This is a genomic window from Neobacillus paridis (assembly GCF_016765675.1).
Lineage (GTDB): Bacteria > Bacillota > Bacilli > Bacillales > Cytobacillaceae > Neobacillus > Neobacillus paridis.
Window position 1 is genome coordinate 1 of sequence record NZ_JAESWB010000229.1, and the last position, 57,671, is coordinate 57,671.

Annotated in this window: 48 protein-coding genes, 1 rRNA gene, 1 pseudogene and 1 riboswitch (1 of these 51 running past the window's edge); of the genes and pseudogenes, 34 read left to right on the plus strand and 16 right to left on the minus strand. The window is 43.2% G+C overall.

Annotated features, from left to right (window positions below; translation table 11 throughout):
* The 14 genes from JK635_RS15190 to JK635_RS15255 all read right to left on the minus strand — a co-directional run.
* A 16S ribosomal RNA gene (locus tag JK635_RS15190) occupies positions 1-203 on the minus strand; the annotation flags it as partial.
* A gap of 526 nt (positions 204-729) precedes the next feature.
* Complete coding sequence (gene lysS / locus JK635_RS15195; protein ID WP_202654810.1) at positions 730-2,214, minus strand: lysine--tRNA ligase; 1,485 nt, start codon at positions 2,212-2,214, stop codon at positions 730-732.
* A gap of 206 nt (positions 2,215-2,420) precedes the next feature.
* Positions 2,421-3,419, minus strand: coding sequence for a tRNA dihydrouridine synthase DusB (gene dusB, locus JK635_RS15200; protein WP_202654811.1), 999 nt, complete (start codon positions 3,417-3,419; stop codon positions 2,421-2,423).
* Between the two features lie 48 nt (positions 3,420-3,467).
* Complete coding sequence (locus JK635_RS15205) at positions 3,468-3,674, minus strand: helix-turn-helix domain-containing protein (protein ID WP_202654812.1); 207 nt, start codon at positions 3,672-3,674, stop codon at positions 3,468-3,470.
* Positions 3,626-4,153, minus strand: coding sequence for a 2-amino-4-hydroxy-6-hydroxymethyldihydropteridine diphosphokinase (gene folK / locus JK635_RS15210; protein ID WP_202654813.1), 528 nt, complete (start codon positions 4,151-4,153; stop codon positions 3,626-3,628). The genes JK635_RS15205 and folK overlap by 49 nt, the downstream gene beginning before the upstream one ends.
* 2 nt (positions 4,154-4,155) lie before the next feature.
* Positions 4,156-4,515: a dihydroneopterin aldolase gene (gene folB, locus JK635_RS15215; protein ID WP_202654814.1), complete on the minus strand. Its 360-nt coding sequence runs from the start codon at positions 4,513-4,515 to the stop codon at positions 4,156-4,158.
* A complete protein-coding gene (folP, locus tag JK635_RS15220) occupies positions 4,508-5,356 on the minus strand; it encodes a dihydropteroate synthase (RefSeq protein ID WP_202654815.1) in 849 nt (282 codons plus the stop codon). Before folP ends, folB begins: the two co-directional genes overlap by 8 nt.
* 113 nt (positions 5,357-5,469) lie before the next feature.
* Positions 5,470-6,396 carry a cysteine synthase A gene (cysK, locus tag JK635_RS15225; protein WP_202654816.1) on the minus strand — a complete coding sequence of 309 codons (927 nt, stop codon included), beginning with the start codon at positions 6,394-6,396 and terminating at the stop codon, positions 5,470-5,472.
* A 153-nt stretch (positions 6,397-6,549) separates the two neighbouring features.
* On the minus strand, positions 6,550-7,428 hold the full coding sequence (hslO, locus tag JK635_RS15230; RefSeq protein ID WP_202654817.1) for an Hsp33 family molecular chaperone HslO: 879 nt from the start codon (positions 7,426-7,428) through the stop codon (positions 6,550-6,552).
* 64 nt (positions 7,429-7,492) lie between these two features.
* Positions 7,493-8,272 (minus strand): type III pantothenate kinase, encoded by a 780-nt coding sequence (locus JK635_RS15235; protein WP_202654818.1) that lies wholly within the window; start codon positions 8,270-8,272, stop codon positions 7,493-7,495.
* Between the two features lie 111 nt (positions 8,273-8,383).
* Entirely contained in the window at positions 8,384-10,342 is a 1,959-nt protein-coding gene (gene ftsH / locus JK635_RS15240) for an ATP-dependent zinc metalloprotease FtsH (RefSeq protein WP_202654819.1), read from the minus strand.
* Positions 10,343-10,439: 97 nt separating this feature from the next.
* The gene (hpt, locus tag JK635_RS15245) at positions 10,440-10,985 is read right to left on the minus strand and encodes a hypoxanthine phosphoribosyltransferase (RefSeq protein ID WP_202654820.1); all 546 of its coding nucleotides are present in this window, start codon (positions 10,983-10,985) and stop codon (positions 10,440-10,442) included.
* Positions 10,982-12,397 carry a tRNA lysidine(34) synthetase TilS gene (gene tilS / locus JK635_RS15250; RefSeq protein WP_202654821.1) on the minus strand — a complete coding sequence of 472 codons (1,416 nt, stop codon included), beginning with the start codon at positions 12,395-12,397 and terminating at the stop codon, positions 10,982-10,984. The genes hpt and tilS overlap by 4 nt, the downstream gene beginning before the upstream one ends.
* Before the next feature lie 179 nt (positions 12,398-12,576).
* Entirely contained in the window at positions 12,577-13,920 is a 1,344-nt protein-coding gene (locus JK635_RS15255; protein ID WP_202654822.1) for an ISLre2 family transposase, read from the minus strand.
* Between the two features lie 162 nt (positions 13,921-14,082).
* On the opposite strand from JK635_RS15255, the gene JK635_RS15260 reads away from it, so the two are divergent.
* The 11 genes and pseudogenes from JK635_RS15260 to JK635_RS15310 all read left to right on the plus strand — a co-directional run bounded on the left by JK635_RS15260 (position 14,083) and on the right by JK635_RS15310 (position 26,807).
* A complete protein-coding gene (locus JK635_RS15260; protein WP_235888139.1) occupies positions 14,083-14,289 on the plus strand; it encodes a DUF4368 domain-containing protein in 207 nt (68 codons plus the stop codon).
* Between the two features lie 33 nt (positions 14,290-14,322).
* Positions 14,323-15,912 (plus strand): sensor domain-containing diguanylate cyclase, encoded by a 1,590-nt coding sequence (locus tag JK635_RS15265; RefSeq protein ID WP_202654823.1) that lies wholly within the window; start codon positions 14,323-14,325, stop codon positions 15,910-15,912.
* Between the two features lie 147 nt (positions 15,913-16,059).
* The gene (locus JK635_RS15270) at positions 16,060-18,411 is read left to right on the plus strand and encodes a polyprenyl synthetase family protein (RefSeq protein WP_202654824.1); all 2,352 of its coding nucleotides are present in this window, start codon (positions 16,060-16,062) and stop codon (positions 18,409-18,411) included.
* A gap of 193 nt (positions 18,412-18,604) precedes the next feature.
* On the plus strand, positions 18,605-19,159 hold the full coding sequence (locus JK635_RS15275; RefSeq protein ID WP_202654825.1) for an NADPH-dependent FMN reductase: 555 nt from the start codon (positions 18,605-18,607) through the stop codon (positions 19,157-19,159).
* Positions 19,160-19,346: 187 nt separating this feature from the next.
* Positions 19,347-20,066, plus strand: coding sequence for an ABC transporter ATP-binding protein (locus tag JK635_RS15280; RefSeq protein ID WP_202654826.1), 720 nt, complete (start codon positions 19,347-19,349; stop codon positions 20,064-20,066).
* Positions 20,063-20,812, plus strand: coding sequence for an ABC transporter permease (locus JK635_RS15285; RefSeq protein WP_202654827.1), 750 nt, complete (start codon positions 20,063-20,065; stop codon positions 20,810-20,812). The genes JK635_RS15280 and JK635_RS15285 overlap by 4 nt, the downstream gene beginning before the upstream one ends.
* Positions 20,813-21,034: 222 nt before the next feature.
* Positions 21,035-21,193, plus strand: a pseudogene (locus JK635_RS15290) (amidohydrolase); the annotation flags it as partial.
* A 498-nt stretch (positions 21,194-21,691) separates the two neighbouring features.
* On the plus strand, positions 21,692-23,206 hold the full coding sequence (locus JK635_RS15295; RefSeq protein WP_202654828.1) for an NADH dehydrogenase subunit 5: 1,515 nt from the start codon (positions 21,692-21,694) through the stop codon (positions 23,204-23,206).
* The gene (locus JK635_RS15300; protein WP_202654829.1) at positions 23,203-25,824 is read left to right on the plus strand and encodes a DUF2309 domain-containing protein; all 2,622 of its coding nucleotides are present in this window, start codon (positions 23,203-23,205) and stop codon (positions 25,822-25,824) included. The genes JK635_RS15295 and JK635_RS15300 overlap by 4 nt, the downstream gene beginning before the upstream one ends.
* 34 nt (positions 25,825-25,858) lie before the next feature.
* Entirely contained in the window at positions 25,859-26,224 is a 366-nt protein-coding gene (locus JK635_RS15305) for a Na-translocating system protein MpsC family protein (RefSeq protein WP_202654830.1), read from the plus strand.
* Between the two features lie 106 nt (positions 26,225-26,330).
* Positions 26,331-26,807 carry a carbonic anhydrase gene (locus JK635_RS15310; RefSeq protein ID WP_202654831.1) on the plus strand — a complete coding sequence of 159 codons (477 nt, stop codon included), beginning with the start codon at positions 26,331-26,333 and terminating at the stop codon, positions 26,805-26,807.
* Between the two features lie 126 nt (positions 26,808-26,933).
* On the opposite strand, the gene JK635_RS15315 is transcribed toward JK635_RS15310, so the two are convergent.
* Positions 26,934-28,175 (minus strand): helix-turn-helix domain-containing protein, encoded by a 1,242-nt coding sequence (locus JK635_RS15315; RefSeq protein WP_202654832.1) that lies wholly within the window; start codon positions 28,173-28,175, stop codon positions 26,934-26,936.
* A 125-nt stretch (positions 28,176-28,300) separates the two neighbouring features.
* On the opposite strand from JK635_RS15315, the gene JK635_RS15320 reads away from it, so the two are divergent.
* Both JK635_RS15320 and JK635_RS15325 read left to right on the plus strand, forming a co-directional pair.
* Positions 28,301-29,602, plus strand: a complete 1,302-nt coding sequence (locus JK635_RS15320) for an MFS transporter (protein ID WP_202654833.1) — start codon at positions 28,301-28,303, stop codon at positions 29,600-29,602.
* A gap of 65 nt (positions 29,603-29,667) precedes the next feature.
* Positions 29,668-31,218 (plus strand): NAD(P)H-hydrate dehydratase, encoded by a 1,551-nt coding sequence (locus tag JK635_RS15325; RefSeq protein WP_202654834.1) that lies wholly within the window; start codon positions 29,668-29,670, stop codon positions 31,216-31,218.
* Between the two features lie 150 nt (positions 31,219-31,368).
* Here the strand turns inward: JK635_RS15325 and JK635_RS15330 are convergent, their stop codons facing one another.
* A complete protein-coding gene (locus JK635_RS15330) occupies positions 31,369-32,592 on the minus strand; it encodes a CynX/NimT family MFS transporter (protein ID WP_202654835.1) in 1,224 nt (407 codons plus the stop codon).
* 293 nt (positions 32,593-32,885) lie between these two features.
* On the opposite strand from JK635_RS15330, the gene JK635_RS15335 reads away from it, so the two are divergent.
* The 21 genes from JK635_RS15335 to JK635_RS15435 form a co-directional block, all read left to right on the plus strand.
* Positions 32,886-33,671 carry an arginase family protein gene (locus JK635_RS15335; protein ID WP_202654836.1) on the plus strand — a complete coding sequence of 262 codons (786 nt, stop codon included), beginning with the start codon at positions 32,886-32,888 and terminating at the stop codon, positions 33,669-33,671.
* A gap of 54 nt (positions 33,672-33,725) precedes the next feature.
* Entirely contained in the window at positions 33,726-34,643 is a 918-nt protein-coding gene (locus JK635_RS15340) for a Gfo/Idh/MocA family protein (protein WP_235888140.1), read from the plus strand.
* 170 nt (positions 34,644-34,813) lie between these two features.
* Positions 34,814-35,137: a nitrous oxide-stimulated promoter family protein gene (locus JK635_RS15345; protein WP_202654837.1), complete on the plus strand. Its 324-nt coding sequence runs from the start codon at positions 34,814-34,816 to the stop codon at positions 35,135-35,137.
* Positions 35,138-35,289: 152 nt separating this feature from the next.
* Positions 35,290-36,057, plus strand: coding sequence for a MerR family transcriptional regulator (locus tag JK635_RS15350; RefSeq protein ID WP_202654838.1), 768 nt, complete (start codon positions 35,290-35,292; stop codon positions 36,055-36,057).
* A 160-nt stretch (positions 36,058-36,217) separates the two neighbouring features.
* On the plus strand, positions 36,218-37,231 hold the full coding sequence (locus tag JK635_RS15355; protein WP_202654839.1) for an ABC transporter ATP-binding protein: 1,014 nt from the start codon (positions 36,218-36,220) through the stop codon (positions 37,229-37,231).
* A complete protein-coding gene (locus JK635_RS15360) occupies positions 37,212-38,180 on the plus strand; it encodes an ABC transporter ATP-binding protein (protein WP_202654840.1) in 969 nt (322 codons plus the stop codon). Before JK635_RS15355 ends, JK635_RS15360 begins: the two co-directional genes overlap by 20 nt.
* Positions 38,181-38,231: 51 nt before the next feature.
* On the plus strand, positions 38,232-39,848 hold the full coding sequence (locus tag JK635_RS15365; RefSeq protein WP_202654841.1) for an ABC transporter substrate-binding protein: 1,617 nt from the start codon (positions 38,232-38,234) through the stop codon (positions 39,846-39,848).
* A 171-nt stretch (positions 39,849-40,019) separates the two neighbouring features.
* Positions 40,020-41,027, plus strand: coding sequence for an ABC transporter permease (locus tag JK635_RS15370; protein ID WP_202654842.1), 1,008 nt, complete (start codon positions 40,020-40,022; stop codon positions 41,025-41,027).
* 15 nt (positions 41,028-41,042) lie between these two features.
* Positions 41,043-41,942, plus strand: a complete 900-nt coding sequence (gene nikC, locus JK635_RS15375) for a nickel transporter permease (RefSeq protein ID WP_202654843.1) — start codon at positions 41,043-41,045, stop codon at positions 41,940-41,942.
* A 123-nt stretch (positions 41,943-42,065) separates the two neighbouring features.
* Entirely contained in the window at positions 42,066-42,575 is a 510-nt protein-coding gene (locus JK635_RS15380) for a shikimate kinase (RefSeq protein ID WP_202654844.1), read from the plus strand.
* 4 nt (positions 42,576-42,579) lie between these two features.
* Entirely contained in the window at positions 42,580-43,338 is a 759-nt protein-coding gene (aroD, locus tag JK635_RS15385) for a type I 3-dehydroquinate dehydratase (protein WP_202654845.1), read from the plus strand.
* Between the two features lie 368 nt (positions 43,339-43,706).
* Positions 43,707-44,744 (plus strand): N-acetyl-gamma-glutamyl-phosphate reductase, encoded by a 1,038-nt coding sequence (gene argC / locus JK635_RS15390; protein ID WP_202654846.1) that lies wholly within the window; start codon positions 43,707-43,709, stop codon positions 44,742-44,744.
* Positions 44,745-44,777: 33 nt separating this feature from the next.
* Positions 44,778-46,007, plus strand: a complete 1,230-nt coding sequence (gene argJ, locus JK635_RS15395; protein ID WP_202654847.1) for a bifunctional ornithine acetyltransferase/N-acetylglutamate synthase — start codon at positions 44,778-44,780, stop codon at positions 46,005-46,007.
* A gap of 15 nt (positions 46,008-46,022) precedes the next feature.
* A complete protein-coding gene (gene argB, locus JK635_RS15400) occupies positions 46,023-46,838 on the plus strand; it encodes an acetylglutamate kinase (RefSeq protein ID WP_202654848.1) in 816 nt (271 codons plus the stop codon).
* Positions 46,820-48,019: an acetylornithine transaminase gene (argD, locus tag JK635_RS15405; RefSeq protein WP_202654849.1), complete on the plus strand. Its 1,200-nt coding sequence runs from the start codon at positions 46,820-46,822 to the stop codon at positions 48,017-48,019. The genes argB and argD overlap by 19 nt, the downstream gene beginning before the upstream one ends.
* 6 nt (positions 48,020-48,025) lie before the next feature.
* Complete coding sequence (locus JK635_RS15410) at positions 48,026-49,102, plus strand: carbamoyl phosphate synthase small subunit (protein WP_202654850.1); 1,077 nt, start codon at positions 48,026-48,028, stop codon at positions 49,100-49,102.
* On the plus strand, positions 49,089-52,322 hold the full coding sequence (gene carB, locus JK635_RS15415) for a carbamoyl-phosphate synthase (glutamine-hydrolyzing) large subunit (RefSeq protein ID WP_202654851.1): 3,234 nt from the start codon (positions 49,089-49,091) through the stop codon (positions 52,320-52,322). The genes JK635_RS15410 and carB overlap by 14 nt, the downstream gene beginning before the upstream one ends.
* Positions 52,306-53,259 carry an ornithine carbamoyltransferase gene (gene argF, locus JK635_RS15420; RefSeq protein WP_202654852.1) on the plus strand — a complete coding sequence of 318 codons (954 nt, stop codon included), beginning with the start codon at positions 52,306-52,308 and terminating at the stop codon, positions 53,257-53,259. The genes carB and argF overlap by 17 nt, the downstream gene beginning before the upstream one ends.
* An 80-nt stretch (positions 53,260-53,339) precedes the next feature.
* Positions 53,340-54,551: an argininosuccinate synthase gene (locus JK635_RS15425; RefSeq protein WP_202654853.1), complete on the plus strand. Its 1,212-nt coding sequence runs from the start codon at positions 53,340-53,342 to the stop codon at positions 54,549-54,551.
* A gap of 198 nt (positions 54,552-54,749) precedes the next feature.
* Entirely contained in the window at positions 54,750-56,126 is a 1,377-nt protein-coding gene (gene argH, locus JK635_RS15430; protein ID WP_202654854.1) for an argininosuccinate lyase, read from the plus strand.
* A 199-nt stretch (positions 56,127-56,325) separates the two neighbouring features.
* A riboswitch (SAM riboswitch) is annotated at positions 56,326-56,436 on the plus strand.
* Positions 56,437-56,494: 58 nt separating this feature from the next.
* Positions 56,495-57,671 carry the 5' portion of a homoserine dehydrogenase gene (locus JK635_RS15435; protein WP_235888141.1) on the plus strand. The gene runs 59 nt beyond the window's last position, so the window shows 1,177 of its 1,236 coding nt (coding positions 1-1,177); it begins with the start codon at positions 56,495-56,497; its stop codon lies beyond the right edge, outside the window.

Below are 57,671 nucleotides of genomic sequence, written 5' to 3' on the forward strand. Positions count from 1 at the left end.
CTTATCTACATGTGTAAATAAGAGTCATCCGGTATTAGCTCCGGTTTCCCGAAGTTATCCCAGTCTTACAGGCAGGTTGCCCACGTGTTACTCACCCGTCCGCCGCTAACCTTTAGGAGCAAGCTCCTAAAGGTTCGCTCGACTTGCATGTATTAGGCACGCCGCCAGCGTTCGTCCTGAGCCAGGATCAAACTCTCCAATAAAGTTCGAGTTGATTAGCTCATAAAATTTAACGTTGGCTTCATTTCGTTAGAAATGAATGATTATTGTTGTCCAGCTACAGCGCCCTAGCACCTAGTGTCCTTCGCGCTCCGCCCTACGATAAGTCAACATCGAATTGCCTTCGGCTTCTTCGTGTTTCCTTTATCTCAGTTGGAGCACTCTAGGCCATACGGTGCTGACCAGGGTGCTTTCGCTTTTCTATGTTGACGTTTTTGTTTGTTTAGTTTTCAAAGAACAAAGCTATTATGTTGAATCAGTCTCATATTATCGCTCAAAGGCGACTTTTTTATATTACCAGGTTATCAACTAAAAGTCAATAATTTTTTCTTCTTTTTTAAAGAAGATCTATTGCCTGGCAACAACAAAAATTACTATACCATCATAAATAGTTTTCTGCAATAGTTTTTTATGGTAATAGTTATAGTTATAGTTGTAGTTGTAATTTTCACTATTCTGGATAAAGATGAAAAAAGTGCCACAGGTGCGGCACTTTTTAATCCTAATATATTAACGTTGACGCATTAATGGGAATAATAATACATCACGGATCGAAGGGGAATTCGTCAATAACATAACTAAACGGTCGATTCCAATTCCTAGTCCTCCGGTTGGCGGCATCCCATACTCTAAAGCTTCAATATAGTCTTCGTCCATCATATGAGCCTCATCATTGCCTTGTTCACGTTCTTTTAACTGTGCTTCAAAACGTTCTCGCTGGTCAATTGGGTCATTAAGTTCAGTGAAGGCATTGGCATGCTCGCGTGCGACAATAAACAGCTCAAAACGATCTGTGAAGCGTGGGTCTTTTTCATTTTTCTTAGCCAAAGGTGAAACTTCTACCGGGTGACCATAAATAAACGTTGGTTGAATTAACTTCTCCTCAACCTTTTGTTCGAAGAATTCATTTACAATATGACCAAACTGCATATTATCGTTAATTTCTACTCCATGCTCTTTTGCAAGGGCACGGGCTTCTTCGACACTCATTTCTTTCCAGAAGTCAACTCCGGTATATTCCTTAATGGCATCAACCATATGCAGCCTTTTCCATTCCGGTTTAAGATTTACTTCATATTCGCCATATTGAATCGTTGTCGTTCCTAATACATCTTGCGCGACATAAGCAATTACATTTTCCGTTAGAGTCATAATATCATGGAAATCGGCATAGGCTTCGTAAAGTTCAATCATTGTAAATTCCGGATTGTGACGGGTAGATACTCCTTCGTTCCGAAAAACACGGCCAATTTCATAGACTTTTTCAAGGCCGCCGACAATCAATCGTTTTAGATGCAGCTCGATAGCGATCCGCATATATAATTGCATATCAAGAGCGTTATGGTGAGTAATAAATGGTCGTGCCGCAGCACCGCCGGCGATTGCATGCATCATCGGCGTTTCAACTTCTAAATAGCCATTATCATCTAGATAACGACGCATCGAGCGAATAATTTTACTGCGGGTAATAAAGGTTTCCTTACTCTCTTGATTCATAATCAAATCTAAATAACGCTGACGATAACGTTGTTCCACATCTTTTAGGCCGTGAAACTTATCAGGCAGCGGACGAAGTGCTTTTGATAAGAAAGTAAAGTCTAAAACCTTTATGGAGAGTTCGCCTGTTTTTGTTTTGAACACATGGCCAGCAACTCCAACAATATCTCCTAAATCTGCGGAGGTGAAAATTTTATACGACTCTTCTCCAACAGCATCTTGTCTTACATAGATTTGAATTTGGCCGGATAAATCCTGAATATGCGCAAAACCAGCCTTTCCTTTTCCGCGTTTTGTCATAATCCGACCGGCTAAACGGACAGAAATATTTTTTTCTTCAAGTTCCTCATTGGTTAAGGATTCGTAGGCATCAATAATATCCTTCGCAAGATGTGTCCGCTCAAAGCGTTTTCCAAACGGATCAATCCCATTTGCCCGCATTTCAGCCATTTTTTCACGTCTGACAATGAGTTGATCATTCAATTCTTCGTGACTCACAATTATCCACTCCATTACTATCATAATTATGTAAAACGCTAGTAACAACACGTACTATCATTTTTATACATACTTCTAATATATTACACAAATTTTGCTTTTTAGACATCCCAAAGACCCTTTAAAAAAAACTGCCAGTGACAAAACTGGCAGTTTCCTATAGGAACAAAGCTATTATAGAAAAAGAGTCTGTCAATGTCAACTTATCAGACAATTGCCTGATTCTCTTCCCTGGCCTCTGCTTCCAGTATTAACTCGTTTAATAACGAACTTAATTGATCTCTTGTATGGCATTCATTAATCGCATTGCGAACCTTCGCATTGCCGCGGATTCCTTTTAAATACCAGGCGGCGTGTTTGCGCATCTCCCGAACGGCAATATCCTCGTTTTTCAAAGCGATTAAGCGATCCAGATGCAAGAGGCAAACATCGATTTTCTCACGGACAGATGGCTCACCACTCAGTTTTCCTGTTTCCAAGTACTGTACCGTACGGTAAATCATCCATGGATTTCCAAGAGCGGCTCGGCCGATCATGACACCATCAGCACCAGTTTCATCAAGCATCCTTTTGGCATCCTGCGGGGTTTTCACATCTCCATTGCCAATTACCGGGATGTTAACGGCTTGTTTTACTTCGCGAATAATATCCCAATTCGCCTTGCCTTCATACATTTGTACCCGTGTTCTGCCATGAATCGCAACCGCTTGTCCACCTGCCCGTTCAACAGCCTGCGCGTTTTGAACCGCATAAACATGCTCCTCATCCCAGCCCATCCGCATTTTAACCGTTACAGGCTTTTCTACAGCATCAACAACCGCAGCTACCATTTCATAGATTTTGTTTGGGTCTAAAAGCCATTTGGCCCCGGCATCACATTTTGTGATCTTCGGGACAGGACAGCCCATGTTAATGTCGATAATGTCGGCGTTTGTATTCTGGTCGACAAATTTAGCCGCTTCAACCAGGGTTTCTTTTTCGCCGCCAAAAATCTGCAGGCTTAACGGCTTTTCCCGCTCATCAATATATAGCATATTCATGGTTTTTTCATTTTTAAACACAATCCCTTTGTCACTCACCATTTCGGCACAAACGAGGCCTGCGCCAAACTCTTTAACGGTTAAACGGAATGCAGAGTTACAGACCCCAGCCATTGGTGCGAGGACAACAGGGTTGTTCATTTCAATCTTACCTATTTTTAGCACATCACCAGCTCCTTAATCTTCCTTGTCACCCAGGCACCTATAGCTTTGCTATTCTTTCGGTGCCAAATCCTCGATCGATATTTTTAAACTATGTGCAATCCTTACTAGCAGCTCCTCGGTGGGCAGACGATTTCCTCGTTCAATTTCACCTAAGATGGATACTGAGACCCCCAGTTCCTTCGAAAAGCCCTCCTGAGTATATCCCTTTAGCTTCCGATATGCCCGAATCCGTCTTCCCCATTTTTCCGCTTCCATAATCGGACTCCTTCTCTATCAGGTAATTCATCCAACAGTATTGAAATAGGCTGTTCCATACCAACCATCTTATATTCCGGCTTCATTTCCAAAAGCGGCACTAATACAAATGCCCGTTCCTTCATCCTGGGATGGGGAACAATTAGTTTCACATGATTAATATTTTCTTGATTAAATGCCAGAATGTCAAGGTCAATTGTCCGTGGTCCCCACCTTATTTCCCTCTTTCTTCCAAGTTCTAATTCAATCGTTAAACATCGGTCTAATAATTCCAGCGCATCTAAATCTGTCTCTATCTCGATCACCATGTTTAAAAATGGATCCTGGTTCTCATATCCGACAGGGTCTGTCTCGTAAATGGAGGAGTAATTTACCAACTCGATATCCGGGGAGCTTGTCAATTTTTTGATTGCCGTAAGCAACTGTTCAAGACGATTACCAACATTAGAACCGAGAGCAATAATGGATACGTTTTTCATGCCTATCTACCCCTTGTAATTTCCACAGCAACAGAATCATAATGACCAGGTATCGGCGGATCAGGTTTCGTCACCTTCACCGTTACCTCTTGAACAAGCGTAAATTGATTTAACACTCCAGCAGCAATTTTTTCCGCTACAGATTCAACTAATTTATAAGGTTTTCCTTCAACAATTTCTTTACACAATTGATATAACTCCCCGTAATGAACCGAGTGTTCCAATTTATCCGTTTCACCTGCCTGCTTCAGATCGAGAAATACGATTAAATCAACGGAAAAGCGCTGTCCAAGTACTTTTTCCTCAGGAAAAACCCCATGGTAACCGTAAAACTCCATTCCGTTCACATAAATTTTATCCAAAGTTTTCACCCTTCCCCATCATCGCATCCATCATTTTTGCCATTCGGCTCATTTCCTTCACATCGTGGACCCGAATCATTTGGCAACCTTTTTGGATTCCATAGCAAATGGTTGCCCCGGTTCCTTCCATTCTTTCATTAACGGGAAGATCCAACGCCTCACCAATCATTCTTTTTCGTGAAGTAGCCAATAATACAGGGTATCCGAGCATGACCAGCTTATCTAAATTCTGCATCATCAAAATGTTTTCGTGATAATCTTTAGCAAAGCCTATTCCCGGGTCAAGAATAATTTTTTCATCCTTCACACCGGCTTTCTTGGCAATCGTAATGCTCTCAAATATATCGTTAATGACGTCCCGGACAAAATTCTGATAATTTCGCTCACGACGATTATGCATCAAGATAATCGGTACATCATATTTTGCCGCAACAGCTGCCATTTGCTCGTCCGCCTTGGCTCCCCAAACATCATTGATCATATGGGCGCCTGCTTCTATGGCTTGCTTGGCTACCGCCGCTTTATAAGTATCAATCGACAGAGGAACATCCACATGCTTGGCTACCGCTTCAATCACCGGAATGACCCGTTTTAACTCCTCTTCTGCTGAGACAGCGGCAAATCCCGGACGTGTTGATTCTCCGCCAATATCAATAATATCCGCCCCATTTGCGACCATTTCCTTTGCATGTTCTACCGCTAGTTCTACCTCATTAAATTTACCGCCATCCGAAAAGGAATCAGGTGTTACGTTCAAAATCCCCATGACATAAGTCTTTTTTGAAAAATCTAACGTATATGAGCCACAATAAATGACTTCCTCTGCTTCCTTCAATTTCATAATTCATCCCCCTGTTGTTAAAACTTTTCACTGTTTTTATCATACATGAAATTCATATGAGAATCATTTTTTCATAAAAAAAAGGCCGGTAGCCACCGACCCTTTATTATTTCCTATTCTGCATCATACTGATACAACGCTGTACTTAAATAACGTTCGCCATTATCTGGAATAATGGCCAGTACCTTTTTGCCTTTGCCAAGTTCCTTTGCCACTTTTAATGCAGCATGCACAGCGGCACCGGAAGAAATACCGCCTAAAATTCCTTCTTCTCTGGCTGCGCGGCGGGATGCAGCGAATGCTTCATCAGTACTTACTTGAATGATTTCATCATAAATTTGCGTATTTAAGGTGTCAGGCACAAATCCGGCTCCGAGCCCTTGAAGCTTGTGAGGACCTGGTTTTCCGCCCGATAGAACAGGTGAATCCTGTGGTTCAACCGCAACTATTTTGATATTTGGAAACTTTTCACGGAGGACGCTTCCTGCACCAGAGATGGTTCCGCCTGTACCGATTCCGGCAACAAAGGCATCAAGCTGGTCCATTTGTTCAGCAATCTCTTTTCCTGTTGTTCTTTTGTGAACCTCTGGATTTGCTTCGTTCTTAAACTGTTGCGGCATAAAATAGCCATTCTCGGCGGCCAATGCTTCTGCTTTGGCAATTGCCCCTTTCATTCCTTCTGGTCCAGGTGTTAACACAAGCTCGGCACCGTAAGCGCGAAGCAGATTCCGCCTTTCCAAACTCATCGTCTCCGGCATCACAAACACGGCTTTGTAGCCTTTTGCTGCAGCAACCATGGCCAAACCGATTCCCGTATTACCACTAGTTGGTTCAATAATGGTATCTCCCGGTTTAATCTGTCCCTTTTCCTCGGCTGCTTCAATCATCGCTAACCCGATCCGGTCCTTCACACTGCTTCCTGGGTTAAAATATTCCAGCTTTAAGTAAACCTCAGCGCTGTTTTCATCTGTTATTCTGTTTAGCTTTACAATTGGTGTTTGGCCAATTAAATCAGTCACCGAATTGGCAATACGTCCCATAATAAAGGCACCTCTATTCCGAGTATTTTTATTGGTTTTATATACTTATAATTTAGCAATTTTACCTTGTCTTGTCAATTATTTTTAACGGAAATTTCAGATATAAAAGAAGCACAGAAGTACATTCTCCTATGCTAAGATGTTTTGATCTATTTAATTGGCTTCCTGCGCCAATTGTTCTAACTCCTCTTTGGAATAATGATATTTTTCATTACAGAAGTGGCAATGGGCTTCTGCCCCTCCATCTTCCTCAATCATTGCCATTATTTCCTGCCTTCCTAACCCGACAATGGCATCTGCAAAACGTTGCTTGGAGCAAGTACATTGGAACCGTACCGGCATCGTTTCAATAATTTTGACGTGCTCCTTACCGAAAAGTTCCGCCAAGATTTCCTCAGGAGTTAACCCTTGTTCAATCAATGTTGAAATTGGCGCGATCGTTTGAAGCCGCTGCTCCAATTTAGCAATGACCGAATCCTCGGTTCCGGGCATGATTTGCAAAATAAAGCCGCCGGCAGCCAGAATTGTATCATCCGGATTTACTAACACCCCAACACCGACAGAGGATGGTGTCTGTTCTGAAGTAGCAAAGTAATAAGTGAAATCCTCCCCTAATTCACCGGAAACGAGCGGAACCTGGCCGGAAAAAAAATCCCGCAGACCGATATCCTTGACAACGGACAGCATTCCATTCGTGCCAACCGCACGGCGGACATCAAGCTTCCCGTGCTCATTTGATTCAAAATCCACCTGAGGGTTGGTTACATAACCACGGACCTCACCTTTGGCATTACTATCAACAAGAATTGGACCAAGCGGCCCGCCACCGTCAATTTTTATCGTTAGTTTTTCATCACCTTTTAACATCGCCCCCATCATGACCCCTGCGGTCATCGCACGGCCAAGCGCGGCGGAAGCAGTCCGCCAGGTTTGATGACGACGCTGCGCTTCACTTATTATTTCCGTTGTCCGCACCGCATATGCACGAATCATTCCATCATAAGCTAACGCCTTAACTAAATAATCCTTCAAAAAATCACCCTCCGAATTTCTTCGTGAATCATGGTTAAAATTGCCCGTGCTTCCACTAATCCTATCATTCTTTAGAATTCCCCAAATTTCGTTTATAGATGAGCTGCAAGCCCTTTAACGTTAAAAATGGGTCGACCACATCAATCACATTTGTTTCATTAGCAATTAACGGGGCCAAACCGCCTGTTGCAATCACTTTCGGTTTGGTTTTACTTTGCTCCGACATCCGTTTAACAATTCCTTCAACTTGCCCGACATAACCATAGACAATCCCTGCTTGCATGGCAGCGACTGTGTTTTTCCCAATTACCCCCTCGGGACGGGCGATTTCAATCCGCGGCAATTTGGCCGCTTTTGAGTATAATGCTTCAGTGGAAATACCAATTCCGGGGGCAATTGCTCCGCCTAAATATTGCCGATCCTCATTAACATAGCAATATGTTGTTGCCGTGCCAAAATCAACAATAATAAGCGGGCTGCCATATTCATGGATCGCTGCCACTGCATTGACAATGCGGTCAGCACCAACTTCCCTAGGGTTTTCATATTTGATGTTTAAGCCTGTTTTAATGCCAGGGCCAACAATCAGCGGTTTTAGCTGAAAATATTTTTGGCACATCCGTTCCAAGGCCAGCATGATCGGCGGTACAACGGAAGAAATAATAATCCCATCAATGTCGGAAAAACGAAGCCCGGCATGTTCAAACAACGCTTTAATACTCATGCCAAATTCATCTTCCGTACGATTTCGGCTTGTTTCAATCCGCCAATGAAATTTTAACTGATCACCTTTATAAACACCGAGCACCGTATTGGTATTCCCCACGTCAAAAACAAATATCAAGTTTATCACTCACTTTTAAATAGAATTTTCTTATTTACATGCAAACATAATACCATAATTTAAATTGGTTGAAAAAAAAAGAGGGCTTCATGCGAAGCTCTCTTTGCGATATTATTTATAGTCAATTTCATCAGGAGGGGTATCGAGGAATGATTTCTCCTCGTCAGGCTCCTCGTCCTTCTTTTTGTTAATATTAACTTTCAGGTCATCCTGCTTTTTGGTGCCAACTTTAACGGTTGCCAATTCTTCAGGATTTTCCGGTAAGTGGCCATGATCTACTAAATATTTAATTTGTTCTGCATTTAGTGTTTCTACCTCAAGCAAGGTGTTGGCAATCAAATCAAGCTTATCGCGGTTCTCGATAAGAATCTTTTTACATCTTTCGTAAGATTCCTTAATAAATCGTTGAATCTCAAGGTCGATTTCATAAGCAATCGCATCCGAATAATTTTGTTCATTGCCGATATCGCGCCCGAGAAATACTTGACCACCTGATTGTTGACCAAACTGTAATGGACCAAGCTTATCACTCATCCCAAATTCCGTCACCATTCGGCGGGCAATACCGGTCGCCCGCTGGAAGTCATTATGGGCTCCCGTACTTACTTCGCCAAAAACAATTTCCTCTGAGACACGGCCGCCTAATAAGCCGACAATTTTATCTAACAGTTCTGGTTTAGTCATGAAGTAACGGTCTTCTTTTGGAAGCATGACCGCATAACCGCCAGCCTGTCCCCGTGGAACAATGGTAACCTTATGAACCATTTCGGCCTCATCCAATACTAAACCGATAACCGTATGACCTGCTTCGTGGAAAGCGACAATCCGGCGTTCTTTTTCGGAGATCACCCGGCTCTTTTTCGCCGGACCGGCAATGACCCGGTCAGTTGCCTCATCAATATCAACCATATCTATTTTCTTTTTATTTTGCCGCGCCGCTACAAGGGCTGCTTCATTTAATAGGTTCTCTAAATCGGCACCGGAGAACCCTGGTGTCCGCATCGCAATATTTCTTAAGTTCACCGATTCGTCTAAAGGCTTATTGCGGGCATGAACGCGCAGTACTGCTTCACGACCATTAACATCAGGACGGTCAACCGTAATTTGCCGGTCAAAACGGCCTGGACGCAGTAAGGCTGGGTCCAAAATATCAGGACGGTTGGTAGCAGCAATGATAATAATTCCTTCATTTGCCCCAAATCCATCCATTTCGACAAGCAATTGGTTTAACGTCTGCTCGCGCTCATCATGGCCACCGCCGAGACCGGCTCCACGCTGACGGCCAACAGCATCAATCTCATCGATAAAAATAATACAAGGAGCATTTTTCTTTGCATTCTCGAACAAGTCACGTACACGGGACGCCCCGACCCCAACGAACATTTCAACAAAATCAGAACCGCTGATGGAGAAGAATGGAACCCCTGCTTCACCCGCAACTGCACGGGCAAGCAATGTTTTACCGGTCCCTGGAGGTCCAACAAGAAGAACCCCTTTAGGAATCCGTGCCCCCAGTTCAGAGAATTTCCGCGGGTCTTTTAAGAACTCCACTACTTCGATAAGCTCAGCTTTTTCTTCATCAGCACCAGCAACATCTCTAAAACGGACCTTTTTCTTGTCATCATTATAAAGCTTTGCCTTGGATTTACCGAAGTTCATCACACGGCTGCCTCCGCCTTGAGCCTGGTTTAATAAGAAGAAGAATAAAATAAAGATAATCACAAACGGAATAATCGAAGTAAAGAAGGTAACCCAGCCGCTTGTTTCCTTCGCCGGCATTACTTCAACCTTGGAACCAGCCTTATCAATCCGGTCAAGGATTTTCTCACTGTTTGGGATATAAGTGATGAATTTTTTATTACCTGCTTCCAATTCACCACGCACTTCAAATACACCGCGCTCAGGCTGTATTGAAAAAGATTTGACACCATTATTTTCTAATTGTTGAACAAATTTGTCATATGAAATATGATCGGTTGGCTCATTGCTTCCATTGAAGAAACTAACGACGCCGATAATAACTAAAAATATCAATAAATAAAAGATGGTGTTACGGAAAATCCGATTCATCTCTTACCTCCTCCCGCGTTAAAACAGACTATATAAAATAGTATCATAGAAAATCTTACAAATTCAAGAAAATACACTTGCTTCCAATGGCTATCATTTAATCGTTATTGCTATATACTTCAGGTTTTAGCACTCCAATATATGGAAGGTTTCGATACTTCTCCATGTAATCCAATCCATAGCCGACGACAAATTCATCCGGAACGATAAACCCGACATAATCGGCTTTGATGTTACTCTTTCTCCCCGCCGGTTTATCAAGCAAGGTCACAATTTTAATCGATTTTGCCTTGCGGTACTTAAATAAATCGACTAAATAACTCAAAGTAAGACCGCTGTCAATAATATCCTCGATAATTAAAATATCTCTGCCTTCAACAGATGTATCCAAATCTTTGAGGATTTTTACTTCTCCGGAAGAAACAACAGCATTGCCATAGCTGGAAACATCCATAAAGTCCATTTCCAAATAACAATCCATTCGCTTTAATAAATCAGCCATAAACGGCATAGCACCCTTTAAAACGCCGATGGCAAGCGGAAAGCGATCATGATATTCCTCTGTTAATTGGGCTGCCAACTCCTTTATTTTTTCTTGAATCTCGTCCTCTGTTACTAGTACCTTTTCAATATCGTGTTTCATATGTGCCCCCTAGAAGATGTTAATTTATCATAAGTGAATTGTATATAGTGTTTTGTTGTCGGGTTCATTCCTTCAAATGCTGACTTTTTTAAACCTGGAAGCCAAATAATACAATCGTCTCCATCCGTAATGATCGGCCATGTATTTCGATCTTGTAACGGGATCTTTTGATCAATAAAAATGTCCTTTATTTTTTTTGATCCTTGCATTCCTTTAATAGTCATTCGGTCACCCATTTTCCTGGTGCGAATAATAATCGGCCATTTGATGCTCTCTGCCGGAAACACAGCTGTATTGGCGCCCTTCTGCAGCGTCTCCTTATCAGCATATTGGAGCTGAATTTGTCGGCCATTTGGCAGGTGAATCCGCCCCGGCTCCTTCAAGATAAAATAATACGATTCCAATTCAGACTTATGTTTTCGAAATGAAAGTAATAAATCACCATAAGAACGATAAACCTTTAAACCATTGGGAAAGTCAAGTTTCCCTGAAGGTTTGCCATGATTGATTAAGTTTAAAACCTGATCTATATGTAACGCAGAAAGATCAGCAGGTTTTTCTTTATAAAGATAGTTTAATATTAGTTGAATCCCTCTCCTTTGTAAAGGTAAAGGCACTCTGGAGAATAGCCCGATATCAATGGTAACTTCTGACGCTTCTCTTTTTTTCACTACTTTATTCAATTCTTGGACAGTTAATTCCTGCAGAAACATTTCATCCGCTTGTAATTCCTCACTAAAGCGCTGAAATTGCTCATGAACCTGAGGATTTTCGGTTTTTAAAAACGGCAGAACCTTTAAGCGATAGCGGTTACGGCTGTATACTTCGGTTTGATTGCTAGGATCAATCCTTGGGGTAAGATTGTGCTCCTGGCAATATTTCTCAATGTCCGTTTTCGTTAGGCATAAAAACGGGCGGAAGATCGTTCCGCTATGAAACGGGCGGGAGAACAGAATGCCTGCCCTTGCCATTCCCGTACTTCCTCTTGTCAGCCGCATGAGGATCGTTTCGGTTTGGTCATCACCATGATGGGCCAGAGCTAAGTAAGGAGCATTATACTTCTCCATAACCTTATAATAAAACTCATAACGGACCTCCCGACCTGCCGATTCAGCACTTTTTCCTGTTAATTTCATCATCTCCGGAACGTTTACTTGGACCATCTCAAAAGGAATCCGGTTTTGTTGGCAATACTCTTTGACAAACAACGCATCTTCATAAGATTCCGGCCCTCTGAACATATGATCAATATGAGCAGCGACAATAAACAGGCCTTGTTTCTCTCGATTCTGGAGCAAAAAGTGAAGAAGTGCCAATGAATCGGGTCCTCCTGAAACACCAACAACGATTCTTTTGTTCTCAAGCTTAAATGCATGATGCTGAAGAAAGGCTGTAACCTTTGTTTGCAACATAAAATACACTCTTCCTTAGATATAAGTTACCTTTTAGTTTACAACTTTATTTAAGCTTGTTTCAAACTATAGGTTCTCTCTGTTTGAGTCAAGTATTTGTGGGCAGTTTTTTTATCCCCACAGGAGTGAAAGCGGATTCACTTATTTAGAGTGCTCTCTTGATAGAAAATTTGTCTTTTTTAAAAACCGGCCAACTCTTTTAATGCTTTGTACACTGGAATATTCGCCTTGCCTTTTAGGTAAAGGATATTATCCCTTGTAGCTTCACCAATCGTGCTTTTCACCTTTTCCACATAATGTCTCGGGGGGTTCTTTTCTTCCTTGGTTTCTGTCCATCTTTCCACTCGCCCGAATAGTGTTCTCAAAGCTAAATTATCGAGGAATGCCACCAATCCGGTGATCATGGCACTTACGCCTTTTTCCACCCAACTACGCCCATTTTTGAGCCTTTTTGCGAAGACTCTCATTGTTCCCTCTGCACTTCCCATTGGTCTCATTCCAGATGTCTCAACCCCCTGCTCTTTAAGCCATTCTCGATAATCCCTGAGGGCTTCAGGGTACTTTTCGAGCTGACGAAGCAACTGGTCCAGCCGTTCTTCTTGTTCCCTCGTTTCAAGAGTTCCGACGGCATTATTTAATTCTGTAAGTAGTTTCTGACTGTCATAGGACGCGAGAGCCTTTTGCATTTGGCGATAGCGAGGGTGTTTACGGAACAGGCTGCGAATATCTCGTGCCACGTGAAATCGGTCAATCGAAAAGAAAGCCCTGTCCTTAAAATGCTCACGGCAGGCTGTGATCCAACTAGCACCATCACCGTTTATCACCAGTTTGTGGACAGTGGGGTCATACTCGAAATTCTCGATGAGAAAGTCCTCAAACGCCTCCCAAAAGGGCTGTTTCCCACGGTGAATAAAATGCCGTTTATCTTTTAAACTTACCCGTTTTCCGTTAATTTCCCAGCCTTGATGAACCGCTGCTATTTTTTCTTCCTTTCCTCTTTTTCCTTTTCCCTGACGTTTCACATATATACCGTCCACCTCTACAAATAACACTGAGCGGTGTATAGGCTGACGCTCTTTTGGAATACTGGCAACCTGTAACAGATGTTGACGTATAGCTTCGTGACTGATCACACGGTAACCTAAAAGTGTTTCAAGCGATTCTGCGGCCTTTCGGTAAGAAGGCCCTGTAATGGCAAGCTCTAGAGCGGCTTCCTCAATAAGGGGACTGAAGGCACCTGCCCCTTCAAATTCCAAATAACGATCAAGGAGATAGACATATTCATTTTTCTCTCTATCACGGTAATAGTTCCGTTCAATCGTGATTTCCCCAAAAAGGCTGTCTAACGTGGTGGTACGCTTATCGAGTAGACGATAACGCTTTTTATTACGCTCTTCGGCAATCTGTTGGTCCATGTCCTCTAAAAGAGTCTTCATAACCCCTGAGAAGGTTTCCTGTAATTGCCTCCAAACTAATTGTTCAATCTGTTTTAAATTGGGATATATTGTGCTATTCTTTTGCATGAGGGCTTCCTCCTTTGGATTGGGTTTGGTCGACTATGATTCTACCAAGGAGTAGCCCTCTTTTTCATGTATTTAGCTTAGAACACTACCGCGCTTTCGCTTGGTGGCCCCTTTATTTGGTGAGCGATCTGACAATCCCTCACCAAATGAAGGGGTTAAATTTTGCCCACATTAATTTTACTCATACATACCGACCGCTTTTTGGCACTGGTTAAAAAGTACACAGAAATTACAGAATTGGATGCAGAGATTATCCGAGAGTTCATTGACAAAATTATAGTATTCAAGGCTGAAAAGGTAGATGGCCGCAGAACCCAGCGGATTCAAATTTTCTATAACTGCATTGGCGCTATCGACTTACCAAAATAAACGAAAAAACGGCATAGCCGAAAATCTACGACTATGCCGAATTTTTCAGGAATTAATAATCCCTATCTGACCGCTCCAAATGTTGTCAATTTATTTTTTCTCATCCTCCCTCCGATCATTAGTGTCTTGTATCGCAATTGGAAGTATATCTTCATTACGACGATGATTAGTGCTGCCGCCTTTAGTTACTTTCTTCTTTTGCATGGAGCAAGCTACTTTACCGACTGGGAGGCGACTGATGTTATTTATTTTCTGTTGTTTTTCCTTTTATATGCCGTCTTGAATATTTATGAATCCAAATATTCCGAGAAGGCGGAAGCTCTAATTCAAAAACAGGAACAAATCTTGAAGGAAAGTGAAACAAAATATCGTTTAATTGCTGATAATATGTATGATTTCGTGACTGTTTTAGCTCCGGATGGCAAAATTCTCTATGCCTCTCCTTCGCATGAAAATGTCATGAAAATGAATCCTTCCGAACTGGAAGGGACCTATTCCCATGCTTATATTCACCCGGATGATCTTGACTCATTCCTAAGCAAATTTCATTCGATGATCGAAACAGGAACAAACCTGAAGGCAGATATCCGCTGGAAAGTGGGCGCTGAATGGATCTTTCTTGCCATGAGGGGCAAGCCGGTTGTCGAAAAAAATGGGAAGATTCAAAAGGTCGTAATGGTTTCTCGTAATATTACCGAGCGTATCAAAATGGAACAAAAGATCAAACAAACGTCTGCAAGACTTGAAGCATTAATTTCCCATCTTCCCTATGGGATTTTAGCATTAGATAAAAACAATCAAGTGCTTTTAGTCAATCAAAAGTTAAGGGAGATCTTCACAAATTCGTCTTTTTCCCAAGAAATTATTGGAATAAAACCTATTGAAGGATCGGCGCAGGGAAAAAATATTTTCCTCGAAGGAGATCTTTATGAAAAAAGAAACCGGGAAATTCTCGAACATTGTGAAACAGTTTTGGATGAGGAGTGGAAATTGAAGGACGGACGAATCATTAGCCGTGATGCCATTCCTATCTTTGTTAACGATCAGCTTGACGGTTTCCTCTGGCAGTTTAAGGATATAACCAAACAAAAGAAACTCGAAAAACACCTACAAGAGGCATCACTAATGGATGGGTTAACGAAGATCCACAATCGCCGCTACTTCGATGAAACGCTTATACGGGAATGGCGCCGCTGTGCCAGAACATCGCAGCCTCTTACGTTAATCATGCTCGATATTGATGATTTTAAAAAATATAATGATACATATGGTCATTTACAAGGAGATGCAAGTATCATTCTTGTAGCTCAAACAGTTCAAGAAACACTTAAGCGGCCGGCTGATGTTGCCTGCCGTTACGGCGGCGAGGAATTTGCGGTCATTTTACCGGAGACCCATCAAGAAGGCGGGATGAAGATAGCGGAAAAAATTCGTTCGGCCATTGAAAGGCTGGAGATTCCACATGCAACTTCTTCTGTTAGTACGGTTTTGACTTGCAGTCTTGGCGTGGCAACCATTATTCCAATCCCTTCGATTGATTTCAAAGAACTTATCGGGATGGCCGATAAGGCGCTTTATGTATCCAAAACAAAAGGGAAAAATTGCGTCAACGCCTTCAAGTAATTTAGTTTTTGCTATTTAAGAATAAACATCAATAATTGAGGGAACTTTTCTACCCGGGCTTCCGTATATCTGGTTATAAAGCTGATTCTCTAGACTTATATTTTAATATGTTTTGAAAATTTGATGGAAAAGTAGAGGTAATGGTCAATGAAGGAGGGGCTTATCATTCATACAAATGCCTGCTACCAACGGGCAGAGCAGCAGGCGGCAAAATATTTTCAGTCATTAAAAACGCTGGTCTCACAAAAGACCTATATCTCTACCTTAACAAAAGACTTCCATGTGTGGAAACAAAGTCATATCCGCCATTCTTTGTTTTCACTGGGAAAGCAAAAAGCGGATTCCCGCGGTTACGACTATTATCTTCGCTGGCTCGATTATCGAGGTAAACTGGATTCATATCTCGACCGAAGCATCTCCTATATTTATATGCGGGATTTGGGAAAAGCACTGGATTCACCCGATACCCAGGCCGAGATCCGGCAGGCAGTGAACCGGTTAAAAATATATTTGAGGGGACATGACGACAAAGCGAAAGATTTCAGCATGGTTGGGCTATACCGCTGGGCCCAGAAGGAAGGGATTGAATCCACTTTTATCTGGCTGGCGGAAAAATTAAAGAGGGTATCTGCCCATATTCCGCAAGGCTTGGATGCCGTTCAGGCCCAGCGAAAATTGATCAAAATTATTGCCGGGGTAAGCATGCATGCACTTGATGAGATGGGGGATCGTCTGTCGTCTGAACAACGGGCGAAGAAACTGGACGAAGCAATCAGATTAGGCTATGCCTATGGACTGACCTACCCGTTTATTGACGATCTTTTGGACTCGTCAGTTTTATCGGCATCTGAAAAAAAGCAATATTCCAATTTGATCCGTACCACCCTTGTTACCGGTGTCGTACCAAAATGGGGCCATTGGTCTGGAAAAAACACCACACTGATGCGCTATATTCATTCCGAGCTTCGCGAAGCATTTGACTATCTGAAAGCCCATCATCGGGGAGTGGCGGGAAACCAATTTTTCGAGCAGGCTTATGTGTTTTTTCAATCGCAGGAAACAGATCGGGTAAAGGAACTTGATCATGCTAATTACTCCAATGAAGATATCTATATCCCGGTTATCTTAAAATCTGCCTCTTCAAGATTAATTGTCCGCTCTATTGTTGGCGCTTCAGAAGATGAGGGATTTGACAAGCGAACATTTTTTTACGGTATCTACAACCAGCTGGCCGATGATTTTGCCGATCTATTTGATGACCTGAAGTCCGGGGCGGTGACTCCATACACCTACTATTGGAAGTATCATCGGACACGTCCTGATTTGTTAAACCCGTTCGAATTATATTGGGCGGTCATTGCGCATCTAATTCACCATGTCTACCATTCTGACCCCAAAGCCTGTGAAGTGATCCTAGATCGGGCGATTAACGGTTTAAAGCGCTATAAAGTGCGAATGGGAACGAAGCAGTACAATGAGGTGATGGCGTTATTTGACTTTGGCGAGCCGAAGTTCACACAGCTCATCCAGCAGCTCGTACACAAGGCGGATGATGTTGATTTCTTCGACAAACTGCTTCGCGATCATATCATTTCGATTTTAAAAAATCAGCAGCAAGAACGGGAAGATTTTTTTCATACGGTCGATATGGTCCGTACGCAAATCAATAACAGTCTGGCAATTGCCGAGGGCGATTCCTTGCCGCAGGACATCATAACCACGGCAGCCAATTACAGTCTGGAAGGCAACGGAAAGCGATTACGGCCAATCATCACGTGGTTTATGGCGGTTAAAGAATATCGCTTAAATAATGCAGCGATTGTTCCGTTATTGCGATCATTAGAATATATGCACACGGCCTCGCTGATTTTTGATGATCTGCCATCACAGGATAATGCGCAGACCCGCAGGGGACGGGCAACCCTGCATAAGAAATATAACACGGCGGTAGCCGAATTGACCGGCCTTTTTCTCACGCAAAAGGCTGTAACGGAACAGGCATCTCTTGATGCGTTCGATTCAAAAAACGTGCTGCGGCTGATTCAATATTCTTCGCAGACGACAGCAGAATTGTGCAAAGGACAGGCAATGGATTTACAGACAAAAGGGAAACCGTTAACCCGGGAACAACTGACTTTAATGAGCTTTTATAAAACAGGCTTAGCCTTTGAAGCGTCGTTGCTGATGCCAGCGATTCTTGCGGGGGCTGATGAGGCTGAAATTATCGTTTTGAAAAAATTTGCCCGCCATGCCGGCATTGCCTTTCAGATTAAGGATGACCTGCTGGATGTCGAGGGGGACGTGAAGTTACTCGGAAAACCGGTTGGTCAGGATGCCGAAAATAACCATTCGACCTTTGTGTCTGTTCTCGGCCTGGACGGTGCGAAACAAGAAATGTGGGAGCATTATTGCCTTGCGATTGAAGCGCTAAAGGAAATACCGCGGAATCTTACATTCTTGAAGCATTTATTGAATTATATTGTGAACCGAGAGCAATAGGGCATCAAATATTGTCGAAAGGAAATTTTCATGTATAGAAAAAATGGGTATAGATAATATTTTTGGTGAGATACTTTTATTAGTCTTTTTGATGAAGTGTCACGGTGAAGAGCACTTCATTGGACTTTGGAAATTACTTTGAATATAATTATCTTGATTTAAAGATAATTAGCGAATGAAAGGATGAGTGTTTATGACGAAAGTAGCGATTTTGGTTGGCAGTTTACGGAAAGAATCTTTTTCAAAAAAGATTGCTGTTAATGTTGCCGGAATGTTCCCAGAAGGATATGAAACAGAATTTGTCGATATCGGTGACTTACCTTTATATAATCAAGATTATGACGATGAAGGCAATGTACCGGAAGCGTATACCACCTTTCGCAACACGATGAAGGAAATGGACGCGGTTTTATTTGTTACTCCGGAATATAACCGTACTATACCAGCAACAATCAAAAATGCCCTGGATGTTGGTTCACGTCCATATGGTGCAAGTGTTTGGGACGGCAAACCCGCGGCAATTATCAGTCAATCTCCAGGCAATATAGGCGGCTTTGGGGCAAACCACCATTTACGTCAGCCGCTAGTATTCTTAAATATGCCGATTCTTCAGCAGCCTGAAGCCTACATATCAAATTCTGCGGAATTATTGGATGAAAATGGAAAAATCAACAATGAAGGAACTGTTCAATTCTTACAATCATTTGTCAATGCATTTGTTGATTTGATTAAAAAAGTTAAAGCATAGGGTTTAACTAAAGCGGTTGGAGTAATAGCAGAAGTTATTCTGTTATTTACTCCAACCTATTTTTTTAAAAAATTTAACAATTGAACGTACCTTGTGTAATGCGCTATAATTTGACCATCCATAACAGACTGCACCCATCCCGGCCAGTAACATGGCCGATTCGTGCTTTTCATAAGGATGTGGCAAAATGAAATCAGCAATACAATTCAATGATGTTTATTATCGGATTGACAATCTTCCCATTTTAAAACAGATTACCGGTTCATTTTACGAGGGGGAAATCACGACTTTAGTTGGTCCATCCGGCGCTGGAAAAACGACCTTGCTTAAATTATGCAATCGGCTGTTGTCGCCACAGTCTGGGGATATTTATATAAACGGGAAGGATATTCGTGATTGGGATCCGATCGAATTGCGAAGAAATGTGGGAATGGCGCTTCAAAGTGCCCCGATGATTGATGGCAGTGTGGAACAAAATTTAGCATTGCCATTGGAACTGCAAGGAAAACATTTATCAGAACACCAAGCGAAAGACTTATTAAAGGATGTTGGCCTATCGGCAGAGCTTTTACAGCGAAACAGTAAGGAATTATCAGGCGGGCAGCGCCAAAAGGTGTCAATTGCCCGTACGCTGGTGAACCGACCGCAAATTTTATTGCTGGACGAAATTACCTCGTCGTTGGATCAAGTTTCGCAAAAAGAGATTGAAGAGTTAATCATAAAAATCAACCGGAAATTCGGTGTGACGATTGTCTGGATTACCCATAACTTGCAGCAGGCGGTCGATGTAGGAACCTATACATGGGTGATGATGGCAGGGGAAATCATCGAAGCGGGCAAGAGCGATTTGTTAAGATCGCCAAGCAATGACCGGGTGAAACAGTTTGTAAAGGGGGAATGGGGATGAGTCTGACCGCATTATCCATTTCCCTCATTTTTGTGCTGATTCCGTTTATCTTATCAAAAACCTTCAACCTTGGGCTGGAAAAAGATACGATTATTGCTGTCGTCCGTTCGATTATTCAGCTGTTTGTTGTCGGCTATGTCCTTAAATTTGTTTTTGAATCGGAAAGTATTGTTTATATCTTGTTGATGGTGGGCGTGATGATTGCTGCTGCCACTCAGAATGCCCGGAAAAAAGGTGCGGCGATTAAAGGAATTACCTGGAAAATTGCTGTGACATTAATTTTTATTGAAGTGCTTACACAAGCTATTTTACTGGGATTTCAGATTACCCCGCACACCGCTCAATACATCATTCCAATCAGCGGAATGGTTGTTGGAAATGGGATGGTCCTGGCCATACTGTTTCTCAATCGGTTTATCGCTGAAACAGCGGCCCATCAAGATCAAACAGAGCTTATTCTATCGCTTGGGGGAACACCAAAACAGGCCATTCACCGGCAGTTGATTGCCGCCATCAAAGCAAGTATGATTCCAACCATCGAAAGCCAAAAAACGATTGGACTCGTCCAGCTCCCGGGAATGATGAGCGGGCAAATTATCGCCGGAGCCAGTCCGATCCAAGCGGTTCAATTTCAACTGCTTGTGCTCTTTTTGCTATTAACTGCTGCGGCGGTCACAAGTATTATGCTGGGGTTCCTGTCCTATCCAACATTATTTAATAAACAAATGCAGCTAATGAGAAGGTAAAATTCAGTTTTGACTTAGAGCGATTGCTCTAAGTTTTGTGCTTTAGAGGGCAGATAGCGGCATCCAATTTGCCCTCAAAAATAATTTTTCAGCTTTACAGGATAGATAGTAGTGTGCAGTAAGCCCTTCTGCTTTCCAGCTGGTCAATTTGCCCTTAAAAATATCAAATATTGGTGGAATATTAAAAATAATCATATAATTACTGATAAGAGGTGGGGAGTATTGGAAAAACTATATCGTTTATTGGATGAAGGCTTCGAGGAAATGGTTGAAATCAGGCGACACCTTCATCAGTATCCGGAATTATCTTTTGAGGAAGTGGAAACACCGAAACTGATTGCCGACTATCATGAAAAATTAGGACATGAAGTGCGGACGGGAAAGCTCCTACCCGCATCACCATCCAAAATTTGATATCGACGAAAGGGCAATGTTAACTGCGGCACAAGTACTCGGCACCGCCACACTGGAATACATGAAAAGAAACGAGAAAACAGGATTTGTATTTCTACCTTGACAAGAACCTTCATAATCAGTAACATAAAACATTATAAATAACATTGAATTAGAAAAAATATAGCTTTGCTTTAGCATACAGTTAATAAATTGAAAAATTGATTGGATGAAAAAGTAAACCCTATATTTACTTAAAAGGTAGACTTATTAAAAGACCAATACTGGCCAGTTAATAGTAAACCGACATTTTTCAGAGATTAATGGTTTTAATGGAACCATGATTCTCTGTAAATGTCGGTTTTTTTATTTTTTCTAGACTTGGATGGAAAAGAAAGGAAAGTGCAAAATGGTGCAAATAAATATGGTTTCTATTTTCGAAGCTTCGGCGAATCCTGTGGCTTTGCTTTATCGGGGGGAGGCTGAATGTTAGCTTTACTAGCGATCGCATTTTTACTCATTCTGGCGGTTTCCTTGCTGAGTGCACTATTTCTGCTGCACCCTAAAGTTCCGTTATCTTTTGTTCAAATTCATGTCGGTATGGTGACGCTATTACCGATCATCGCGCTGGTGGCCCTTGTGATGAACGATAGGGTAGTTAACCTTGGACCTTTCCGTTTTGATTCCTTGTCATGGCTGGTGGCCATGTTTGTCTTAACAATTGGCTTAATCGTTCAGCGTTTCTCCATTCGTTACATATTTGGGGATCGATCCTATCGAAAATACTTTGCCTTATTAACCTTTACTGTCACTTTTGATGTACTTGCATGGCTGAGTGATGATCTTCGCCTTCTTTTACTTTGCTGGGGAGCAACACTCCTGGGGCTGACACTTTTAATCTATTTGAAACAAGAATGGCAGATTGCCAGAAACGCAGCTTTATTAGCCGGGCGGATGCTGGCTATTAGCTGGCTTGGCTTATTTGTCGCCATTTTATGGATAGCTCAAGAAACAGGTCACTGGCAGCTGTCGCTGATTGTTAATCAAGCTAGCCTTGCTCAAATCAGTTCGTGGGAAACAACTTGTATTGACCTGCTGCTAATTGTCTCTGTCGTTATTCCTGCGGCACAATGGCCGTTTCAGCGCTGGCTGTTAGACTCGGTCGTTGCCCCGACTCCGATTTCCGCGGTGATGCACGCCGGTATCGTAAATGCCGGCGGGATGATTATGGCCCGTTTCGCACCGCTTTTTAGCGGAAATATTACTCAGATCATTTTACTCTTGATAGCAACTATTTCGGTGCTGATCGGCACGGGAATCATGCTCGTCCAGGTTGATTATAAGCGGCAGCTTGTTGGCTCGACGATTGCTCAGATGGGCTTTATGCTGATCCAATGTGCCTTAGGTGCTTATATAGCGGCGATGATTCATGCCGTGTTGCATGGCATATTCAAATCCACGCTTTTTTTACAAGCCGGTTCGGCAATTCATCACAACCATCAGACAGAACCCGGACGTCAGGCTATTTTGCCGACAATCTTAGGAGGAATAATCGCTCTTTTAACAGTTATTGGTTTTTGGCAAAAAGCACCTGGAGATGGGTATCAATGGATCAGTGCACTCATTTTAGGATCATCTGTGTTATTGGCTTGGAAGCAGCTGATTGCCTTTAGTAAAGGGTTGATTGGCCGCGTAGCGGGATTATTCCTGTTTACGGGAGCCGCTGTAATGTACAGCTTTGCCCATCGCGCTTTTGCTCGAATATTAGGTGATACTGTTAAGTCTGGAATCCAGCCACCGACACCAGCAGTTATTTTGGTTGTTTTTGTTTTATTAGCCGGAAGTGCGATCGCTATGTTGGCAGCCCGGCATCGATCTTCCACCGCTTTAGTCGTCATTTACTTGTGGCTGGTACGATTGGGGGAGCCGAAGGAAAAGTTGGTTGAAAGCCATCCGAAGTATCTAACACAATCATTTTCACAAGGAGGTCATTTATCATGAATCCCGTGGCAACCTTAAGTGAAGCTTTCCATTTGAAGCAGGAATCGAATTATTTTGATTTGGATTTGAGTGATGCAGTGGCATCCGCGAGCAAGGTCATTGCACCGCTAGGTCCCCTAAATGCGTTTGCGGCCCGCCACCCTTGGCAAGGATTGGAGTACCAATCTTTTGACAAAACGGCCCGTTGGTTTAAAGAAACTTGTGATGTTGCGATCTACCCAAATAAGCATCTGCTTCTCTCTGCATCGGAACAGGGCGAGATTGATGAAAATTTGCTAGAAGATGTGCTCAAAAAATGGCTTGATGCACAGTCACTGGAACTATCACGCGATACAGCGGAGCGCTTTTGCCGGAAAGCATTAAGGCTGGATATACCGCCAGTTTCCCAACAAACGGACCTTCCTGAGTTATCAATTATGGCGAAAAAACTGAACCGGTTTACGTATCAATTTAGCGAAGCACAGGCAGTAAAAACGTATAGTCAGCGTCTGGAACAGCTCGGAAAAATAAATCTGGCACAGGAACTTAATCGCCATATGATCAAGTGGTGTAAACTGTATTTAGATGAATCACAGGCTGTGTGGTCACTGCCAAACCGTAAAAATGGATTTTATCAAGTTTGGAGGAACCTTATCGGGCACGACCCGGCCCTCAAGGCGGCAATTCGGAAACAACTGAAAAATTTACCAGATCAGTCCGAACCGGCTTTAAAGATAGCGTTATTGAATCTGGGGATTCCTTTTTCCGAGGTACAGAGCTACCTGGAAGCACATTTACTGGCGTTGCCGGGTTGGGCGGGAATGATGCTTTGGCGGTCGCAGCAAAGTCCGAAAGAGTCATCGCTGTTAACGGAATATTTGGCTGTTAGAATCTCACTGGAGCAAGCGGTGGTTAAACCTTATTTGCCACTAAAAATGAAAGAAGAACATGTACCTTTAGAACCGTTGCTTGCCGCGTGGTACCATTGGGGCGACATGCCGATCGACCAGTGGTCACAGCTGTCAGCGCCGGAAATAAAAGCGCGATTGACGCTTGCCTATCGGTTTGATGAAATTCTTCGCAATCAACTCTGGCTCGAAGCATGGGAAAAAACATACGAAGCACATTTAATGAAGCGGGTCACAGCCAGCCGGCAAACGACTGTAACCAAAGAAAAGCCTGCCCTTGCACAATTTGTATTTTGTATTGATGTTCGATCCGAGCCTTTTCGCCGTAAACTGGAAAAGGCAGGTCCATTTGAGACGTTTGGTACGGCCGGCTTTTTTGGATTACCGATAGAAACTTGCGAGCTGGGCAGTCAGCATTCCCATCCCTCCTTGCCGGTCATGTTCAAACCGCAATATAAAGTAAGGGAATCAGCATCAGAATCGGAATTCTCTCGGTATCAACAACGCAACAGTGCAGTTCATTCACTGGGCCGTACCTTTAAGACGTTAAAGCATAACCTGTTAACCAGTTTGGTGCTGCCGGAACTAAGCGGGCCCTGGCTAAGTCTGCAAACACTTGGCCGTACATTCGTGCCACGGCAGGCCGGTCAAAGTTTTCGCAGAATTCGCCAAGCCTGGCTCCGAAAACCAGCGACTAAGCTGACACTTGACAATACCCCCAACATGGAAACGGAACTTCCGGTTGGTTTTTCTCTGGACGAGAAAATTCGTTATGCACGGCAGGCGCTTAAGATGATGGGGCTTACGGAAAATTTTGTTCCCTTAGTGGTCATTTGCGGTCATGGCAGTCATAGTACGAACAATCCATATGCTGCTTCGCTCGACTGTGGTGCCTGCGGCGGGGCCTCGAGCGGCTTCAATGCTCGGGTATTGGCGGCTTTATGCAATCTTCCGGAAGTAAGGGAAGCCCTTGCAGCAGAAGGGATCAACATTCCATGTGAGACAATTTTTACAGCGGCAGAGCATATTACCACAGTTGATGAATTAAGATGGCTTTATGTTCCAGCCCTCTCATCCGCGGCGCAAATGGCTTTTGCGCGTATCCAGGCGGCACTACCAAAGGTGAGTGATGCCTCTTGTGCCGAGCGGATCGTGAAACTGCCAGGTTTGCGGGTGAATGGTAAAAATCCTAAACTTGAAGCAGAGCGCTTGGCTGAGGATTGGAGTGAAATCCGTCCGGAATGGGGACTTGCGCGCAATGCCGCTTTTGTTATTGGTTCGCGGGAGCTTACGAAGGAGTGCGATCTCGAGGGGAGAGTTTTTCTGCATAATTACCATTGGCAAAAAGATCGATCTGGAACGCTTTTAGCCAATATTATTTCCGGGCCGGCGACAGTTGCCCAATGGATTAATTTGCAATATTATGCCTCTACTGTGGCACCTCATTATTATGGGAGCGGGAATAAAGCGACACAAACAGTGACCGCGGGTATCGGAGTGATGCAAGGGAATGCCAGTGATTTATTAGCAGGCCTTCCATGGCAATCGGTGATGCTATCGGATGAACAGTTCTATCATGCACCGCTCAGGCTGTTAATAGTAATAGAAGCACCAAGTGAATATATTGAACGGTTGTTACATCAGGACCATGAATTTCGCCAAAAGCTTCGAAATAGCTGGATTCGGCTTGCATCCATTGATCCGAAAGGAAGCTGGAAGAGCTGGTCTTAATTGAAAGAGAATGATAGGAGGGAAGCAATTTTTTATGGTAAAAACCAAAGGAACGATAGAAGCAGAAATCAGTAAGGCATTAACACATTGGGAGAAAAGTTATCTTGGACGAGGTTCCGTTTCAGTTAAATCAGATATTTTACGAGATATGATTATCGTTGTTTTAAAAGGCATCTTAACTCCAGCTGAATACTCACTATGCCAGGATAAAGAGGGATTATTATCAGTTAAGGAAAATCGTAATAGTTTAGTCGAATCAGGTATTGACGACTTAAAAGAGATCATTTCAAACATTACCGGACACGAAGTAGTAAGTTTCCATACTGACATTAGCACCCGGACCGGGGAAAGGGTCATCATTTTTAAGCTTTCGGTTGATCTGCAAAGCGAATTGTCATAACTGAGATGGGCCAGGACGATAGCCCGAAGCACGGGGCGGTCAGGTCAACACCCGCAGAACCACAGCAGCCGAACCCGACACCCGATTCTTTAGTGAGGTGAATTTGATGCGTACAACTGAAGAGAAAAAAATACTTTTTGTCCTTGGCAATGAACAAAAGCCGGACCGATTTCTTGAAAAATTATCTGGTATTCAGCGGGAAAATATCATTATTATTCAAAGTTATGGTTCAACTATTGCACCATTCGGCGATATCATGCGTGACATGATTTTAGTAGTCCACTTGGAGAATGTCGACGAAATTTTTGTCGCTGCGGCAACGAACGGCCAACATAAAACAAGCGAGATCGAAAAGATCATTTTTGAAAATAAAGAATTACAGCAAAAAATTCAAACCCTAGATTACCTGTTTAAAAATTGCATGCCAGAATTCCCTAATGTGACTCTTCGTGAATGGTTTTCAGTCAGTCATACTCATCCTGATGTGGTTCAGCATAGTATTAACTTCATCCGCCAGCACCCCCTCATCCCGGCTCATATTAAGGTTTCGGAATTGAGTTTAAACGAAGATCGGCTCTGTTAAATGAACATCCCCCCTGCCTTGGATCCTCCGGGAGTTCAAGGCGGGGGGTTATTTACCGAACGATTCTTTTAAAATCCACCCTTCCTCATTCACAAATAAGTCGATTGCCGACTTTTCTGATATTGGTTAGGGCTTGTCAATGTCCTTACTAATTATGCTTTCGTACGTTTCAATGGCAAAATCTTTGTACGGTGTAGGCGGCATTGATTTGAAATTCTCCACCGCTATCATGGCCGCTTGAATGGCTTCCTTTTGCTGCTTCAGTTCGCTGTAGCATAGCGCCCTATACGAATCTTTAATATAAAACAATGATAAATCGTACGGATGGTGGGCATAGGCGGGGATTTCCACCTTTTCCAGACAGGCAAGCGCTTCCTGCCACTGTTTTAAACCATATAAAGACTTTCCTTTTTCAAGTAGAAACCAGAACTGATAATCCCTATCGGTTGCGGGATTTGCTAAATACTTGTTGCAAATTTCCAGGGCTTGATCATATTTTTGCTCTTCCGCATTAAGCGATAAGGCGTGAAAGAGATCATAAAAAGTAAGCGATTGTAGGTCCTCGGCGAAATCGCCGTATTGTTTTACTTTTTCGGTATAATGCAGCTGCTGTTGTTTATTTTTCTTCATCAATCCATGTGCGGCCGCAAGCCGGTATAAATCATCAATCCGGTAAAAAATGCGGTGCTCCTTGGAAAATTGAATTGCCCGTTGCATCACATCAGCCGCTGCCTCCGAGTCGCCCACGGCAAAATGGAGAATCGCTTCATTATAATCCAGGTCAACTCTGGTCATCGGGTCAATGAAATGATGTTTTGCTTCGATTTGTCTTCGTTCCTGTAAGAAAATTTTTAAAGACTCCGCATAGTCATGTTCAACAAATTTTATCATTGCCCAAAAGATGCCAATGCTTGCCCGTTTGGCAGTTAAGTTCATTTCATCATACATCTTTGCTGCTTTCTTCGAAAGCTCCTGCCAGCCGTCAAGTCCTTCCTGTTGCAGGCTGCGGCTGTAAATTTCCAGTAACCGTGCCGACTCATAGCCCTGGGAGAGGTGTTCAAGGTAAGGCCCAATCAGGTCAATCAGCTGTTTAAATTTGTCCGTTTCCTCACCTATTTCGATCCCTTTATTATAAAGCTTTTCAGCCTCGTCCAGTATTTCCCGCAATTTAAGGGAACTTACCTCTTCCAAAAGTTCACTTACTTCCACACCTAATCTTCCAGCGATATAGGTCAAGCTCTCCATGGAAGGATTCGCCTTATTATTTTCAATCAGGCTGAGCATTCCTTTTGTCAGTTCATCTCCGGCTAGAGCTTCTAGCGTCATTTTTTTCTTTTTGCGAATTTCCCGAATACGTTCTCCTAACATGTAAACTGATTCACTCCTAGGCAATTTTATTCATTAGTTTAATTATATTAAACTTTAGCTTGAAATGGAAGAGGGTACCATGTTATAATTTGTTTAATAAAATTAAACTTTTGGAGTGGTTATTGATGAATGAAGCATTAAAATTAAAAAGAGCGACATACCATCTTTGGACATTTACCGTCAGCAAGCTGATTTCTGCTTTCGGGGCACAGGTGTATGCCTTTGCCATTAGTTTTTATATTTTACAAGCGACGGGTTCGGCGACAAGTTTTGCCGCCAATCTAATTTGCAATATTTTACCGCGGACGCTTGCGGCACCGTTTGCCGGTTACATTGTTGATAATTATTCGCGGAAAAAGGTGGTAGTTTTTTCGCAAATCGCCACTACTTTGGCAATTGGGGGACTGCTCCTCGTCAGCTTCACATCAGGATTATCGCTCACCGCCATTTATACAACCTCTTGTGTCTTATCGCTTACATCAGTCTTTTCCGGAGTCGCATTTACATCTTCCATTACTGGACTTGTAGATAAACAGCGGATTCAAAAAGCGATGTCGTTAAATCAAATGTCAATTTCGTTTGCTTCGATTGGCAGCCCCGCTGTCGGCGGCTTGTTGTATGGTGCTGTTTCCATGTCCACTTTCCTGATTATCTATATGGCTGCATCGAGTATGGCCGTTATACTGGAATCAACGATGAATTTCAAGCTATACACCAGTCATGATTTAGTAGAAGAGGACGAAAAGGAACCACTTTGGCAAAGCATGAAGTCCGGGTTTATCTATATAAAAACCCAATCACTGCTGATGACCGTCATTTGGATTGCGCTTTTGGTTAATTTTCTGTTCGGGGCATACGAGGTCGGCTACTCGTTTATTTTAATCGAAAAACTGAAAATGGCCTCCCAGCAGTTTGGTTTAACCGAAGGGGCTTTCGCTGCGGGGATGCTGCTGTTATCGATTTATTACTCGGTTCGGAAAGAGGTCAAATATCCATTATTGGTTTCCAAATGGGGGATCATTGGCATGGGCGTGGTTATGACTGCACTTGTTCTGCCATTAATGCTGAAGTTCCCAAATCATTCGATATTTGTTTATTATATTGTGCTGCAGCTGGGATTAGGAGCCGCGTCGATCATTACGAACACGCCGATCATGGTGATTTTGCAAAAACAAATTGATGACCGTTTTAAAGGCCGGGTATTTTCCATCCTCGAGACAATGGCAATGGCTTTGATGCCGCTTGGCATGGTGCTGTACGGCTTCTTGTATGACGTATTTCCCGCCCAATGGATTATGATTGTCTCAGCCGCTCTGTTTGTTGGCGTCATCCTTGTTCTGGCCAGACCTTCTGTGATACGCAAAGTGCATCCGGAAATTGGAGCTGGTAAGGCCGTCAGAATCAAAAAAGTTCCATCAAATGTTTGATTTTTAGCGCTTGTTATCTCTTATAATAGAAGAAGTAGTGGTTAATAAAAAGGAGCGGATTGGCAATGTTTGCAGCAGGTCAGAGGGAAATGCAGCAAATGGATCAGTTTACAATTGATAAAATCGGCTTACCGGGAATCGTTTTAATGGAAAACGCCGGAGCCAGGGTGGTTGAGGAAATATTAGCTTCTACTCCTTGTGAGCACCCCAAAGTATTAGTCCTTGCCGGCGGAGGGAATAATGGCGGCGACGGTTTTGTTATCGCCCGCAGGTTGTATGATTCAGGCCTTGAGCCGCTGCTTTGCTTACTTGTGAATCCAGAGCGGCTCAAGGGAGATGCGCGGCTTCAATTCGAAGTGTATCAGAATCGCGGTTTGCCGATTTTTTTCCTTCAAGAGAATACGAAGGCTGCCTTTCAAAAAGAATTGGCTCGTGCCGATATAATTGTTGACGCAATCTTAGGAACAGGTGTAAGCGGACCGGTTAGGCCGCCGTTTGATCTGGTCATTTCGCTGGTAAATGAACATAAAGGAAAGAAATTGGTGATTGCTGTTGATATCCCTTCAGGTGTTTCGAGTGATACCGGGAAAGTCGTCGGAAAGGCCATTGAAGCAGACAAAACGGTGACATTTGTTTTTCCGAAAAAAGGATTTTTCCTGCAGGATGGGCCACGTTATGTTGGAGAATGGAAGGTCGTTGACATTTCCGTTCCGCCTTCGCTGGTAACCGATTTAGGGTTAGACTTGCCAACTGTCATCACGGAAAAGCTGGGGCAAGAAGCAGTTCCGGTGCGCCCACAGCAGGGTCACAAGGGGACATTCGGCCATGTCCTAGTTGTTGGCGGTTCACGGCATTTTGTTGGGGCGCCAATTTTTGCAGCAAAATCGGCGTTAAACTCGGGAGCCGGATTGGTCACACTGGCGGTTCCAGAAACTATCTATCCAATGGCCGCGGCTCAGAATCCAGAGTCCTTGTTTTTACCATTACCCGAGGTTGATGGTCATTTCGCCGAAGCAGGTTTGAATGAATTATTGCCTAGACTGCATCAGTTTGACAGCATTGCAGTTGGACCCGGTATGGGCCGGTTTCCTCATGGGGAAGATTGGCTAAAAACTTTTATGAGCTCGCTGACGACTCAATCAGTTGTTATTGATGCCGACGCCTTGTATTTATTGTGCGATGAACTGGAATTGGTTCGCCGCTATAAGGGAAACATCATTTTTACCCCGCATCCAGGGGAAATGGCGCGGCTGTTAAATTGCACTGTAAGGGAAGTCGAGGCAGATCGTCTCGGGATTGCGAAAAGTTTTGCAATCGAGAATTCGCTGTTTTTGTTGTTAAAGGGTCATCGTTCGGTTATTGCGACTCCTAATGGCGCGGTTTATATTAATCCATTTGGACATGATGCCCTCGGTAAAGGTGGCAGCGGCGACGTGCTGACAGGCTTGATTGCCTCGTTCCTTGCACAGGGGGCTGTCCCGGTAAATGCTCTTATTGCTGCGAGCTATCTCCATGCTAGAGCCGGTGAGGAAAAGGCAAAAGCCTTATCCCATTATGGCGTAACACCGTTTGATATTATGGATGGCGTAAGAGAGCAGTTGAATTTAATTGGCTAAGGAGGTTATCCTTGATTTTGGGGATGCCCCCTTTTTTTATGAGAACAACAAGCGGTGCCGGTGAGGTCCAATCGTTCTCATAAACGCTTCATGAGAACAAAAAGGTCTGATGGTATCATGTGTCAGTTCTCATGAACATCTCATCCAACATCAATTATTATTAACCACTGACTCCTCCACTACGAACCGGTCTTTTCCAGCACCAACTCCGGCAATTGCCATCAATCCGACCACTACACATAGTATAACTAACGGGATTGTCCATGAATGGGTACGATCAAACAAAAAGCCGATTAAGCTTGGTCCAATAGCTGCCAGCAAATAACCTATAGACTGGGCCATTCCTGACAAATTCGCTGCCTGCCGCGCCCCTCTAGTCCTTAGACCAATAAGTGTAAGGGCTAAACTGATACTGGCGCCCTGGGCGACCCCAACACAAATAATAGATATAACACTCATCGAATAAGTCGATCCAAGCAACAGCCCCAACATCCCTGCAAAGTAAAATATACAAATTACCAGAACGATGCCCTTTTGAGTTTGAAACCGCCCGGCTAGGACCGGTGCTAAAAAAGTTGCCGGCAATCCGATTAGTTGCATGAGTGAAAGCAACCAGCCAGCAGTGGGCAAGTTCATCCCACCGCTTTTCAATATTTCAGGTATCCAGGCAATCGAACAATAGAATAAAAATGATTGCAATCCCATAAAAAGGGTAACTTGCCATGCAACTGCTGAGCCCCACAATTCTTTAATAGAAGATGGCTGTCCCTTAGAAGATTTTCTTCTTCTTAGATTTCCTTTAAGCTGTGGCAACCAAATAATAATCGCAATGAGTGCAATCACTGCCCAAAAAGCAAGCGACTTTTGCCAGCCCAATCGTAAACCTTGAGCAAGAGGAATACTTATTCCTGAACCTAACGCAGCAAAGGTATTCATCGACGTTGTATACATACTGGTCATGATCCCAACTTTTGATGGAAACTTCGCTTTTACAATTCCCGGTAACAAAACATTCCCAATGGCTACGCCAACTCCCACTAATAAAGTACCTAGAAAGACGGTGCTGATAAATCCTATAGAGCGAATGATAATACCAAAAAACAACACAAATAATCCAAGCAAAATAGTTTGTTCATTGCCCAATTTCTGCCCTAATCTAGGTGCCAGGATGGAAAAGGCGGCAAAAGAAAGCAACGGAAGTGTTGTAATAAAGCCTGCAGTTCCATTAGATATTCCAAAATCAGCCCTAATCATGCCAATGATTGGTCCAATTGCCGTAATCGCAGGACGTAAGTTAAATGCCACAAAAATGATTCCGAAGAGTAGCAGGACTTTATAAAACTTTTCTTTTTGATTTTCTTCATGCTCACTCATCGAGTTCCTCCGAGTTAAATTCAATATTTTTTACTATTATAACTATGAAATTATAGGGAATTCCAATTTAAAGGTTTACATATTAACTAGTAAATTGTATTTTTTTGCAGGAATGCCCAGGACAATATCGTATTAATATCATATAACAGTATTTTTCCAACCATAGCCGTGACTGTTAGCAAACAAGTGTTTCCGAAAAATGATATAATGGTAGAAAAGAATAAACATTTCTAATTCATAGTAACTAAATTGGTGCCTGACACCCAGGTTGTTTATACAGGAGATGACGAAAAATGGGGTTAGTACGAAAAGGAATTAGTGTTATTCATTTTGATGAAACGTATTTTGCACAAACCAAACTGCTGCAATACCCGCATGAGGACTTGGATTTTCGGCAAATGCAGCATGTGAATCTATTTTGTGAGGAAGATTCTTTAACGATTTTACAAAAACAATTGCAAAAAAGGAAGCAAAAAGGGATTACCTATATTGGCAGTGGGAACTATCATTATATTACTTATATCATATTAACAGAAATGACAAAACCGTTTACCCTCATTCTATTTGACAATCATCCCGATCTAGGAAATGATCAAGGCCATGAAGAGAGTTTGTTATCATGCGGATCATGGGTATCGTATGCCCTAAAAGAAATTCCGTTATTGCAGCAAGTTGTCATCATTGGTCCCACCACGATTTCACAGCATCACTTCAATTATCATCACGTTGTAATCTTTCCATTTGATGGCAGGCATCATTATGCATTAAAGTCCATTTTATCTGCTATTCGTACGCAAAATGTTTATATTAGTATTGATAAGGATGTGTTAAATACAACCGAAGCCGAGACCAATTGGGATCAGGGTGTGATGAATCTTTCTACTCTAACTTATTTTCTTGAAGCAATTAGCAAGTATAAAAAGATTGAAGGTGTCGATATATGCGGCGAGGAACATCTTTCCCCACACGACACGGTTCTGCCCAATTATCAAGCTGGATTTCACAAAAATGAAAAAGCAAATCTTGCCATTTTGAAAACATGTCTAAAAGGAAGCCGCCAGCAAACAAGAGGAGCATAATTTCACCCCGGAATTAAAAAAATACAAGGAACGAATGTATCAAGGGAAAGAGGGATGATGGTGATAAAAATTGGGGTTATTGGACTTGGTGATATTGCTCAAAAAGCTTACCTGCCGGTCTACAGCCAAATGAAGGATGTTGAGTTTCATTTTTACACGAGAAATCGTGAAAAGCTAATGGCGATCGGCAGACAATATCGTTTTCAGCATTTGCATTTTGATCTTGAATCATTGGTAAACAGCGGTATATCAGGAGTATTAGTCCATTCCTCGACATCTTCGCATGAAGAAATTGTCAGGTGGCTGCTTATCAGGGGTATTCATGTTTTTGTTGATAAGCCGATTACAGATCATTTTGATGAAGCCAAAAGGCTTGTTGAATTGTCAGAGGAAAAAGGGTTAATTCTGATGACTGGCTTCAACCGAAGGTATGCCCCTGCCTACGCGAGGTTAAAGAAAATTTCGGAGCCTAATATGGTCATAGTTCAGAAAAATCGCAGAAATCATCCCGGAGACCCCAGAACGTTAATTTTTGATGATTTCATTCATGTTGTTGATACCATGAGGTACTTGTTCACCCATCCAATTGAGGAATTGCTGGTAAATGGCCGAATCGAGGACGACCTTCTTTACCATGTGGTTATTCAATTTATGTCACAGGGGGGGACAGCCATTGGAATTATGAACCGGGAAAATGGGGCCAATGAAGAGATCGTTCAAGTTATGGGGCCGTATGAGAAGGGAACGGTTACCAATGTTTCGCAACTTGTTATTTCCAAAGAAAACGAGAATATTGAAGTGCGGAGCAATGATTGGGAACCTACTTTGGTTAAGCGGGGGTTTCCGCAAATGGTCAATGACTTTATTCAGGCAATTAAGGTAGGAACCAATCCGGAAATTACCGCATGGGATTCTTTGGAAACCCATGAAATCTGTGAAGAAATTATAACGAAACTGGCAAATAATACGTAAGAAAGACTCTGAGGACTCCTTCCAGAGTCTTTTCTCTTATCGGTTTGACAGATTTTTTTCCGGTAATAAAATGTTGGCAATTTGTAAATATTTTCCCATAAATACGCCTTTTTTTATGATATGGTCAAAGTAAGAAGGATGTTTCTAGTATTTAAAGGGGGTTCAGAAACATGGGAGCACGTGTAATTGAACCAAATAGTGGGCCAAAGATTCAAAAGGAAAAAGAAATCGTCAGACAAATGATTGAAATCTATTGCCACCGGAAACACCATCGGGATAGTTTATGTAAGGAATGTCAGGATTTGAAAAATTATGCGTTATTGCGACTGTCATTTTGCCGGTTTGGGGAAGATAAGACTGCCTGCTCTAACTGTAAAATTCACTGCTATAAGCCCAAATACCGTGAAAAAATGAAAGCCGTGATGAGGTATTCTGGACCTTGGATGCTGTTGTACCATCCGATTTATTCGATAAAACACTTGCTAAATAAATAGGTTTGCAGGATTCAAAAGGAAAATAGTACCCGGATTGTTTCACGCAATCTGGGTTTTCTTTTTAATAAAAATATTATATGAAAAATGACCAAAATCTTTGTTGACCTTGACGTTGCGTAAAGGTGTATCGTGAATGATGAGGAGGTGATGTGATGGAATATACAGTGCAAAAACTGGCAAGGCTGGCGGGGATCAGCACCAGGACCTTAAGGTATTATGATGAAATAGGTATTCTTAAGCCGGCGAGAATCAATTCTTCAGGATACCGGATCTATAGTCAAGCGGAGGTAGATCTGCTGCAGCAAATTCTCTTCTTTCGGGAACTTGGGATGGGCCTGGAGCAGATTAAGACGATCGTCACCGCCCCCGCTTTTGATGCTGTTAAAGCACTAAGAGAACATCATCAAAAGCTCCTCGAAAAAAGAGTGCAATTGGACTTATTAATTGCAAATGTTGAAAAAACAATTGCGCACACAGAAGGGGGAATTGAAATGACCGATCAGGAAAAATTTACAGGCTTTAAGAAGAAAATGATCGATGAAAATGAGAAGAAGTACGGTAAAGAAATCAGGGAGAAGTACGGCAACGAAACTGTTGACCGCTCCAATGCCAAACTGCAAAACATGACCAAGGAGCAATACGAAGAGGTTACTGCCCTGTCAGAGGAAATAACACAAACACTCGCTGAAGCGATGAAAACCGAAGACCCTGCAGGTGAGTTAGCGCAAAAAGCAGCGGAACTTCATAAAGAGTGGCTTACCTTCTTTTGGCATGAGTATAGTAAGGAAGCCCACGCTGGCCTGGCACAAATGTATGTCGAAGACGAACGGTTTAAGGCTTATTATGATAAAGAACAGCCAGGTACAGCTGAGTTTCTAAGAGAGGCCATTCTTATTTATACTGGTATTCAAAAAAAATAATATTGTATAGGTGCCTGACACTTGGATGTTAGGCACATTTTTTTTAATAATACCCATCTATGGGTTTTTTTGAAGAATCATCTATGGTATTATTATTTTAATATTTGTTATTTTTTAATATTTTACAAAAATGTAATATAACTATTAGGTAGGTGTAAATGTGAATAATGAACCTATTTTACAAATAAAAGATTTAAAGGTTTCATTTCAATCGGGGAAGAAGTACCTCCCTGCCGTGGATGGAATCAGCTTTAAATTAAGAGAAGGTGAAATTCTCGGGATTGTCGGAGAATCCGGCAGCGGCAAGAGTGTCACCTCCTTGGCAACGATGGGATTAATTCCAACCCCGCCAGGAAAAATTGAAAAAGGCGAGATTATTTTTGCCGGGAAAGACTTAATAAATATCTCAGAAAAGGAATGGCGCGAGATTCGCGGCAACCAAATATCGATGATCTTCCAAGAACCGATGACATCGCTGAATCCTTTATTTACAATTGGCAACCAATTAATCGAGGCCATCCGCTTACATACGCAACTTTCAAAGGCTGAAGCAAAGGTCCGAAGTGTAGAGCTATTAAAACTGGTGGGAATACCGCGGGCGGAGGGAATTTTGAAAGAGTATCCTCATCAACTTTCCGGGGGAATGCGGCAGAGGGTCATGATTGCGATGGCGATGGCTTGCAATCCCAGGGTGCTGATTGCGGACGAGCCGACAACTGCGCTTGATGTCACGATTCAAGCACAAATCTTGGCCTTGATGAAAAATTTGAACCGAAAAACCAATACGTCCATTATTCTCATTACCCATGATTTAGGCGTAGTTGCAGAGATTTGTGAGCGGGTGATCGTCATGTACGCCGGACAGGTGGTGGAACAAGGCGATGTCAGAACCATCTTGAAAAATCCACAGCATCCTTATACGAAAGGATTATTGAAATCGATTCCAGACCTGAGAGGAAATAAAGAACGTCTCTATAGTATCCCGGGAACTGTTCCAACGCCGGGGACTGTCCATCAGGGCTGCCGATTTGCCGCAAGATGCGAGGAAGCTTTTGATAAGTGCCGAAATGAGGCACCTAAGTTATATCAATCAAAAAAAGACGGACATGAAGTGCGCTGTTTCCTACATATATTGAGAGAGGGGAGAGACGAACATGTCGGAGTTACTCCTTGAAGTAAAAGGTCTGAAAAAATATTTTCCGATTACCGGCGGTATTTTAGGCCGGAGACAAGGGGAAGTGAAGGCAGTAGACGATGTTTCGTTTTACGTCAAAAAAGGCGAAACATTGGGGATTGTCGGGGAATCGGGCTGCGGCAAATCAACAACCGGGCGGCTGCTCATGCGTTTAATCGAAGCAAGTGACGGCTCGATTATTTTTGAAGATAAAGAGATTACCCAAATGTCAAAGGCAGAATTGAGAAAAATCCGTCGCGATATCCAGATGGTATTCCAGGATCCCTATGCATCGCTCAACCCGAGGCATTCCATTGAGCAAATTTTGGAAGAACCGTTGATTGTTCATGGAATTGGCTCGAAGGAAGATCGCCGCAAAAGGGTTCAGGAAATGCTTGAGGTAGTCGGTTTAAGCAGTTACCATGCCAAAAGGTATCCTCACCAATTCAGCGGCGGTCAGCGGCAGCGGATTGGGATTGCCAGGGCGCTGATGACAAAGCCGAAACTGATCATCGCCGATGAACCGGTTTCCGCCCTTGATGTCTCAATTCAGGCCCAGGTTCTAAATCTGATGAAGGATATTCAAAAAGAATTCCAGCTAACTTATATCTTTATTGCCCATGATTTAGGGGTAGTCCGTCATATCAGCGACCGGGTCGGGGTTATGTATTTAGGCAGATTAATAGAGCTTGCGGAGAGTGAAGAATTATACGAAAATCCATTGCATCCCTATACAAAAGCGTTGCTTTCAGCGGTTCCCATAGCGAACCCCGATCTCCAAAAGGAGGCAATCCTAATTGAAGGGGATTTGCCCAGCCCGGCTAATCCGCCATCAGGCTGCGCCTTTCACACGAGATGTGGAGAATGCATGGAGATTTGTAAAACAACGAGACCAACAGAACGCATTCTGAACGGTCATTATGTTGCCTGCCACTTATATGACGAGTGATGGGCAGCATTGATGATATAAAAACAAACATTTAGGGGGTAGGAATATTTAATGAAGAACAAGACGTTAAAAATGCTGTTAATTTCAATACTAGCGATCAGCATGTTTCTTGTTGGCTGCAACTCGAAAACAAATAAACAAGCAGACGACAGCAAGAAGCCAGCTGATAGCAGTGCTCCTGCAAAGGATACGCTTGTCTATGGCCGTGGCGGTGACTCCGTTTCACTCGACCCGATCACGACAACAGAAGGGGAAACGTTTAAGGTTACCATTAATATTTTTGAAACATTATTAAACTATGGGGAGCAAGATACAACGATTCATCCGGGACTTGCCGAAAAATGGAAAGTATCTGATGATGGGCTGCAGTATACGTTCCACCTCCGTCAAGGGGTAAAATTCCACGACGGCACGGATTTTAATGCAGATGCCGTTATTTATAATTTTAACCGCTGGATGAACGGAAATGAAAAACAATTCCCTTATTATACGATGTTTGGCGGATTTAAGAAAGATAAAGGCCATGTCATTAAAGAGATTAAAGCTCTTGATGACCATACTGTCCAATTTATTTTGAAAAGACCGCAGGCACCATTCCTGAAAAACTTAGCCATGTCGATGTTTGGTATCGCCAGTCCGGCAGCACTCAAGAAATATGGCGATGATTTCCGAAAAAATCCTGTCGGGACCGGTCCATTCAAATTTGTTGAGTGGAAGGCTAACGACCGCATTGTGATTGAAAAGAACCCTGATTATTGGGACAAGAGCCTGCCGAAGTTAAACAAAATTATTTTCCGCGTAATTCCGGAAAATACGGCCCGGCTTAATGCTTTGGCAAATGGAGAAATTGACGTCATGGACGGCTTAAATAACTCAGATGAAGCAACCGTTTTGGCAAATGACAAACTGCAAATCATCGAACGTCCATCGATGAACATTGGCTATATTGGCTTAACGACTACGCGTAAGCCGCTTGATAACAAGCTGGTCCGTCAGGCGATTAATCATGCCATTGACAAAAAGACAATCATCGATGCCTTCTATGGCGGTAAAGCATTGCCTGCGAAAAACCCAATGCCTCCTTCGATTGAAGGCTACAACGATGCGATTGAAGATTATCCATATGACTTGGAAAAAGCTAAGGCACTTCTGAAGGAAGCCGGATTGGAAAAAGGCTTTACCATTGACTTATGGGCCATGCCAGTTGCCCGTCCATACATGCCAGAGGCGCAAAAAGTTGCTGAAGTCATTCAAGAAAGCTTAAGTAAAATTAATATTAAAGCAAACATCAAATCTGTGGACTGGGCGACTTATTTAGATAAGGCCAATAAAGGCGAGTTTGATATGTTCATGCTCGGCTGGACCGGTGACAATGGCGACCCGGATAACTTTATCTACACATTGCTGGATAAAGACAGTATCGGCAGCAACAACTATGCTCAGTACAGCAATGATAAGCTTCACGATATTTTAATTGAAGCACAAACCATTGCTGATCAAGAAAAGCGAAACGAGCTTTATAAGAAAGCGCAAGAAATTGTTCATGAAGACGCGCCATGGGTGCCGCTCGTTCATTCCACACCACTTCTGGCGGCATCTAAAGACGTGGTAAACTACCTACCGCATCCAACCGGTTCCGAGTGCTTAAGCAAGGTTGAATTTAAATAATGAGTAAGACGAGGGGAGGTTTCTTTGCCTCCCCTTTTGCCAACAAAGGCTTGCCATTTTAATAAATTTTACAAGCAATATATGTGCATTTTATTGAGAAAAATTCGCGGCAAAAACACCGCGATTTATAACACCGCTTTAATTTGAACCTGACTAAAAGAGGTGAGAAAAGTGCTAACCTATACAATCCGGCGAATTTTTTCATTAATACCAGTGTTAATTGGAATGACTCTGATTGTTTTTGCCATCATACACGCGATACCAGGAAATCCGGCGCAGGTTATTCTCGGTCAAAGGGCAACTAAGGAGGCCGTCGCAGAACTGACAAAACAGTTGGGGCTGGATCAGCCATGGTACATACAATATTTTGATTATATTAATGCTCTCCTGCATGGTGATTTGGGCATTTCATTGCGGACAAGAGGCCCGATTAATGAGGAAATTTGGCCATATTTAACCGCGACGATTGAATTGACCTTAGTTGCTATCATCATTGCCGTCATTATTGGAGTCAACGCCGGGATTATCAGCGCCTGGTTTTCGAAATCCTGGTTTGATTATGCCGCCATGGTATTTGCCTTAATCGGTGTGTCAATGCCTATTTTCTGGCTTGGGTTAATGGGACAATGGGTATTTTCGATTGAATTAGGCTGGCTGCCGACAACTGGCCGGGAGGATGTCAGGGATCCGGTTACCGCTATCACAAATATTTATTTGATTGACACATTATTGCAGGGCAGGTTCGATCAGTTTAAAGTTGTGCTGCAGCATTTAATTTTACCGAGTGCAGCGCTGGCAACGATTCCAATGGCGATTATTGCAAGAATGACCAGGGCGACAATGCTGGAGGTCATGAAATCAGATTATATTCGGACAGCACGGGCCAAAGGATTAAGCATGTTCTGGGTCGTGTACAAGCATTCTTTAAAAAATGCAATTATTCCTGTTCTTACCGTCATCGGCCTGCAAACCGGCCTGTTATTAGGCGGAGCAATTTTAACGGAAACCATTTTCGGCTGGCCCGGAATTGGCAGATATTTATATGATGCCATCGGGTATCGCGACTATCCGGTGATTCAATCAGGAATCTTGATTATTGCCGCGATCTTCGTATTGATCAATTTAGTAGTGGATCTCTTGTATGTGTTTATCGATCCGCGGATTAAATACACGAAGTAAAGGAGGACTCTAGCAGTGGCTGAATTAGCAAAAAATACAACGGATCTACAAACCATACCTGCTGAAGAAACGTTTATTCCTCCGTGGAAGGAGGCCTGGCAGTCTTTTTATAAAAATCGTTTGGCCGTGATTGGCCTTGCCATTGTTCTCTTCTTTATTATCCTTGCTCTCATTGCTCCGTGGGTGGCGCCATACGGTTTTAAAGAGCAGGTTATGTCCGAGCGGATGCAGGCACCATCAAGTAAACATTGGTTTGGTACGGATGATTTTGGCCGGGATATTTTTTCCCGGGTAATATATGGAGCTAGAATTTCCTTATGGGTGGGATTCTTTTCTGTCCTGGGATCTGTCGTAGTTGGGACATTCCTCGGGATCGTAGCCGGTTACTACGGGCGCTGGATAGATACAATTATTTCTCGGTTTTTTGATATCATGCTGGCGTTCCCCAGTATTCTTCTGGCAATTGCTGTAGTCGCCATCCTTGGCCCGTCATTGCAAAATGCCTTGATCGCAATTGCCGTTATCAACGTCCCCAATTTCGGCCGGCTTGTCCGTTCAAAGGTGTTAAGTGTTAAACAGGAAGAATACATTATGTCGGCGCGGGCGATCGGAATGAAGGATTCACGGATTCTTTTCCGCCATGTTTTACCGAATAGCATTTCACCGGTCATTGTTCAGGCCACATTGGCGATTGCCACAGCGATTATTGAAGCAGCGGCACTAGGGTTTCTTGGCATGGGGGCGCAGCCGCCGACACCGGAGTGGGGGAAAATGCTGGCCGATTCCAAGAACTATATTACCAATGCCCCGTGGACACTATTTTTCCCGGGGATGGCAATTATGCTGACGGTACTTGGCTTCAACTTGATGGGTGACGGCTTACGCGATGTCCTCGATCCAAAAATGAAAAACTAGCCGAAAAGACCTCGGGTGTGGGGTCTTTTCTAATTAGCTTAAAAAATCATTTTGTGTTATATAATCAGAAGATTTATAATTAGCTAAAGATTGTTCGTATTGTGGTGGGAGGAACTATTTGTAATGAATAAAGAAAAGAGCATCGTCCTGATAGGCTTCATGGGGGTAGGGAAGACGACCGTCTCAAAGTTGCTGGCTGAAAAGCTCAATCGACAATTTATTGATATAGATGAGGAAATTGAAAAAGAATTCAAACTGCCCATTCCCGAAATTTTTCAGAAGTTTGGTGAGAAAACATTTAGAAAGCGGGAGAAGGAATTGATTTACAGCATGGCAGAACAACATGGAAAAATCATTTCGGTCGGTGGGGGAGCATTCCTCCAGGAGGATATCAAAAACATTTGTTTATCAACCTGCACGGTGATCTTTTTAACTATTTCGTTTGAAAACTGGAAGGACAGGCTTCGTCTTATTCAAGATAGCCGGCCGGTCCTTCATGGAAAAACAATTAAAGAAATGGAAGAACTTTTTAATCAGAGGCAAGCAATTTATGCTGATCATCATGTAAAGATTACGGTTGATCACAAAAATCCCGAAGAGGTTGTCGCAGAAATTCTTCAAAAGGTGGATTGAAGACATGAAGAGAACAATAACAACCCGAGGAATCACTATTGGTAGGGGGATTCCTAAAATTTGTGTGCCATTGGTTGGCCGCACGGTAGCCGAATTAATCGAGGAGGCGGCCGCCTTAAAAACAATTGATTACGATATTGTCGAGTGGCGGGCCGATTATTTTGAACAGATTGAGGATATTGGAAAAGTAGAGGAAACACTAAGCCAAATTCGGGCCATTCTCCAAGATACGCCAATTATTTTTACCTTCAGAAGTGCTAAAGAAGGTGGCGAAAAGGAGGTTGGCACAGCTTATTATATTGAATTGAATAAAGCCATCATTGAAACTGGCCTGGCGGACATCATAGACATAGAGTTACTTAATGAAGAAACAATTGTGAAATCATTAGTGAAAACGGCACATAGCAAAGGGGTATTGGTCATCATTTCGAATCATGATTTTGAGAAAACACCTTCAAAGGAAGAGATTATTGCACGGCTGCGAAAAGCGCAGGAATTGGAAGCAGATTTACCGAAAATTGCTGTGATGCCAACAAGTTCCAGCGATGTTTTAACATTGTTGGTAGCGACAAACATAATGTATGAACAGTATGCAGACCGACCGATTATCACGATTTCAATGGGGAGTAAAGGAGTAATCAGCCGCCTTGCCGGAGGAACGTTTGGATCAGCATTGACCTTTGCTTCTGCCGGCAAGAAGTCCGCTCCTGGTCAAGTAGAGGCAGCAGAACTGAGAAGAGCATTACATCTGTTACATTCCTAATTTGGGGATTAAAATTCTTTTGGCTAAATGTCGGGGAAATAGGCCGAGTTACAAATGAATAAACTGGAAAATATATCAGCCAATCTGACGCAATAATGAACAAATTGTCAGGTTGGCTTTTTTTGATCAGAAAAGAAAAAACTTTCCTATTTGCCATAAGTGTAACTTTGCCTCTGTCTTCGCCCTAACGACTCGCCAATCGGTGAGTCTTCAGTATATAAAAATGTATAACGATTCAACCTTATATGTAACCGCTGTCAATTAAATTATTTGATATTTGCAGAAAAATTGGTCATTTTCCTGTTGAATAATTATATACATGTATGTATAATAATTCATTATCTAAGTAACGCGTGGGAGTGGAAAAAATGAAAGCTGCAATTATTGGCGGTACAGGATATGGTGCGATTGAATTAATCAGACTTATCCACCAGCATCCCTATTTAGAGGTAGGCTCGGTTGTTTCCAACTCTCAAGCAGGAAACAATTTCAGTGAAAGTTATCCTCATTTATCAGGATTAACCGACCAGCCGTTAGGAAAATTTGACCCGGAAACGATCGCAGAAAACCATGATATTGTGTTTTTGGCGACGCCATCAGGTGTGAGCAGCAAGCTTGTCCCGCAGCTGATGGAAACAGGGATTAAATGTGTTGATCTGTCCGGGGATTTCCGGCTAAGGTCGAGCGAACAATACGAAACGTGGTATAGGCGAAGGCCAGCCAATCATGAATATATACAACAAGCTGTTTACGGATTAAGCGAAATCTATCCGGAGCAAATAAAAACAGCAGCATTGATTGCCAACCCGGGCTGCTATCCAACCGCAGCAACCTTGGGATTAATCCCGATTTTAACAACAAATCAAGCTGATTTAGCATCCATCATCATTGACGCAAAATCCGGAGTTTCAGGGGCAGGAAGAGGACTTTCCTTAACCTCCCATTATGCGGAAATAAACGAAAACTTAAAAGCTTATAAACTGGGAAGCCATCAGCATATTCCGGAAATTGAGCAAGTCCTTTCAGATGAAAGCGGTACTCCCATCACGATTAGTTTCACAACTCACCTGGTGCCAATGACAAGAGGGATTATGTGCACAATGTATCTTACATTAAACGAATCTATTTCAACGAAGGAAGTTGTAGATTTATACACTAATTTTTATAAAAATAAATCCTTTGTCCGAATCAGACCGGAAGGAAACATTCCGGCAACGAAAGAAGTGCACGGAAGCAACTATTGTGATATCGGGCTTCATGTCGATAGCCGAACAAACCGGCTGACCGTCATTTCGGTAATTGACAACCTGGTAAAAGGAGCTGCCGGGCAGGCAATTCAAAATGCGAACTTAATGTTTGGTTGGGATGAACGAAGTGGTCTTAATCAACTACCAATCTATCCATAAAATCGTTTCAGGGAGAATAAGGGGGAAATTTAATTGGCACAGGTAACAACAGGGAAAGAAATAGTCATTTTAAAAGATGAAAGTGTGACCTTACCAAAGGGGTTTAAGGCGGGCGGTTTGCATTGCGGATTGAAGAGAAAAAAACTGGACCTAGGTTATATCGCCTCGGCGGTTCCGGCAACCGCTGCTGGCGTCTACACGACAAATGTGTTTCAAGCAGCACCGCTCGTGGTAACGCAGGAAAGCCTGGCAAAGGAAAATAAAATTCAGGCTATTGTGGTTAACTCGGCCAACGCCAATGCCTGCACAGGCGAGCAAGGGTTAAAGGATGCCTATGAAATGCAAAGTCAATTTGCTGCTGAACTTGGCGTCAAAGACCACTTAGTAGCGGTTACATCAACAGGGGTCATTGGCGAGCTTCTGCCAATGGATAAAATTAACACAGGAATTAAGCAACTCCTTCACAAAGACAATGAAGGAGTAAATAATTTTCTACAGGCAATTTTAACGACCGATTTAATGGTCAAACAAATTGGCGTGCAAATGAACATTGATGGGAAAACTGTCAGCATCGGCGGTGCAGCCAAAGGCTCGGGAATGATCCATCCTAATATGGCAACAATGCTCGGATTTGTGACCACGGACGCTAACATTGCATATACAGACTTATCTAGTGCACTAAAAGACATCACAAACGAAACATTTAACATGATCACGGTGGACGGAGACACAAGTACCAATGATATGGTTGTCGTCATGGCAAACGGCCTGGCAGGTAATGGTCAGCTCACAAAAGATCATCCCGATTGGGAGGTTTTTTACGCAGGGTTAAAGACTGTTTGCGAAGCATTGGCCAAAAAAATTGCCCGCGATGGTGAAGGGGCGACGAAATTAATTGAAGTCAAGGTAGCTGGTGCATTCAGTCAACAAGCAGCCAGAGCCGTCGGAAAAGCCATTATTTCTTCCAATCTGGTAAAAACGGCTATCTATGGTACCGACGCCAACTGGGGCAGAATTGTCACGGCAATTGGCTACAGCGGCGTGCCGATTGACCCAAATTCAATAAAGGTCTCGATTGGAGCCTATCCGGTTTTTGAAAACGGCTTGCCTACCCCATTCGATGAGGCCAAACTGAAACAATACTTGGAACAAGAAAATGTCCAAATCGTTGTGGAATTAAATCAAGGTGATGTAAGTGCCACTGCCTGGGGATGCGATTTAACCTACGATTATGTCAAAATCAACGCATCCTACCGCACATAAAAGGGGGCCTTTTCCATGAAATACTTAGTAATAAAATGCGGCGGGAGTGTATTGGAAAACCTTCCTAAGTCATTTTATGAGGATGTGATTTCCCTTCATCAATCAAGGGAATGGATCCCGATTATTGTCCATGGCGGCGGTCCGTTAATCAATCAATTGTTAAAAAGCCTGGATGTTGAGACACGCTTTGTGGACGGATTAAGGGTTACGAGCAAAGAGGTATTGGATGTTGTCGAAATGGTCTTAAGTGGCATGGTCAATAAGCAGGTTGTTCGCAAGATTATCGAGGCAGGAGGGAATGCCATCGGTGTCAGCGGGGTGGACGGCAGCCTGCTCCAGGCAGCTCCAGCACAAAATGCCAAACAGTTAGGCTTTGTCGGAGATGTAATTGGAGTTAACGATGAAGTCATTGATGGAGTCATCCAACAGGGCTATATCCCGGTCATTTCCCCGATTGGAATTGACGGTAATGGTCAGCGCTATAACATTAACGGTGATGTTGCAGCCTCTGCGGTAGCGAAAGCATTAGGAGCCAATCTTTGTTTTATCAGTGACATCCCCGGGATTCTGGTTGAAAAAGATGGGGTAAAGACGAAAATGGATGTGGTTTCCAAATCGATTATTGAAGAAATGATTGACAATCAAACGATTTACGGCGGCATGATTCCAAAAGCCAAGGCAGCGATCGATGGTCTTGTTCACAATATCCGCGAGGTGGCCATCATTAACGGATTTGAGAAAAATAGTCTAATAGATTATACACAGGGTAAAAAAATTGGTACAAAAATTGTTCTAGAAGAGGAGATAGCAGGATGGGCCACAATACATTAGTCTCGCAAATTTCACCGGTAATGGCAACCTACAGCCGTTTCCCGGTAACACTGGTCAAAGGAAAAGGAAGCTATGTCTGGGATGATCACGGTCAGCAATATTTGGATTTTACTTCAGGGATTGCCACTTGCAACCTTGGTCATGTTCCCGATTGTGTAAAAGAGAAACTGGCGGAGCAGCTCGAAAACCTATGGCATTGCTCCAACCTTTATCATATTCCCAATCAGGAGGAACTTGCCGGTCTTCTTACAGCCAACAGCTGCGGTGATCAAGTGTTTTTTTGTAACAGTGGAGCCGAGGCAAATGAAGCCGCGATTAAACTGGCAAGATGCTACGCCAGTAAAGTAAAGGGCAGCAATTTTCCCGAAATTGTCACCTTTAAGCAATCATTTCATGGCAGGACGCTGGCCACTCTAACAGCCACTGGGCAGGAAAAAATTCAGCACGGTTTTTCACCGTTAATGCCGGGATTTAGTTACTTGCCGTTTAACGATAACGATGCCCTTGAGATGCTGCAAACAATCAAGCCGGCAGCGGTTCTTCTTGAATTGGTTCAAGGCGAAGGCGGGGTCATTCCTGCTGATCAGAAGTGGGTGCAGGCACTCACTCGGATTTGCCAAGAAAACGACATTCTGCTAATGGTCGATGAGATTCAAACGGGAATGGGCAGAACAGGTACGCTGTTTGCCTATGAACAATATAATATTAAGCCGGATGTAATCAGCGTTGCCAAAGGGCTGGGATCAGGATTCCCAATCGGAGCGATAATTGCCAAACAAGAAGTGGCCAAAGTTTTTGAACCAGGCAGCCATGGCAGCACATTTGGCGGCAATCCGCTAGCAACGGCAGCTGGAGTTGCCACTGTTTCACGGATGATTAACAGCGACATCTTAAGTGATGTTCAGGAGATGTCCGTCTACCTTGATTGCCAACTCGAAAGCCTGAAGGCCCAATTTTCAGCCATCAAGGATATCCGCGGCAAAGGGCTCCTGAAAGGACTGGTTGTGGAAACGAATGCGTTAGACATCGTAAAACAAGCGATCAGCCACAATTTGTTAGTGCTAACCGCCGGTCCCAATGTAGTTCGGATCCTGCCACCGTTAACGGTAACTAAAAGTGAAATCGATGAATTTGCGCAAAAGTTGGAACAGGCATTCCAAGGTATAGAGAAAGGCGAGTGAGGCTTTATGGAACAAGGATATCTTACTTTGGAAACAGGGGAACTGTTTGAAGGGGTACTGATTGGTGCAGAACACGATTCACTAGGAGAAGTTGTCTTCAATACAAGCATGACTGGCTATCAAGAGATTATTACGGATCCATCCTATGCCGGGCAAATTATCACCTTCTGCTATCCGCTAATTGGTAATTATGGCATCAATGCTTTAGATAATGAAAGCATTACCCCGGCGCTTGCCGGTGTCGTAATCGGCGACCTTTGTGAAACACCGAGCCATTATCAATCAATTGAAAAGTTTTCTGAAAAACTAAAGCAAGCTGGAGTACCCGGGCTTGCTGGCGTCGATACGAGACTGTTAGTGAAAACCATCCGCAGCCGGGGAACCGTCAAAGGCTATTTAGGCAGGGAGAAGGCAATCGCTTTTCCTTCTCAGGAACAAACCCCATTTTGGGTGGAAAAAGTTTCGACGAAAGAGCAGCAGTTTTTTAAAAATCGCGGTCCTCATGTTGTCTTAGTTGACTTTGGTTATAAAAAGTCAATTCTCACGGCGTTGCTGGCTGAAAACTGCGCCGTCACGATTGTCCCATATCATACAACGTTTGAACAAATAAAATCCATACAACCCGACGGGGTTCTGTTTAGCAATGGTCCTGGCGACCCGATGGCGCTAAAAAAATGGTTCCCCGAATATAAAAAGATCAGCCAGTATTTCCCAACGCTGGGGATTTGCTTGGGTCACCAGCTGATTGCCCTAGCCTACGGGGCGAAAACGGAAAAGCTTACCTATGGTCACCGTGGCGGTAATCACCCTGTGAAAGAACTGGCCACCGGAAAAGTCAAAATAACCGCACAAAATCACAGCTATGTGGTCATCGATGAAAGTATTGACAGCAAGGTGTTTGAGGTTACTTACCGCAATGTCAATGACCGCTCAATCGAGGGCTTAAAACATAAGCATTATCCGATTCAATCGGTGCAATTTCATCCCGAAGCACATCCGGGACCAAGTGATACAGAATACATTTTAACAGGATTTGTCAGAGAGATCGCGTCATTGGGAGAGACAAAATATGCCGTTAAATAAGCAGTTGAAAAAAGTACTTGTGATAGGCTCAGGTCCGATCGTTATTGGTCAGGCTGCAGAATTTGACTATGCCGGAACTCAAGGCTGTATTGCCTTGAAAGAAGAAGGACTGGAAGTTGTCCTCGTTAATAATAACCCGGCGACGATTATGACCGACGAAGCAGTGGCCGATAAGGTCTATATCGAGCCGCTTAATGTTGCCACGATTGAAAAAATCATTCAAAAAGAACAGCCTGACGGAGTGATTGGCACACTTGGCGGGCAGACCGGTTTGAATTTGACTGTGGAGCTGTTTGAACAAAAAATTCTTGAAAAATACAATGTAGCCCTCCTTGGAACGTCAGTCGAATCGATTAAAAATGGCGAGGATCGCGAACGGTTCCGCAATTTGATGCTAAAAATCGGGGAGCCGATTCCCGAATCAGCGATCATCCAAAGCTATGAGGAAGGCGTTCAATTTGTTAACAAAATTGGCTTTCCGGTGATTATCCGTCCGGCATTTACGCTTGGCGGAGAAGGCGGAGGTTTTGCCTATAATGCGGAGGAACTGGAATTGGTCCTGAAAAAAGGGCTGGCAGCCAGTCCGATTCACCAAGTGCTCGTCGAAAAAAGCATCAAAGGCTGGAAGGAAATTGAATATGAGGTTATGCGCGATGCCAATGATACGTGCATTATCGTTTGCAATATGGAGAACATGGACCCGGTCGGCGTCCATACCGGTGACTCCATTGTCGTTGCTCCGTCGCAAACACTTACTGATGTACAGTATCAAATGCTCCGCGATGTTTCGATAAAAGTAATCCGGGAACTCGAAATTATTGGCGGCTGTAATATCCAGTTCGCGCTAAATCCAAATTCCAATGAATATTATATTATTGAAGTCAATCCGAGGGTCAGCCGTTCATCAGCACTGGCCTCAAAGGCAACCGGTTATCCAATTGCCCGAATGGCGGCAAAATGTGCGGCCGGCTACCACTTGGATGAGATTTTGAACCCGATAACCGGCAATACGTTTGCCTCCTTTGAACCGGCTATTGATTATATTGTCGTCAAACTGCCGCGCTTTCCGTTTGATAAATTTCCAGAAGCCGACAGAACGCTCGGAACCCAAATGAAAGCTACCGGAGAAGTGATGGCGATTGATCGGACTTTCGAAGGGGCGCTTAATAAGGCGATCCGCTCCATGGAAATGAATGTTTACGGCCTCTGCCGCCGGATGAATCAATCATTGCCAGAAGCAGACCTTTTGGAATTGCTGGAACAAGCCAATGACCAGAGGCTTTTTATTATTGCCGAGGCGTTTCGAAGAGGCATTTCGGTTACAAAAGTTCAGCAATTAACCGAGATCGACCCTTGGTTTTTGCACAAAATTAGCGCCATCGTGGCCGTAGAAACAGAACTGGCAGGCTTCCATTGGGACAATGTTCCTGAATCTCTGCTGATCCGGGCGAAGAAGATGAATATCGCCGACAAGCTGCTAGCGCAAATCTTTATAATTCCGGAAAAACAAATAAGAACTAAGTGGCAGGAACTTGGTATCAAACCCGGCTATAAAATGGTCGATACGTGTTCGGCAGAATTCGATGCGGTCACCCCTTACTATTATTCTACTTATCATGGCTTTGACGAAGTAGAAACAACCGATGCGAAAAAGATTCTCGTTATTGGCTCCGGGCCAATCCGGATTGGGCAGGGAATCGAATTCGATTATTGCTCGGTGCATGCCGCAAAAGCGCTCAAGAAACACGGCTATCAGGCGGTTATCATCAATAACAACCCAGAGACGGTCAGTACCGATTATTCCGTCGCCGACCGGCTTTATTTTGAACCGCTCACCGTCGAAGATGTGCTTCATGTGATTGAAAAAGAACAGGTGGAAGGTGTACTGATTCAATTCGGCGGGCAAACCGCGATTAATCTTGCCCACGATCTTGAAGAAGAAGGCGTTCCGATTTTGGGCACGACTGTGAGAAATGTAGACCGTCTCGAAGACCGAAAGGAATTTTACCAGCTGCTCGAAGATTTGAATATTCCTCATATCGAAGGAAAAACCGTTTTCCACGCAGAGGAATTGCTTACAGCAGCGGCTGATTTAGGCTATCCGGTACTTGTGAGACCGTCCTATGTCATCGGCGGGCAGGCAATGTTCACGATTTTTTCGGAAACGGAACTGCATGATTATATGAACCAGCTTAATCAAAATGCCAATGAGAAAATGTGGCCGTTACTAGTTGATAAATATTTACCGGGACTGGAATGCGAAATTGATGTCATCAGTGATGGTGACAGCATTGTCATTCCGGGAATCTTTGAGCATATTGAAAAAGCCGGCGTCCACTCCGGCGACAGTATCTCCGTGTTTCCGCCGATTTCAATGTCTCAGGAGATAAAAGCAACTTTAATAGACTATGCTTCAAAAATTGCCAAAACGGCTCCGGTTATTGGGATGATGAACATCCAATTCGTCGTTTATGACCAGCAGGTTTACGTTCTGGAAGTCAATCCACGTTCATCACGGACGGTGCCAATCATCAGTAAAGTAACGGGGATTCCAATGATTGAGTGGGCGATTGGCGTTCAATTGGGCGATGCGTTAACTAAATTTTCTGATGCCCCGGGCTTGCAGCCGGAACCGTCATATTTTTCCGTTAAGGCCCCGGTTTTTTCCTCTGGAAAGCTAAAAGGAGTCGACCATGTTCTTGGTCCGGAAATGAAGTCCACCGGCGAGGTGCTGGGAATGGGGGCAACCTATCTTGAGGCACTAGCTAAAGTCATTCCGGCTTTGACAGGAAATAGCGGGGCAGACTATCTCTTATGTTCGATTTCCGACCGGGAAAAACCGCAAAGTCTGCCGATTATCCGTGAGCTTGGAAAAAATTTAAAGATTGCCGCAACAGAGGGCACGGCTGCTTTCCTTCAAGAGCATGGGGTTGAGGTTGAAAAGGTACTTCGCAATGAACAGGATGTTGACAGCCTGTTTCGCCAGCAGGCGGTAAAGGCGGTTATCAATATACCCAATCAGGGCCGTAATAAAATGAAATTTGGCTTTCGCATTCGTGAACAAGCGATTCGCTATAAGATGCCGGTATTTACCCATTTTGACACGGTGCAAGCAATGATGGAAATGGGCAAAACCAGTAACGCTGCTATCAATGTAAGGACGCTAAGTGAATATTACAAATGGGGAGAGAGAGGATCAATCCATGTCGGAAGCTATTAAATATCAATTGAAGTCAAAGGATTTTTTACAGCTGGCTGATTTTTCCACTGGAGAAATTCATTATCTGCTGGAAGTGGCACAACAATTAAAGGCCGAGCAGAAACAGGGGATTCCGCATCCATATTTAACTGGAAAGGTGCTGGGGATGATTTTTGAAAAATCATCCACCCGCACTAGGGTGTCCTTTGAGGTTGGCATGCTGCAGCTTGGCGGTCATGCGATATTCTTGAGCTCAAAGGATATCCAGTTGGGCAGAGGGGAAAGTATTGCCGACACGGCCAAAGTGCTTTCCAGGTATATCGATGGGATCATGATTCGGGCGTATAGTCATGAATCTGTTGAGGAATTAGCAGCACATGCCACGGTTCCGGTCATCAATGGCTTAACCGACCTGCAGCACCCGGCTCAGGTTTTGGCAGATTTGTTGACCATCCTCGAACATAAAGGGAAGCTGGCCGGCTTAAAGCTTTGCTACATCGGTGACGGCAATAACAATGTGGCCCATTCCTTAATAGAGGGTGCCGTTAAAGTAGGGATGGATATTAACATTGCTAGTCCTCCTGGATACTTGCCGAATGGAATAATCACTGAAAAGGCAATTGCTGCCGGAAAACTGAGCGGAGCGACTGTCACGATCACCAATGACCCGATCCGAGCGATTAAAAATGCAGATGTGGTTGTAACCGATGTCTGGACCAGCATGGGTCAAGAGGAGGAAGCAGCCAAGCGTCTGAAGGTTTTTACCCCCTATCAAGTAAACGAGGAACTGTGCCAACAGGCCAATGCCGATTTTATCTTTTTGCATTGCCTTCCCGCTCACCGCGGTGAAGAAGTAACAACGGGTATCATTGATGGGCCGCATTCAGTTGTTTTTGATGAAGCAGAGAACCGGCTTCACGCCCAAAAGGCAATTTTAAAATTATTACTTGCAGAATAGTCTTTATTTTTATAAAAAATAATGTATAATAATTCTATTCAGTGAATTTTAATACAAAAGGGAAAGTAAGGGGAATAAAAATGGCTAAAGAGAAGATTGTGTTGGCATATTCGGGAGGCCTGGATACTTCCGTTTCTGTAAAATGGATCCAAGACAAGTACGGCTACGATGTCATTGCATTGGGACTTGATGTCGGAGAGGGAAAAGATTTAGAGGCAATTAAAACAAAAGCTTTAAATGTCGGTGCCATCAAAGCTTATATCCTTGATGCCAAGGAAATGCTCGCTAAGGACTATATTTTACCAGCATTAAAAGCGAATTTATTATACGAAGGAAAATATCCACTGTCCTCGGCGCTATCACGCCCGCTGATTTCAAAATTGCTAGTTGATGTCGCCGAAAAAGAAGGAGCAGTTGCCGTGGCCCACGGCTGTACGGGAAAAGGGAATGATCAGGTGCGCTTTGAAGTGTCGATCCAAGCGCTCAACCCAGATTTAAAAGTGGTGGCTCCCGTTCGTGAATGGGGCATGACCCGTGATGAGGAAATTGCTTATGCCGAGAAGAATGGGATTCCGATTCCGGTTGATTTGGATAATCCATTTTCGATTGATGCCAATATTTGGGGCCGTGCCTGCGAGGCTGGCGTCCTCGAAAATCCATGGGCCGAGGCTCCGGAAGAAGCTTATGATTGGACCAATCCAATTGAATTAACCCCGGACACTCCGGAATATATCGAAATTGAATTTGAACAAGGCGTACCAGTTGCTCTGAACGGCGAAAAATTACCGCTTGTTCAATTGATTGAGGCATTGAATCTAATTGGCGGCAAGCACGGTGTCGGCCGGATTGATCATATCGAAAATAGATTGGTAGGAATTAAATCACGGGAGGTTTACGAAAACCCGGCAGCCCTTATTTTAATCAATGCTCATAAGGAATTGGAGTTTTTGACTCTGCCGCGTGAAGTTACCCAGTTTAAAACCCAGGTCGAACAGCAGATGGCCAAAATTGTCTACGAAGGTCTTTGGTACTCACCATTAAAAGCTGCCCTTGATGCGTTTGTCGAAGAAACACAAAAAGTGGTGTCAGGCACCATTCGAGTGAAGCTGTTCAAAGGAAACCATACAGTGGTTGCCCGGAAATCGCCTCACAGTTTATATAACGAAGAGCTGGCAACCTATACAAAAGGTGATGCCTTCGATCACAATGCAGCTGTTGGGTTTATCAAATTGTGGGGATTACCAACAAAGGTGTTCACCGAAGTAAATAAGAAAGAATCAATGGTAAAATAAACTGTGATGCCCCCGAAGCATATTCGGGGGCAATCTGCTTAAGTACTAACTTTTGAGAATTGCAGATATATTAGGCGAAACTGCAGATAAATCTGTTAAACTTGCAGATATATCGAGCAATCTACAGATATCATTTTCAATTCACAAAAGGAAATCAATTATTAACAGGAATTTCTGATCATTTAGGGGGAGCAATCTATGTCAAAACTATGGGGCGGTCGGTTTACGAAAGAAACGAACAAGCTGGTAGAAGAATTCACCGCTTCGATATCGTTTGATCAAAAGCTGGCAAAAGAAGATATTGCCGGGAGCCTTGCCCACGTCCAGATGTTAGGGGAGTGCGGCATTATTCCGCTAAAGGATGCGGAAACAATCAAACAAGGTCTGCTGGCAATAAAGGAAAAGGTTGACCGCGGAGAGGTTGAGTTTCTCGTTGCGGATGAAGATATTCATATGAATATCGAGAAACTGTTAATTGAACAAATTGGTCCGGTGGGGGGTAAGCTTCATACCGGCCGCAGTCGAAACGACCAAGTGGCAACCGACATGCATCTATATTTGCGGACCAAAACGACTGAATTAATTAAATTGATTGAAGATGTCCAACTCTCGATCATCAAGCAGGCGAAAGAGAATATTGAAACACTAATTCCGGGCTATACTCATTTGCAGCGGGCCCAGCCGGTTTCTTTCGCCCATCACTTAATGGCGTATTTTTGGATGTTTGAACGAGATAAGGAAAGATTGCTGGATTCTTTGAAACGGATTAATTGGCTGCCGTTAGGTTCTGGTGCCCTGGCCGGGACTACCTTTCCGATTAATCGCGAAAAGGTCGCGGAATTATTAGGATTTGAAACGATTTATCCAAATAGTATGGATGCTGTCAGCGACCGTGATTTTATTTTAGAATTTTTGTCGATTGGTTCGATTATTATGACCCATATTTCACGTTTGTCAGAGGAAATGGTCCTTTGGTCGAGCCAGGAATTTCAATTTATTGAACTGGATGATTCCTTTTGCACCGGTTCGAGCATCATGCCGCAAAAGAAAAATCCGGACGTACCGGAGCTTTTGCGGGGAAAAACAGGGCGCACGTATGGAAATTTAATTGGTTTACTCACTGTATTAAAGGGCCTTCCGCTTGCTTATAATAAGGATTTGCAAGAGGACAAAGAAGGCATGTTCGATACGGTAGAGACGCTGGAAGGCTCCCTGAAGCTATTAGCACCAATGATTGAAACAATGACCGTCCATAAAGAGGTAATGCGCAAGGCGATCAACACTGACTTTTCCAATGCTACGGATATTGCCGATTACCTTGTTCGCAAAGGTCTGCCGTTTCGCGAGGCCCATGAGGTGATTGGAAAAATTGTCCTTTATTCAATTCAGTTCAACAAATTCTTGCTCGATTTAACCATCGAGGAATATAAGCAATTTAGCGATTTATTTGAAGAGGATATTTATCAGGTACTGGCTCCGGAACAAGTTGTCGCCGTTCGCAATAGCTTTGGCGGAACGGCTCCGGAACAAGTGAAGCAGCAAATTATATTTGCGGAAGAAAAACTGCATAAATAAACAATTTAAAACCCGCTCAATCAATTTTGGCGGGTTTGATTTTTGTAAGTATAATCGAAACCCTGCAAAGATTCCAAAAAACGATTAAAAGATTCACTCCGCAATTGCTTCTCTTTCAAAAAGAAACTATTGACATTGGTGGCAGATTGAGCTAATATTTTCTTTAATTATTGGAAAATTTATAAAAGTTCATATAAAACTCTTATCCAGAGCGGCGGAGGGACTAGGCCCAATGAAGCCCGGCAACCTTCAAGGTGATCCTTGAAAAGGTGCTAATTCCTGCAGATCTTAAGGATCTGAAAGATAAGAGAGGATTACCAGACCTCTTCTTATCGAAGAGGTTTTTATTTTTTAAAGTGAGGTGAAGAATGGTGTCTGTCATTAAGGTAGCGATATTAGGATTCGGAACGGTGGGTGAAGGGGTTTACCGGACGATTCAATCTCATGCGCAAGAATTTACAGCTGTTCTCGGGAAAAAGGTTGAAGTCGTGGCAATACTTGTAAAAAACATCCAAAAGGAAAGGAATATTCGTGAAGATGTGCTTCTGACAACGAATTTTCAGGAAATTCTTCGGCTGCCCCAGCTTGATGTTGTGATTGAAGCCATCGTCGACAAGGAGCCTACCTTTACTTATTTGAAACAAGCAATTGGCAAGGGGTGCCACATCATAACGGCTAACAAAGAAATGTTTGCGCACCATGGAAAAGAATTACTTGATCTAGCAAAGGAAAATGGTGTTTCTGTCGGCTATGAAGCAACCGTGGCCGGAGGAATTCCTGTCATTCAAACCCTTAGGCAGCTCTTAAACATTAACCGTGTATCACAAATTCAGGGAATTTTAAATGGCACTTCTAACTTCATTTTGTCCGAAATGCGTGAAAAAAAGCAGTCATTTGCTGAAAGTTTGCGCCAGGCTCAAGCAAAAGGCTATGCAGAAGCCGATCCCACTAATGATATTGAGGGTTTCGATGCCTTTTACAAGGCGATGATACTCAGCAGGATTGCTTTCGGTGAAGAGCCCGATTGGCAGACGGTTGAACGTCAGGGAATAACTGCGATCACAAGTGAGTTAATAGAGGCAGCAGAAAAATTAAAACTGCGGTTTAAACATGTGGCCAGTATAAGCAAGGAAGACGAACAGATCATTGCGTCTGTAAAACCGATCCTGGTGGGCGACGAGAATCCCTTCTATCACGTGGAAGGTGCCGAGAATGCGGTAAATGTGCATTCCGATATTGTTGGCAGAATCACGCTGCAGGGCCCGGGAGCCGGCATGTATCCAACAGCAAGTGCGATGATTGAAGATTTGGTCTATGTTTGTCAAAGTAAACTTAACAGCCGGCAAAATATTAAGAAAACTGCTGATTGGCGAGGGCAGATTAGGAAGCAAAAAGACTACTGGCTGCTTCAAGGTTTTGTTGAAAAAACGAAACATCCTGAAATTACCTGGCTTGATGAGGTTACTGACAGCATTTTTATCATCGAAGCTGGCAAGGAAGATTTAAAGGGCTTGCTTGGTCGGCAACCGGAGATTTGTTATTTTC

Excerpts from the sequence above, each read along its gene's own strand:
- JK635_RS15205 (WP_202654812.1), bottom strand. The coding sequence starts at position 3,674 with ATGGAAGCGGAAAAATGGGGAAGACGGATTCGGGCATATCGGAAGCTA.
- folK (WP_202654813.1), bottom strand. The coding sequence starts at position 4,153 with ATGAAAAACGTATCCATTATTGCTCTCGGTTCTAATGTTGGTAATCGT.
- folP (WP_202654815.1), bottom strand. The coding sequence starts at position 5,356 with ATGAAATTGAAGGAAGCAGAGGAAGTCATTTATTGTGGCTCATATACG.
- cysK (WP_202654816.1), bottom strand. The coding sequence starts at position 6,396 with ATGGGACGTATTGCCAATTCGGTGACTGATTTAATTGGCCAAACACCA.
- ftsH (WP_202654819.1), bottom strand. The coding sequence starts at position 10,342 with ATGAATCGGATTTTCCGTAACACCATCTTTTATTTATTGATATTTTTA.
- hpt (WP_202654820.1), bottom strand. The coding sequence starts at position 10,985 with ATGAAACACGATATTGAAAAGGTACTAGTAACAGAGGACGAGATTCAA.
- tilS (WP_202654821.1), bottom strand. The coding sequence starts at position 12,397 with ATGTTGCAAACAAAGGTTACAGCCTTTCTTCAGCATCATGCATTTAAG.
- JK635_RS15255 (WP_202654822.1), bottom strand. The coding sequence starts at position 13,920 with ATGCAAAAGAATAGCACAATATATCCCAATTTAAAACAGATTGAACAA.
- JK635_RS15265 (WP_202654823.1), top strand. The coding sequence starts at position 14,323 with ATGCCGAATTTTTCAGGAATTAATAATCCCTATCTGACCGCTCCAAAT.
- JK635_RS15270 (WP_202654824.1), top strand. The coding sequence starts at position 16,060 with ATGAAGGAGGGGCTTATCATTCATACAAATGCCTGCTACCAACGGGCA.
- JK635_RS15275 (WP_202654825.1), top strand. The coding sequence starts at position 18,605 with ATGACGAAAGTAGCGATTTTGGTTGGCAGTTTACGGAAAGAATCTTTT.
- JK635_RS15280 (WP_202654826.1), top strand. The coding sequence starts at position 19,347 with ATGAAATCAGCAATACAATTCAATGATGTTTATTATCGGATTGACAAT.
- JK635_RS15285 (WP_202654827.1), top strand. The coding sequence starts at position 20,063 with ATGAGTCTGACCGCATTATCCATTTCCCTCATTTTTGTGCTGATTCCG.
- JK635_RS15295 (WP_202654828.1), top strand. The coding sequence starts at position 21,692 with ATGTTAGCTTTACTAGCGATCGCATTTTTACTCATTCTGGCGGTTTCC.
- JK635_RS15300 (WP_202654829.1), top strand. The coding sequence starts at position 23,203 with ATGAATCCCGTGGCAACCTTAAGTGAAGCTTTCCATTTGAAGCAGGAA.
- JK635_RS15305 (WP_202654830.1), top strand. The coding sequence starts at position 25,859 with ATGGTAAAAACCAAAGGAACGATAGAAGCAGAAATCAGTAAGGCATTA.
- JK635_RS15310 (WP_202654831.1), top strand. The coding sequence starts at position 26,331 with ATGCGTACAACTGAAGAGAAAAAAATACTTTTTGTCCTTGGCAATGAA.
- JK635_RS15315 (WP_202654832.1), bottom strand. The coding sequence starts at position 28,175 with ATGTTAGGAGAACGTATTCGGGAAATTCGCAAAAAGAAAAAAATGACG.
- JK635_RS15320 (WP_202654833.1), top strand. The coding sequence starts at position 28,301 with ATGAATGAAGCATTAAAATTAAAAAGAGCGACATACCATCTTTGGACA.
- JK635_RS15325 (WP_202654834.1), top strand. The coding sequence starts at position 29,668 with ATGTTTGCAGCAGGTCAGAGGGAAATGCAGCAAATGGATCAGTTTACA.
- JK635_RS15330 (WP_202654835.1), bottom strand. The coding sequence starts at position 32,592 with ATGAGTGAGCATGAAGAAAATCAAAAAGAAAAGTTTTATAAAGTCCTG.
- JK635_RS15335 (WP_202654836.1), top strand. The coding sequence starts at position 32,886 with ATGGGGTTAGTACGAAAAGGAATTAGTGTTATTCATTTTGATGAAACG.
- JK635_RS15340 (WP_235888140.1), top strand. The coding sequence starts at position 33,726 with ATGATGGTGATAAAAATTGGGGTTATTGGACTTGGTGATATTGCTCAA.
- JK635_RS15345 (WP_202654837.1), top strand. The coding sequence starts at position 34,814 with ATGGGAGCACGTGTAATTGAACCAAATAGTGGGCCAAAGATTCAAAAG.
- JK635_RS15350 (WP_202654838.1), top strand. The coding sequence starts at position 35,290 with ATGGAATATACAGTGCAAAAACTGGCAAGGCTGGCGGGGATCAGCACC.
- JK635_RS15360 (WP_202654840.1), top strand. The coding sequence starts at position 37,212 with ATGTCGGAGTTACTCCTTGAAGTAAAAGGTCTGAAAAAATATTTTCCG.
- JK635_RS15365 (WP_202654841.1), top strand. The coding sequence starts at position 38,232 with ATGAAGAACAAGACGTTAAAAATGCTGTTAATTTCAATACTAGCGATC.
- JK635_RS15380 (WP_202654844.1), top strand. The coding sequence starts at position 42,066 with ATGAATAAAGAAAAGAGCATCGTCCTGATAGGCTTCATGGGGGTAGGG.
- aroD (WP_202654845.1), top strand. The coding sequence starts at position 42,580 with ATGAAGAGAACAATAACAACCCGAGGAATCACTATTGGTAGGGGGATT.
- argC (WP_202654846.1), top strand. The coding sequence starts at position 43,707 with ATGAAAGCTGCAATTATTGGCGGTACAGGATATGGTGCGATTGAATTA.
- argB (WP_202654848.1), top strand. The coding sequence starts at position 46,023 with ATGAAATACTTAGTAATAAAATGCGGCGGGAGTGTATTGGAAAACCTT.
- argD (WP_202654849.1), top strand. The coding sequence starts at position 46,820 with ATGGGCCACAATACATTAGTCTCGCAAATTTCACCGGTAATGGCAACC.
- JK635_RS15410 (WP_202654850.1), top strand. The coding sequence starts at position 48,026 with ATGGAACAAGGATATCTTACTTTGGAAACAGGGGAACTGTTTGAAGGG.
- carB (WP_202654851.1), top strand. The coding sequence starts at position 49,089 with ATGCCGTTAAATAAGCAGTTGAAAAAAGTACTTGTGATAGGCTCAGGT.
- argF (WP_202654852.1), top strand. The coding sequence starts at position 52,306 with ATGTCGGAAGCTATTAAATATCAATTGAAGTCAAAGGATTTTTTACAG.
- JK635_RS15425 (WP_202654853.1), top strand. The coding sequence starts at position 53,340 with ATGGCTAAAGAGAAGATTGTGTTGGCATATTCGGGAGGCCTGGATACT.
- argH (WP_202654854.1), top strand. The coding sequence starts at position 54,750 with ATGTCAAAACTATGGGGCGGTCGGTTTACGAAAGAAACGAACAAGCTG.